This is a genomic window from Serratia sp. CY84636 (assembly GCF_052166245.1).
In the GTDB taxonomy this organism is placed as follows: domain Bacteria; phylum Pseudomonadota; class Gammaproteobacteria; order Enterobacterales; family Enterobacteriaceae; genus Serratia; species Serratia nevei.
This window is the reverse complement of the sequence record NZ_JBJNOX010000001.1, coordinates 55,903-110,844: the sequence shown is the minus strand read 5'-3', so window position 1 is coordinate 110,844 and position 54,942 is coordinate 55,903. Positions and strand designations below refer to the sequence as shown.

General features: G+C 56.7%; 58 protein-coding genes and 1 pseudogene (2 of these 59 cut by a window edge). 31 read left to right on the top strand and 28 right to left on the bottom strand.

Features of this window, described 5'->3' with window-relative positions; translation table 11 throughout:
- Positions 1–102, bottom strand: partial view of a universal stress protein gene (locus ACJ8QI_RS00575; protein ID WP_060423210.1) — the start only. The gene continues 378 nt to the left of window position 1, outside the view; the window shows 102 of its 480 coding nt (coding positions 1–102); the start codon lies at positions 100–102; the stop codon falls past the left edge of the window.
- A gap of 674 nt (positions 103–776) precedes the next feature.
- Between ACJ8QI_RS00575 and ACJ8QI_RS00570 the strand changes: the two genes are divergently transcribed.
- Positions 777–2,456, top strand: a complete 1,680-nt coding sequence (locus tag ACJ8QI_RS00570) for an alpha-keto acid decarboxylase family protein (protein ID WP_149571584.1) — start codon at positions 777–779, stop codon at positions 2,454–2,456.
- Positions 2,457–2,509: 53 nt separating this feature from the next.
- Here ACJ8QI_RS00570 and ACJ8QI_RS00565 read toward each other — a convergent pair whose 3' ends face one another.
- Positions 2,510–3,613 (bottom strand): DUF1615 domain-containing protein, encoded by a 1,104-nt coding sequence (locus ACJ8QI_RS00565; protein ID WP_060423200.1) that lies wholly within the window; start codon positions 3,611–3,613, stop codon positions 2,510–2,512.
- A gap of 178 nt (positions 3,614–3,791) precedes the next feature.
- Here ACJ8QI_RS00565 and tehB point away from each other — a divergent pair, with 178 nt between their 5' ends.
- Positions 3,792–4,655, top strand: a complete 864-nt coding sequence (gene tehB / locus ACJ8QI_RS00560; protein WP_442531947.1) for an SAM-dependent methyltransferase TehB — start codon at positions 3,792–3,794, stop codon at positions 4,653–4,655.
- On the opposite strand, the gene ACJ8QI_RS00555 is transcribed toward tehB, so the two are convergent.
- Both ACJ8QI_RS00555 and ada read right to left on the bottom strand, forming a co-directional pair.
- The gene (locus tag ACJ8QI_RS00555; RefSeq protein ID WP_442531946.1) at positions 4,650–5,363 is read right to left on the bottom strand and encodes a 2OG-Fe(II) oxygenase; all 714 of its coding nucleotides are present in this window, start codon (positions 5,361–5,363) and stop codon (positions 4,650–4,652) included. The genes tehB and ACJ8QI_RS00555 overlap by 6 nt on opposite strands.
- Positions 5,360–6,415 carry a bifunctional DNA-binding transcriptional regulator/O6-methylguanine-DNA methyltransferase Ada gene (gene ada, locus ACJ8QI_RS00550; RefSeq protein ID WP_442532124.1) on the bottom strand — a complete coding sequence of 352 codons (1,056 nt, stop codon included), beginning with the start codon at positions 6,413–6,415 and terminating at the stop codon, positions 5,360–5,362. The genes ACJ8QI_RS00555 and ada overlap by 4 nt, the downstream gene beginning before the upstream one ends.
- 237 nt (positions 6,416–6,652) lie before the next feature.
- Between ada and leuE the strand changes: the two genes are divergently transcribed.
- Positions 6,653–7,291, top strand: a complete 639-nt coding sequence (gene leuE, locus ACJ8QI_RS00545; RefSeq protein WP_016928933.1) for a leucine efflux protein LeuE — start codon at positions 6,653–6,655, stop codon at positions 7,289–7,291.
- Between the two features lie 159 nt (positions 7,292–7,450).
- Positions 7,451–8,950: an aldehyde dehydrogenase family protein gene (locus ACJ8QI_RS00540; protein WP_064290428.1), complete on the top strand. Its 1,500-nt coding sequence runs from the start codon at positions 7,451–7,453 to the stop codon at positions 8,948–8,950.
- Positions 8,951–8,983: 33 nt separating this feature from the next.
- On the opposite strand, the gene feaR is transcribed toward ACJ8QI_RS00540, so the two are convergent.
- A complete protein-coding gene (gene feaR / locus ACJ8QI_RS00535; RefSeq protein ID WP_442531945.1) occupies positions 8,984–9,883 on the bottom strand; it encodes a transcriptional regulator FeaR in 900 nt (299 codons plus the stop codon).
- Between the two features lie 222 nt (positions 9,884–10,105).
- Here feaR and ACJ8QI_RS00530 point away from each other — a divergent pair, with 222 nt between their 5' ends.
- Complete coding sequence (locus tag ACJ8QI_RS00530; RefSeq protein WP_147839364.1) at positions 10,106–10,828, top strand: acid phosphatase; 723 nt, start codon at positions 10,106–10,108, stop codon at positions 10,826–10,828.
- A gap of 35 nt (positions 10,829–10,863) precedes the next feature.
- Here ACJ8QI_RS00530 and ACJ8QI_RS00525 read toward each other — a convergent pair whose 3' ends face one another.
- Positions 10,864–11,505: a DsbA family protein gene (locus ACJ8QI_RS00525; protein ID WP_110157349.1), complete on the bottom strand. Its 642-nt coding sequence runs from the start codon at positions 11,503–11,505 to the stop codon at positions 10,864–10,866.
- 107 nt (positions 11,506–11,612) lie between these two features.
- Positions 11,613–12,017: an Exc2 family lipoprotein gene (locus ACJ8QI_RS00520; RefSeq protein WP_089185538.1), complete on the bottom strand. Its 405-nt coding sequence runs from the start codon at positions 12,015–12,017 to the stop codon at positions 11,613–11,615.
- Between the two features lie 192 nt (positions 12,018–12,209).
- Between ACJ8QI_RS00520 and ACJ8QI_RS00515 the strand changes: the two genes are divergently transcribed.
- Positions 12,210–12,458, top strand: coding sequence for a hypothetical protein (locus tag ACJ8QI_RS00515; protein ID WP_038873128.1), 249 nt, complete (start codon positions 12,210–12,212; stop codon positions 12,456–12,458).
- On the opposite strand, the gene ACJ8QI_RS00510 is transcribed toward ACJ8QI_RS00515, so the two are convergent.
- The gene (locus tag ACJ8QI_RS00510) at positions 12,455–13,222 is read right to left on the bottom strand and encodes an NAD(P)H-dependent oxidoreductase (protein WP_070915491.1); all 768 of its coding nucleotides are present in this window, start codon (positions 13,220–13,222) and stop codon (positions 12,455–12,457) included. The two genes, ACJ8QI_RS00515 and ACJ8QI_RS00510, sit on opposite strands and share 4 nt — an antisense overlap.
- 84 nt (positions 13,223–13,306) lie before the next feature.
- Between ACJ8QI_RS00510 and ACJ8QI_RS00505 the strand changes: the two genes are divergently transcribed.
- Entirely contained in the window at positions 13,307–13,687 is a 381-nt protein-coding gene (locus ACJ8QI_RS00505; RefSeq protein WP_038873124.1) for a winged helix-turn-helix transcriptional regulator, read from the top strand.
- Here the strand turns inward: ACJ8QI_RS00505 and ACJ8QI_RS00500 are convergent.
- Positions 13,684–14,265, bottom strand: coding sequence for a flavin reductase family protein (locus ACJ8QI_RS00500; RefSeq protein WP_060423165.1), 582 nt, complete (start codon positions 14,263–14,265; stop codon positions 13,684–13,686). The genes ACJ8QI_RS00505 and ACJ8QI_RS00500 overlap by 4 nt on opposite strands.
- A 174-nt stretch (positions 14,266–14,439) precedes the next feature.
- On the opposite strand from ACJ8QI_RS00500, the gene ACJ8QI_RS00495 reads away from it, so the two are divergent.
- The 5 genes from ACJ8QI_RS00495 to ACJ8QI_RS00475 all read left to right on the top strand — a co-directional run bounded on the left by ACJ8QI_RS00495 (position 14,440) and on the right by ACJ8QI_RS00475 (position 20,075).
- Complete coding sequence (locus ACJ8QI_RS00495) at positions 14,440–16,041, top strand: ABC transporter substrate-binding protein (RefSeq protein ID WP_442531944.1); 1,602 nt, start codon at positions 14,440–14,442, stop codon at positions 16,039–16,041.
- A 276-nt stretch (positions 16,042–16,317) separates the two neighbouring features.
- Complete coding sequence (cybB, locus tag ACJ8QI_RS00490; protein ID WP_154747807.1) at positions 16,318–16,842, top strand: cytochrome b561; 525 nt, start codon at positions 16,318–16,320, stop codon at positions 16,840–16,842.
- A gap of 53 nt (positions 16,843–16,895) precedes the next feature.
- Positions 16,896–18,182, top strand: coding sequence for a hypothetical protein (locus tag ACJ8QI_RS00485; protein WP_442531943.1), 1,287 nt, complete (start codon positions 16,896–16,898; stop codon positions 18,180–18,182).
- Positions 18,179–19,354 (top strand): hypothetical protein, encoded by a 1,176-nt coding sequence (locus ACJ8QI_RS00480; RefSeq protein ID WP_442531942.1) that lies wholly within the window; start codon positions 18,179–18,181, stop codon positions 19,352–19,354. The genes ACJ8QI_RS00485 and ACJ8QI_RS00480 overlap by 4 nt, the downstream gene beginning before the upstream one ends.
- A 16-nt stretch (positions 19,355–19,370) precedes the next feature.
- Entirely contained in the window at positions 19,371–20,075 is a 705-nt protein-coding gene (locus ACJ8QI_RS00475; RefSeq protein ID WP_442531941.1) for a hypothetical protein, read from the top strand.
- 3 nt (positions 20,076–20,078) lie between these two features.
- Here the strand turns inward: ACJ8QI_RS00475 and ACJ8QI_RS00470 are convergent, their stop codons facing one another.
- Positions 20,079–21,194 carry a hypothetical protein gene (locus ACJ8QI_RS00470; protein ID WP_442531940.1) on the bottom strand — a complete coding sequence of 372 codons (1,116 nt, stop codon included), beginning with the start codon at positions 21,192–21,194 and terminating at the stop codon, positions 20,079–20,081.
- A 67-nt stretch (positions 21,195–21,261) separates the two neighbouring features.
- A complete protein-coding gene (locus ACJ8QI_RS00465; protein ID WP_195873684.1) occupies positions 21,262–21,984 on the bottom strand; it encodes an isochorismatase family protein in 723 nt (240 codons plus the stop codon).
- Positions 21,985–22,099: 115 nt separating this feature from the next.
- Here ACJ8QI_RS00465 and ACJ8QI_RS00460 point away from each other — a divergent pair, with 115 nt between their 5' ends.
- Together ACJ8QI_RS00460 and ACJ8QI_RS00455 are read left to right on the top strand one after the other, a co-directional pair.
- Positions 22,100–23,020, top strand: a complete 921-nt coding sequence (locus ACJ8QI_RS00460) for a LysR substrate-binding domain-containing protein (RefSeq protein ID WP_442531939.1) — start codon at positions 22,100–22,102, stop codon at positions 23,018–23,020.
- Positions 23,021–23,480: 460 nt separating this feature from the next.
- The gene (locus tag ACJ8QI_RS00455) at positions 23,481–24,014 is read left to right on the top strand and encodes a hypothetical protein (protein WP_060423146.1); all 534 of its coding nucleotides are present in this window, start codon (positions 23,481–23,483) and stop codon (positions 24,012–24,014) included.
- Between the two features lie 51 nt (positions 24,015–24,065).
- Here the strand turns inward: ACJ8QI_RS00455 and ACJ8QI_RS00450 are convergent, their stop codons facing one another.
- The 3 genes from ACJ8QI_RS00450 to mchS3 form a co-directional block, all read right to left on the bottom strand.
- Complete coding sequence (locus ACJ8QI_RS00450; RefSeq protein ID WP_164268409.1) at positions 24,066–24,203, bottom strand: TM2 domain-containing protein; 138 nt, start codon at positions 24,201–24,203, stop codon at positions 24,066–24,068.
- A gap of 625 nt (positions 24,204–24,828) precedes the next feature.
- Positions 24,829–25,083 (bottom strand): hypothetical protein, encoded by a 255-nt coding sequence (locus tag ACJ8QI_RS00445; protein WP_204275850.1) that lies wholly within the window; start codon positions 25,081–25,083, stop codon positions 24,829–24,831.
- Between the two features lie 28 nt (positions 25,084–25,111).
- Complete coding sequence (gene mchS3 / locus ACJ8QI_RS00440; RefSeq protein WP_197802442.1) at positions 25,112–25,525, bottom strand: MchS3 family protein; 414 nt, start codon at positions 25,523–25,525, stop codon at positions 25,112–25,114.
- A 388-nt stretch (positions 25,526–25,913) separates the two neighbouring features.
- On the opposite strand from mchS3, the gene ACJ8QI_RS00435 reads away from it, so the two are divergent.
- From ACJ8QI_RS00435 to ACJ8QI_RS00425, 3 genes are read left to right on the top strand one after another with little or no spacing between them, the layout of a single operon-like run.
- Positions 25,914–27,188, top strand: coding sequence for an HlyD family efflux transporter periplasmic adaptor subunit (locus ACJ8QI_RS00435; RefSeq protein WP_197802441.1), 1,275 nt, complete (start codon positions 25,914–25,916; stop codon positions 27,186–27,188).
- Positions 27,181–29,295 carry a peptidase domain-containing ABC transporter gene (locus ACJ8QI_RS00430; RefSeq protein WP_197802440.1) on the top strand — a complete coding sequence of 705 codons (2,115 nt, stop codon included), beginning with the start codon at positions 27,181–27,183 and terminating at the stop codon, positions 29,293–29,295. The genes ACJ8QI_RS00435 and ACJ8QI_RS00430 overlap by 8 nt, the downstream gene beginning before the upstream one ends.
- Positions 29,292–29,942, top strand: coding sequence for a CPBP family glutamic-type intramembrane protease (locus ACJ8QI_RS00425; RefSeq protein ID WP_197802439.1), 651 nt, complete (start codon positions 29,292–29,294; stop codon positions 29,940–29,942). Before ACJ8QI_RS00430 ends, ACJ8QI_RS00425 begins: the two co-directional genes overlap by 4 nt.
- Before the next feature lie 30 nt (positions 29,943–29,972).
- Here the strand turns inward: ACJ8QI_RS00425 and ACJ8QI_RS00420 are convergent, their stop codons facing one another.
- From ACJ8QI_RS00420 to ACJ8QI_RS00410, 3 genes are all read right to left on the bottom strand, one after another.
- A complete protein-coding gene (locus ACJ8QI_RS00420) occupies positions 29,973–30,164 on the bottom strand; it encodes a hypothetical protein (RefSeq protein ID WP_197802438.1) in 192 nt (63 codons plus the stop codon).
- Positions 30,165–30,220: 56 nt separating this feature from the next.
- Positions 30,221–30,562 (bottom strand): hypothetical protein, encoded by a 342-nt coding sequence (locus ACJ8QI_RS00415; RefSeq protein ID WP_192974011.1) that lies wholly within the window; start codon positions 30,560–30,562, stop codon positions 30,221–30,223.
- A 777-nt stretch (positions 30,563–31,339) separates the two neighbouring features.
- Positions 31,340–31,558, bottom strand: coding sequence for a TM2 domain-containing protein (locus tag ACJ8QI_RS00410; RefSeq protein ID WP_015376761.1), 219 nt, complete (start codon positions 31,556–31,558; stop codon positions 31,340–31,342).
- 665 nt (positions 31,559–32,223) lie between these two features.
- Here ACJ8QI_RS00410 and ACJ8QI_RS00405 point away from each other — a divergent pair.
- Positions 32,224–33,314, top strand: a pseudogene (locus ACJ8QI_RS00405) (IS3 family transposase).
- Positions 33,315–33,689: 375 nt separating this feature from the next.
- Here the strand turns inward: ACJ8QI_RS00405 and ACJ8QI_RS00400 are convergent.
- The 4 genes from ACJ8QI_RS00400 to ACJ8QI_RS00385 all read right to left on the bottom strand — a co-directional run bounded on the left by ACJ8QI_RS00400 (position 33,690) and on the right by ACJ8QI_RS00385 (position 36,533).
- On the bottom strand, positions 33,690–34,295 hold the full coding sequence (locus ACJ8QI_RS00400) for a hypothetical protein (protein WP_442531938.1): 606 nt from the start codon (positions 34,293–34,295) through the stop codon (positions 33,690–33,692).
- 402 nt (positions 34,296–34,697) lie between these two features.
- A complete protein-coding gene (locus ACJ8QI_RS00395; RefSeq protein WP_442531937.1) occupies positions 34,698–35,255 on the bottom strand; it encodes a hypothetical protein in 558 nt (185 codons plus the stop codon).
- Positions 35,243–35,650, bottom strand: a complete 408-nt coding sequence (locus ACJ8QI_RS00390; protein ID WP_193159725.1) for a hypothetical protein — start codon at positions 35,648–35,650, stop codon at positions 35,243–35,245. Before ACJ8QI_RS00390 ends, ACJ8QI_RS00395 begins: the two co-directional genes overlap by 13 nt.
- A 61-nt stretch (positions 35,651–35,711) precedes the next feature.
- Positions 35,712–36,533: an N-acetylmuramoyl-L-alanine amidase gene (locus ACJ8QI_RS00385; RefSeq protein WP_442532123.1), complete on the bottom strand. Its 822-nt coding sequence runs from the start codon at positions 36,531–36,533 to the stop codon at positions 35,712–35,714.
- Positions 36,534–37,404: 871 nt separating this feature from the next.
- On the opposite strand from ACJ8QI_RS00385, the gene ACJ8QI_RS00380 reads away from it, so the two are divergent.
- From ACJ8QI_RS00380 to ACJ8QI_RS00330, 11 genes are all read left to right on the top strand, one after another.
- Positions 37,405–37,980: a fimbrial protein gene (locus ACJ8QI_RS00380; protein ID WP_193159724.1), complete on the top strand. Its 576-nt coding sequence runs from the start codon at positions 37,405–37,407 to the stop codon at positions 37,978–37,980.
- Positions 37,981–38,039: 59 nt separating this feature from the next.
- Positions 38,040–38,744: a fimbria/pilus periplasmic chaperone gene (locus ACJ8QI_RS00375; RefSeq protein WP_442531936.1), complete on the top strand. Its 705-nt coding sequence runs from the start codon at positions 38,040–38,042 to the stop codon at positions 38,742–38,744.
- 52 nt (positions 38,745–38,796) lie between these two features.
- Entirely contained in the window at positions 38,797–41,445 is a 2,649-nt protein-coding gene (locus ACJ8QI_RS00370; protein ID WP_442531935.1) for a fimbria/pilus outer membrane usher protein, read from the top strand.
- On the top strand, positions 41,442–41,987 hold the full coding sequence (locus ACJ8QI_RS00365; RefSeq protein ID WP_442531934.1) for a hypothetical protein: 546 nt from the start codon (positions 41,442–41,444) through the stop codon (positions 41,985–41,987). Before ACJ8QI_RS00370 ends, ACJ8QI_RS00365 begins: the two co-directional genes overlap by 4 nt.
- Before the next feature lie 40 nt (positions 41,988–42,027).
- Positions 42,028–42,543 carry a hypothetical protein gene (locus ACJ8QI_RS00360; protein WP_442531933.1) on the top strand — a complete coding sequence of 172 codons (516 nt, stop codon included), beginning with the start codon at positions 42,028–42,030 and terminating at the stop codon, positions 42,541–42,543.
- Between the two features lie 208 nt (positions 42,544–42,751).
- The gene (locus ACJ8QI_RS00355) at positions 42,752–43,528 is read left to right on the top strand and encodes a reverse transcriptase domain-containing protein (RefSeq protein WP_442531932.1); all 777 of its coding nucleotides are present in this window, start codon (positions 42,752–42,754) and stop codon (positions 43,526–43,528) included.
- Between the two features lie 55 nt (positions 43,529–43,583).
- Positions 43,584–44,186 carry a hypothetical protein gene (locus ACJ8QI_RS00350; protein ID WP_442531931.1) on the top strand — a complete coding sequence of 201 codons (603 nt, stop codon included), beginning with the start codon at positions 43,584–43,586 and terminating at the stop codon, positions 44,184–44,186.
- A gap of 451 nt (positions 44,187–44,637) precedes the next feature.
- Positions 44,638–45,018, top strand: a complete 381-nt coding sequence (locus ACJ8QI_RS00345; RefSeq protein ID WP_442531930.1) for a DUF4354 family protein — start codon at positions 44,638–44,640, stop codon at positions 45,016–45,018.
- 285 nt (positions 45,019–45,303) lie between these two features.
- A complete protein-coding gene (locus ACJ8QI_RS00340; protein WP_442531929.1) occupies positions 45,304–46,539 on the top strand; it encodes an MASE1 domain-containing protein in 1,236 nt (411 codons plus the stop codon).
- 37 nt (positions 46,540–46,576) lie between these two features.
- Positions 46,577–47,905: an MFS transporter gene (locus ACJ8QI_RS00335; RefSeq protein ID WP_442531928.1), complete on the top strand. Its 1,329-nt coding sequence runs from the start codon at positions 46,577–46,579 to the stop codon at positions 47,903–47,905.
- A gap of 379 nt (positions 47,906–48,284) precedes the next feature.
- Positions 48,285–48,545, top strand: coding sequence for a hypothetical protein (locus ACJ8QI_RS00330; RefSeq protein ID WP_240290251.1), 261 nt, complete (start codon positions 48,285–48,287; stop codon positions 48,543–48,545).
- 504 nt (positions 48,546–49,049) lie between these two features.
- Here the strand turns inward: ACJ8QI_RS00330 and ACJ8QI_RS00325 are convergent.
- Genes ACJ8QI_RS00325 through ACJ8QI_RS00300 form a run of 6 tightly spaced genes read right to left on the bottom strand, consistent with a single transcriptional unit; the run spans position 49,050 to position 53,052 of the window.
- The gene (locus ACJ8QI_RS00325; protein WP_442531927.1) at positions 49,050–51,395 is read right to left on the bottom strand and encodes a primase-helicase zinc-binding domain-containing protein; all 2,346 of its coding nucleotides are present in this window, start codon (positions 51,393–51,395) and stop codon (positions 49,050–49,052) included.
- Positions 51,396–51,406: 11 nt separating this feature from the next.
- Positions 51,407–51,742: a DUF5375 family protein gene (locus ACJ8QI_RS00320; RefSeq protein WP_442531926.1), complete on the bottom strand. Its 336-nt coding sequence runs from the start codon at positions 51,740–51,742 to the stop codon at positions 51,407–51,409.
- Positions 51,739–52,002, bottom strand: a complete 264-nt coding sequence (locus tag ACJ8QI_RS00315) for a hypothetical protein (protein WP_043146645.1) — start codon at positions 52,000–52,002, stop codon at positions 51,739–51,741. Before ACJ8QI_RS00315 ends, ACJ8QI_RS00320 begins: the two co-directional genes overlap by 4 nt.
- Positions 51,999–52,541, bottom strand: a complete 543-nt coding sequence (locus ACJ8QI_RS00310) for a host cell division inhibitor Icd-like protein (protein WP_135637801.1) — start codon at positions 52,539–52,541, stop codon at positions 51,999–52,001. Before ACJ8QI_RS00310 ends, ACJ8QI_RS00315 begins: the two co-directional genes overlap by 4 nt.
- A 5-nt stretch (positions 52,542–52,546) precedes the next feature.
- Positions 52,547–52,792 (bottom strand): hypothetical protein, encoded by a 246-nt coding sequence (locus tag ACJ8QI_RS00305; protein WP_033638862.1) that lies wholly within the window; start codon positions 52,790–52,792, stop codon positions 52,547–52,549.
- Positions 52,789–53,052: a helix-turn-helix transcriptional regulator gene (locus ACJ8QI_RS00300; RefSeq protein ID WP_305179280.1), complete on the bottom strand. Its 264-nt coding sequence runs from the start codon at positions 53,050–53,052 to the stop codon at positions 52,789–52,791. The genes ACJ8QI_RS00305 and ACJ8QI_RS00300 overlap by 4 nt, the downstream gene beginning before the upstream one ends.
- A 531-nt stretch (positions 53,053–53,583) precedes the next feature.
- Between ACJ8QI_RS00300 and ACJ8QI_RS00295 the strand changes: the two genes are divergently transcribed.
- Both ACJ8QI_RS00295 and ACJ8QI_RS00290 read left to right on the top strand, forming a co-directional pair.
- A complete protein-coding gene (locus ACJ8QI_RS00295; protein WP_305179281.1) occupies positions 53,584–54,309 on the top strand; it encodes an NAD-dependent aldehyde dehydrogenase in 726 nt (241 codons plus the stop codon).
- A complete protein-coding gene (locus ACJ8QI_RS00290; RefSeq protein ID WP_016929806.1) occupies positions 54,306–54,560 on the top strand; it encodes an ogr/Delta-like zinc finger family protein in 255 nt (84 codons plus the stop codon). The genes ACJ8QI_RS00295 and ACJ8QI_RS00290 overlap by 4 nt, the downstream gene beginning before the upstream one ends.
- 257 nt (positions 54,561–54,817) lie before the next feature.
- Here the strand turns inward: ACJ8QI_RS00290 and ACJ8QI_RS00285 are convergent, their stop codons facing one another.
- A protein-coding gene (locus ACJ8QI_RS00285) for a DUF2290 domain-containing protein (RefSeq protein ID WP_305179282.1) crosses the window boundary here: on the bottom strand, positions 54,818–54,942 show its 3' end. Its footprint extends 529 nt past the window's final position; the window shows 125 of its 654 coding nt (coding positions 530–654); its start codon lies off the right edge, out of view — the gene reads right to left on this strand; the stop codon is at positions 54,818–54,820.

Here is a 54,942-nt window from a genome sequence, read left to right as displayed (position 1 = left end):
GGCGATCGGCAGCCCGCCCACCATCGCTAGCGTTTGACGCAGTAACGGCAGCCCATCGCGCTCATCGTGAATCAGTACCAGAATGTGTCGATAGCTTTTCATCGCTCTTTCCCCCGTCAGTCAGTGCCACTGGGGCACCGCCCTCTTTGGTAGGTATACGCCATCTGCGCGCACGTAGAGAAAAGTTTACGTATCACTTCCCACGGAATGTGATGGCCACCACGTTATCTTAGCGACCGTGGCGGCGCATTTTAACGCCGGCCCGACGTGGCGCGCACCGCCGCCCCCGTAAAGCAAAGCTGACGGAAACCGACGAATAAAAAACGATCGCTGTTAATTTTTTGTTTTTAATTGGTTACAGAATGGTTTCTTGAAATAAGCGTGCGGCGGATCACCAAAATCTCCCTTTACGTCAGCGTCGGCTTTTCTTTTCCAGGCTAACTGCCGGGTACCGCCAGACAGGATTTAACGCGGCATCAAAAGTACCGGTAAACTCCCCCTGCGTCATGATAAATGCCAACGCGGCGCCGTTTCTCTGCTGATATTCCATCAAGGAAAAATACCGCCGCACGCCAATACGCAATACCCCTACTTTTTATGTATTACTCAATCGCGTAAAGCGCCGAATACAAACCGCCCATTTTTCGGCTGCCAACCCTATCTTGAACAAGTCGACGCTTTAAATAACTGTTAAAGCTAACGACACAACATCGCCAGCAATTTATTTTTGCTGATTTTCGCCTGACAAAATAAAGATAAATAATCCGGAGCAATCAATGAAAATAACTATCGGGTCATTCATTCTGCAACAGCTTCACGCCCTGAACGTCGATCGTATTTACGGCGTGCCCGGCGACTATAACCTCAGCCTGCTGGAGCTGCTGGAAAGCGACGACCGATTGGCGTTTATCGGCAACTGCAATGAATTGAACGCCTCCTACGCCGCCGACGGCTACGCCCGAATGAAAGGCGCCGGCGCGCTGATCGTCACCTACGGCGTTGGCGATCTGGCCGCGCTGTCCGGCATCGCCGGTGCCTATGCCGAATCTTCGCCGGTGATCTGCATTGCCGGCACGCCGCCGCTGCACGCGATGAAGAATCATCAGCTATTGCACCATACCCTGGGCGACGGCAATTTCGACAACGTCATGAACTGTTTTAAACAATTCACCGTTGCTCAAGCCTTGATTACGCCGGAAAATGCCGCGCAGGAAATTCCGCGCGTTATTTCCCGCGCCTGGATAGAGAAGAAACCGGTCTATTTACAGCTGCCTTCCGATATTTGCGACGTCGAAATTGAAATCACCGCAGCCGCAGCGGCGCCGCAGTTGCCGGCCAGCGATAAATACAATGTGCAATTAGCGGCGATGGCGCTGTTAACCAAAATAAAACGCGCACAGCGCCCGATCATGTTGATCGACCAAATGGTGGATCGCTATCAGCTGCAGCAGCGGGTTATCGAGGTCGCTCATCGCTTTGCCATTCCGCTGACCAATATGCCGACCGCCAAATGCATTATTCCGGAAGATACCGCCGGTTGGATGGGCGGCTACAGCGGCAACCTGTCGCGCCCCGAACTGTATGAACGCATGGCCCACTCGGACTGCGTGCTGAGCTTCGGCGTGCGTCTGGTGGACTCCACCACCGGCTATTTCTCGCAGCAAATTCCCGCCGCCGCTCAGGTGGATATCCAGCCGTTCTCGCTGAAGCTGGACAACACCTCCTACCCGGCGGTGGCGGCGGCGGATCTGCTGCAGGCGCTGCTGGATCTGAGTGAAGACGCGCCGGTACAGCCCCTGGCGCCGCTGCCCGATCCACGAGAGAAGCTGGCGACGCCGAGCGATACCCCCATCGACCAGGCCTATCTGTGGCAACGGATCCAGCGATTTATCCGGGCAGATGACGTGGTGGTGGTGGAAAACGGCACCTCGGGCGCCGCCATCGGCGGCATGCGCATGCCCGGCGGCGTCAAGGTGGTCAACCAACCGATCTGGGGTTCGATCGGCTATACCCTGCCGGCGCTGCTCGGCACCCTGATGGCGGCGCCGGAGCGCCGGCATCTGCTGTTCATCGGTGACGGCTCCTTCCAGCTCACCGCGCAGGAAGTGTCTACCCTGCTGCGCTGCGAGCAAAAGCCGATCATCTTCCTGATCAACAACGACGGCTACACCATCGAGCGTTATATCCTCGGCGAAAACTCGTCCTACAACGACATCGGCCCGTGGGACTACGCCAAACTGCCGGCGGTGCTGAATACTCAGGCGCAGCCGTTCAGCGTGGTGGTGGAGACCACGCAGCAGCTGGAAATGGCCCTGGAACGCGCCTCGCGGCAGGATCGGCTGGCGTTTATCGAGGTGAAAGTGCCGATGATGGACACGCCGCCGGTGATGAAAGAGTTCTGCAACCGCTGCAACAGCTTTAACTTCGGCCTGACCAACCCACGCCGCAGCGCCTGAGGCGCTACCGCGCCGCCGGTGGTTCAGGCCACCGGCGGCATTTTTTTATGTCGTTACCCGCCGGCGCGCGCCATGCAACGCTGGCGGCGTTCGTCCACCCGCTTGGCGAACCAGGCGGTGGTCAGCTTGCGGGTGATTTTCGGGCTCTCCAGCTGGATACCCGGCAGCATCTCACGCGGCAGCTTGCCGCCCGCCAGCGCGTAGACCTTCTTATACAGGTCGGTGTCGGCAAAGCCGGCCGTGTCGCCTTTCTCGAGCGCCCGGCGAATGGCGCTGTCGCTCATGTTCAGGCGCTTGCCGAGCGTGCGCACCGCCAGCTCGGTCGAGCCGGGCTTGTCGCTGCCGAAATCGATCAGGTCGCCGTCCAGCGCCAGCGGAATCGCGCTCGCCCGGCTGACCGCGTTTTGGAACGCCGCGTTGCGGCTGGCGTACCAGCCGGCGTTGAAGTCGGCAAAGCGATAAATCGGCCGGCTGTAATCGACCGGATACCCCAGCAAATGCATAATGCCGAAGTACATGCCACCGCGCCGGCTGAAGACTTCGCGGCGAATCGAGCCGTCGATCGGATAAGGGTACCCTTTGGCGTGCGCCTCGGCGAAGGCGACGCTCACCTGCATCGGGCCGCCGGTATGTACCGGGTTTAAATGCCCGAACAGCTTCTGCCCCATCGGCACGCGGTCGATCATGTCATCGAAGATATCGCTCAGATCCTTCTCGGTACGCACCTTATCCAACCGCTCGCTGTAGCTCTTCCCGTTCGACGACGAGATCTTCAACGCGGTGTGCACCAAAAAGTTCGGGATGTGCATCTGATCGGCACGGCGATCGATCTCCTTCCAGGCGATCTTCGGCAGCCCCGGCACCTGCGGGTTGGCCTGGAACGTCGATTCCTGTTCGGTCACCGCCAGCACCGAACACAGGTTCTCATCGCTCGGCTCGATGCCCTGCGCGGCAAAGGCGGCGGTAATATCGGTAGCCCAGCCCTGACGATCGCCGGCGTTGGCCGGGATCAACGTCATCAGTCGGGCTTTGACGTCGGCGGGGCGCGCCGCCGGCGCCGTGGTGGGGGTTTTACTGGTACAGCCCGCCAGCGCCAGCAGCGCGGCCAGGCTCAGCCAACGGAAGGGCGTCGGGTGAAATAAACGAGGTATCGGCATCTTTTCCCTGAACGTGATGACATGAACAGCACTGAAATTAGCCCAGCCGCCGCGCACAATCCAGTATAAAGATATCGCCGCGCCTTCCCGTCAGGCCGCTATGTTCAAACGCCTCACAAAGATGTATTTTATATACATCATATAAATCACTTTGCTTGCCCAGCCAGAGGAGCCCCTTATGGAGCAGCAGCTGCTTTGCTATAAAACCCTGCCGGAATGGAACAGCGACACGCTGCCGGAAGCCTTCCGCCAGCGCCACAACACCCAGAGCGGCACCTGGGCGAAGCTCACCGTCCTGAGCGGCAGCCTGACGTTCGCCATGATGACCGAAGACGGCGCCACCACCGAGACCTGGCAGTTCAGCCCCGAAAGCCAGCCGCCGTTTATCGCACCGCAGCAGTGGCATCGCATCGTTTCCTTCTCGGACGACATGACCTGCCGGCTGGCGTTTTACTGCACGCCGGAAGATTACTACCACAAGAAATACGAACTGACGCGCCCCCACTCTGAAGTGATCGAGGCGGCGGCGCGCATCGCGCCGGGCAAGGCGCTGGATCTGGGCTGCGGCGGCGGCCGCAATTCGCTCTATCTCAATCTGAAAGGTTTCGACGTCACCGCCTGGGACAAGCACGCGCCGTCGATAGACCGCCTCAATCAGATCATCGACGCCGAGCAGCTGACCCGCCTGAGCGCCAGCGTGCAGGATCTCAATACCCACCGCTTCAGCGGCGAATACGACTTCATCCTGTCCACCGTGGTGATGATGTTCCTCGAACGCCAGCAAATTCCGTCTATCGTGCAAAACATGCAGGACAGCACCGTGCGCGGCGGCCATAACCTGATCGTGGCGGCGATGGATACCGAGGATTATCCCTGCCCGCTGCCGTTCCCGTTCACCTTCAGCCCGGGTGAGCTGAAGCATTATTATCGCAACTGGGAGATCCTCAAATACAACGAAGACGTCGGCCAACTGCACAAGACCGACGCCGCCGGCAACCGCATCTCGCTGCGCTTCGCCACTCTGCTGGCGCGCAAGCTATAGCGCGTCGTGAAAGATAACCCCCAGCGTGTGGCGTTGGCCGGCGCGTATCCGGCTGACGCCGTGGCGCAGATTGACCCGATAGTAGCCTTTCACTCCCGCCACCGGCCGGTGATGCACGGCGAACACTACCGCGTCGCCCTGCTGCAGCGGCACCACCTCAGGCCGACTCTGCATCCGCGGCCGCTGTTCGGTCAGCACGAATTCGCCGCCGGTGAAGTCCCGTTCAGGGGCGGAAAGTAAAAACGCCACCTGCAGCGGAAACACCCGCTCGCCGTACAGATCCTGATGCAGGCAGTTGTAATCCCCCGCTTCGTAACGCAACAGCAGCGGCGTCGGCCGCCGTTGGCCGGCCCGGTGGCATTCGGCCAGGTAGGCCTCGTGTTCGGCGGGATAGCGCGCCGTCAAACCCAATAAGGTATTCCACCGGTTGGCCACCGGCGCCAGCCGTGCATACATCAGGCTGCGCATCTCGGCCACCGGAAGCGGCAGCGGATAGGCGAAATAGCGGTACTCGCCGCGGCCAAAACCGTGCTTCGCCATCACGATGCGGCTGCGGAAGTGCGCATCGTGCGGGTAGAACGCCGCCAGCTCGCGGCACAGGTCTTGGCTGAGCACGCCTGGCAACCGCGCGCAGCCCTGCGCATCGAGTTCGCGTTCAATCGCCGCCCAGTCCAATTCGGCCAGCCGCGCCGCCAGCGGGCCGCTCATCGCTGCGCCTCTTTTTCCAGCAAGGCTTGCTTGCGCTCGACGCCCCAGCGATAGCCGGACACAGCGCCGTCGTTGCGCACCACCCGGTGACAGGGGATCGCCACCGCCAGCACGTTGGCGGCGCAGGCGCCGGCCACCGCGCGCACCGCTTTGGGCGCGCCGATGCGCCGGGCGATATCGGCATAGCTGACGGTCTCGCCGACCGGTATCGTCCGCAGCGCCTGCCAAACCCGCTGTTGAAACGCGGTGCCGCGAATATCCAGCGGCAGCGCCAACCCGTTCTCCGGCGCTTCAATCAACCCCACCACCTGCGCCATCAGCGCTTCATACTGCGCGTCGCCGCCGATCAGCTCGGCATTAGGGAACTTGTCCTGCAGATCCTGCACCAACCGCTGCGCATCGTCCCCCAGCAAAATGGCGCAGATGCCCACCTCGCTCTGTGCCGCCAGGATCTCGCCCAGCGAACAGCGCCCGACGGCGAAATGGATGCGCATGCCTTTGCCGCCCGCCCGGTAAGCCTTCGGCGTCATGCCCAGCGCGGCGTTGGCTTGCTGGTAGAAGCGGCCGTTGGCGCCATAGCCGGCGTCGAAGATCGCGTCGGTCACCGTCTCCTGCTGCGTAAGACCGGTGCGCAGCCGTTGGCTGCGCTGCGCGTCGGCATAGCCTTTCGGCGTCAGGCCGGTGATCGCTTTGAACAACCGGTGGAAATGGTATTGGCTCAACCCGACGTGGCGCGCCAGCGTCTGCAGCGACGGCGCTTTCTCCGCCCGTTCGATATAGCGGCAGGCCTCAGCTATCTGCCGCGCATGCTGCTCCGTCAACGGCGTCAGCCCCTGGCGGCAGCGTTTGCAGGGCCGATAACCCGCTGCCTCCGCCTGTTCGGCGTCGTCGAACAGCTCCACGTTTTGCCGGTTCGGCTGGCGTGACGGGCAAGAAGGTGAGCAATACACGCCGGTGGTTTTCACCGCGTAGATAAAGCGGCCGTCGGCGTGCTTGTCGCGGCTGACGATCGCCAGCCAGCGCGGATCGGCGCTGTCGATTACGTTTTTCATCATCCGTTCCTCACTGCGGTTTCGATGTTAACCAGCATAGTGACGGGCCGTTGGCGAAACACGCCGACTCTTGCTTTTTAATTCGGCGCCGACGTTTTCGACAATGTTTCGACAATTTTTAACCAACAACATGAAGTTTATTACGTTGCCAACCCGGTTGCACAGCGTTAGGATCGCGGCCGGCCACGGGCGTGGCCAGTGTTTTTGCCTGTTAGTTGCGCGCATGGAGAGGTTATTGTGTTAGAGAGTTTTGGCGTCCTGAATTTATGGACCTATTTGGCCGGGGTGGTCTTCATTATCATTCTGCCGGGGCCGAATACGCTGTACGTGCTGAAAACCGGCGTATCGCGCGGCGTGCGCGCCGGCTACACCGCAGCGCTCGGCGTGTTCATCGGCGATGCGATCCTGATCTTCTGCGCCTATATCGGCGTGGCTTCGCTGATCCGCACCACGCCGTTCCTGTTTACCCTGGTGCGTTTTCTCGGCGCGATTTACCTGCTGTTCCTCGGCGCAAAAATCCTCTACGCCACCTTCGTGCAGAAGGCGCAGGCGCAACAGCAGCAGATTGAAGGCGGCCACAGCATTCTGCGCAAGTCGCTGACGCTGAGCCTGACCAACCCGAAAGCTATCCTGTTTTACGTGTCGTTCTTCGTGCAGTTCATCGATTTCAACTACGCGCACACCGGGCTGTCGTTCACCATTCTGGCGCTGATCCTCGAAGCCGTCAGCTTTATCTACATGAGCACGCTGATCTTCTCCGGCGCGATGCTGGCGCATTTCTTCAATCACAAGAAAGGCCTGGCGAAGCTCGGCAACGGCCTGATCGGCCTGCTGTTCCTCGGCTTCGCCACCCGTCTGGCGACCCTGAGCTCGTGATCCCTCCCGGCCGGCGCCCGCCGGCCGCGGTTTACTCGTTCGTCACGGCAAAATGACACGCAGGGCAAACCGAATGTCAGGCAGACCAAAGCCGCCGCTTTCCCGCTGATCTAGACTTGCAGGGTTAACGATAACCTGATGAGCCTGATCGGAGGATGTATGTCTGACAATACCGTAGCCGTGCTGGATAGCGTGTCGCGTTTTCTCGATCGTCAGCATGGGCTGTATATCGACGGCCAGTGGCGCGCGTCCGCCGCGGAAGGCCGCCTGGCGGTGTATAACCCCGCCAATGGGCAGCAGATCGCCACCACCGCCGACGCCAACGAGCAAGACGTCGCGCTGGCGGTGCAGTCCGCCCACAAAGCCTTCAGCGAAGGCGTCTGGGCGCAGCGTCTGCCGGTAGAGCGCGAACGCATCCTGCTGCGCTACGCCGATTTGGTGGAGCAACACGCCGAGGAGCTGGCGCAGCTGGAAACCCTGGAGCAGGGCAAGTCCATCAACATCGCCCGCGCTTTCGAAGTCGGCAGCACCCTGAACTGGATGCGCTACACCGCCGGTCTGGCGACCAAAATCACCGGCCAGACGCTGGACGTCTCCATTCCGATGCCGCCGGGCGCCAAATATCAGGTTTATACCCGTAAAGAGCCGATTGGCGTGGTCGCCGGCATCGTGCCCTGGAACTTCCCGCTGATGATCGGCATGTGGAAAGTGATGCCGGCGCTGGCGGCAGGCTGCTCCATCGTCATCAAGCCGTCGGAAACCACCCCGCTCACCCTGCTGCGCATGGCCGAACTGGCGAGCGAAGCCGGCGTGCCGCCGGGCGTGTTCAACGTGGTCACTGGCCGCGGCACCGTGTGCGGCAAGGCGCTGACCGAACATCCGCTGATCGCCAAAGTCAGCTTTACCGGCTCCACGCCGGTGGGCAAAAGCATCGCGCGCGCGGCGGCGGATCGCCTGACCCGGGTGACGCTGGAGCTGGGCGGCAAAAACCCAGCCATCGTGCTGAAAGACGCCGATCCGCAGCAGGTGATCGAAGGCCTGATGCTCGGCAGCTTCCTCAACCAGGGGCAGGTGTGCGCCGCCAGTTCGCGGATTTATATCGAAGCGCCGATCTATGACCAACTGGTGGCCGGTTTCGAACAGGCGGTGAAATCGCTGTCGGTCGGGCCTGGCATGGACACCGGCGCGCAAATCAACCCGCTGGTGTCGCTCGCGCACCGCAACAAGGTGGCGGCCTACCTGGACGATGCCCGGGCAAAAAACGCCGAGCTTATCGGCGGCGCGGCCGGGCCGGATGCCAACGGCTTCTACATCCCGCCAACGCTGGTGATCAACCCGGACGACAGGCTGAACCTGACGCGTGAGGAAGTGTTCGGCCCGGTGGTTAACCTGATTCGGGTAGCGAGCGCCGAAGAGGCATTGAGCAAGGCCAACGACACCGACTTCGGGCTGACCGCCAGCCTGTGGACCACCAGCCTGCAGAAAGCGATGGCGCTGACGCCGCGCATCCAGGCCGGCACCGTGTGGGTCAACACCCATACGCTGATCGACCCGAACATGCCGTTCGGCGGGTTCAAACAGTCGGGCAGCGGCCGTGACTTCGGCCCGGATTGGCTGGATGCCTACACCGAAACCAAATCGGTCTGCATCCGCTATTGAGTGAGGCGGCGCGGGCCTGGCCCGCGCCCTGACTTATTGATATTGCCGGCGGTACTCGCTCGGCGACATGCCGAAACGCTGCTTGAAAGCGGTCGAGAAATGGCTGTGATCGGCAAACCCCCAGTCGAGGCCGACTCCGGCCAGCTTTTCCTGCCCGGCGGCACTGCGCAGCGCCTGCGCGCACAGATCCAGCCGGCGATTTCTGATGTACTGCGCCACCACCAGCCCCTGGCGGGCGAACAGCCGATACAGGCTGCGCAGCGACACCCCCAACTCGGCCGCCACCCATTCCGGGCGCAGCTGCGCCGACTGAATATGCCTGTCAATCAACGCCAGCGCCTTGTCGAAAACCGGCTGTTGCCCCTCCGGGCGCGCCTGTTCGAGCGCCAGCGCCGGGCGTAGCAGCGCCGCCAGCGCATTCAGCACCGCTTCGCTTTCCGCCGCGGCGAGCTGAGGATCCTGCATGCTGCTCAGCACCAGCTGGCGGCTGAGGCGCACCGCGCTGAGCTCTGCTCCGAGACGCTGGGCACAAGGCGGCGGCACCGGCAGGCAGCCGCGCGGCAACAGCAGTGAGATTTGGCGTGAATCGCGCTGGAAGGTGAAGCTGCTGGGCCGTGAGGCGTCGATCAGCGTGATGTCGCCGGGAGAGAGCACCGTCTGGCTCTCGCCCTGTTCCATCAACGCGCTGCCGCGCAGCTGGAAGACGGTAAAAAAGTGCGCGCCGTCGCTGCGGGCGATCTCGCTCGGCGTGCGGTACAGCCGGGCCTGAGACACGTCGACCACGCTCAGGCGCAGCGCATGGGCGCGGAATTCCTGCATCGCCCCGCTGAAGCCCGGCCCCAGCGTTTTCGCGCAGAATCGGCCGCAGGCGGTGTTGATTTTCCCCAGCCACTCTTCGAAGCCGACGTCCCGGAGCGTTGCCAATGCCGTCATGATCTCTCCCTTCAAACAGCAGCGGTGCTGCGCCGTTGAACAGAAAAACACCATAACAATCCGTTAACACACAATCAATGGCGAGCGGGGGATTTGGCGCCGCGATCACAGTTCACCCGGCGCCCGTCATCAATCCGCCACGAAACCGTCATCTCATCGTCACAGGCCTCACCAAAGATACAGACTGCTCCCCTTTCACTTTGACACCCTGGACATGACCCGATGAAATCGTTGCAGAAATCCGTTTTAGCGCTGTGTTTGTTTACCACCAGCGCCCTGACCGCGTTCCACGCGCAGGCGGCAGAGGAAGCCCAACCGTTCACCACCGCGCAGCAGGTGGATCTGACCCACATCCTGCCGCCACCGCCGGTCAACGACTCGGCGCAGACCCAGCGCGAACTGCGGGAAGTGCTCGACATGCAGCAGAAACGCACGCCGGAAATGGCCAGCCAGGCCAAGGCGGATGCGGAAGAGAACGTCTGGGTGTACAGCAACGTGATGGGGCCGAAGTTCAACGCCAAAGCGTTGCCGGCCGTGAGCGCCTTCTTCGATCGCATCGTCGCCACCGAAGCGGCGGTGGTCGATCCGGCGAAAGATTTCTGGAAGCGCCCGCGCCCGCATATGCTCGACAGCCGCATCGAGCCGATCGTCAAGCGCTCCAGCTCCGGCTCCTGGCCTTCCGGCCACACCACGCTGGGCACGCTGATGGGCATCACCCTGGCCAACATGGTGCCGGAAAAGCGCGCCGCCATCATGACGCGCGCCTGGCAATACGGTGACAACCGAGTGGTGGCGGGGATCCACTACCCTTCCGATATCGAGATGGGCCGCATCGCCGGCAGCGTGATCAGCCAGCAGCTTTCACAGCAGCAGGATTTCCAGCAGCAGTACCGGCAAGCGCGCGACGAGCTGCGCCTGGCGCTGGATTTGCCTGCGGAAAAATAGACCCGGCGGCTAACACCGGGCCCTGACGGCCCGGTTTACGGCTGCTTGTCCAACAGGTAACGCACCACCGCCGCGTACTCTTTGGCGTAGCCTTCGACGCTGGTGCTGGCCATGCCGGCATTGTCTATCTTGTATTTGCCTGCCACGTAGAACGATGGGGTGCCGCGCACCTCGAACGCTTTCACCGCTTCGTTCTGCTTGGCGATCAATCCTTTGACCAGCAGGCTGTGACGCGCGTTTTCATAGGTAGCGGCATCGATGCCGGCCGCCGTGAACACCCGCTGAATATCTTCGGCGCCGTTGACGGCGCGCTGTTTCTGCACCGCGTCGAACATCGCCCCTTCAATCTTGTCTTCCACGCCCAGCACCGTCGCCACCGCCCAGGCTTCGGTCAGCTCATTGCCCAGTTTACCCATCAGGCTGACGTGATATTTGGTGACTTTCTCACCGGCGGGCAACGCCTGAGCAACGGTACTGCCTACGCGGTAGGTATCGGCAAACTGATAGCAAGGGCCGCAGTAGAAGGAGAAGAACTCCACCACCGCCGGCGCGGCGGCCACCGGCTTATCCAGCCGGGTGTATTGCTCGCCCGCACGGTAATCCGCGGCCTGAACCGCGGGCAACGCCAACATCAATACGACGGCGGCGGCGAACGAACGCTTAACTTTTGCCAACATAAACACTCCTGGTTTCGATTATGAACATCGTCCTTAGCGGCGGTTTTTATAATCAAATAACCGGCAGAAGGCCAGTTTTTATTACCTTCTGTTTATGTGGGATTCAGTCAGCGCCCTTCGTAGCCGTCCCAATAGGCGCCCACCGCTTCCTGCGACAGCACCTGGCGACGCTTAGGATTGTCGGAGCCGCTGTAGGCGCGATTGATGAAAATGGTTTTGTGTTCCATGTTCTGTTGGAATTCCGGGCTGGCCAGATAGTCGGCCTTTTTCTGCGCCTCGCTGCGCGCCACGCCCGCCGCGCGATCCTTTTTCCCCTGCTGGTAGAACTGTTCGAACATCGGCACGGCGTTTTTAATGCTGCCGTTCACATCGGTGCGGAATTGCGGATCGAAGTCGTCGCGGGTTTGATAAACGTAGTGTTTGGCATGCTGCTCGGCGCTGCTGAGGTGATGAGTGCAGGCGCTGAGCGCCAACAGCGGCAACAACAGCGCCGCGCTTTTCAGTCTTTTCATGTCGTCTGTCCCTGTCAGTGAGGAAGGTTCCTTTAGCGCCACGAGCATAGCGCCGGCCCCCGGTGAACGTCAAACGACAAATCGCGCATCACTTTGTTTTATATTAATATTATATACATTGATTGGTATTCATTGCCTGAAACACTATGCTTTAACAGACAGGGTAAACACTCACCGACAGCGAGGCGGCCAATGAAACCGATCGACAAAAACGTGGGGGAGTACGACCTCACAGCGGAAAAAAAAGCGGGCATGATCACCGGCACTATCCGCGGTGAACTGCCGGACAGCGACGCCAACCTGCCGCTGGTGCCCTTCTCCGGCACCTTCGCCGGCCCGAGCGTGGCCGACGCCATCGCCGATATCCAGCAACAGTTCCCCGACATCGAACCGGCGATTATCGACGACTTGCGCGAGGAACTGCTGAAGGCCGGGTTCTAAATCGGATCGCGGTGCCGCACGAACGGGCTGTAGACCGGCGCGCCGGGCTTCAGCGCCAGATCGGCGTCAAAATCGTCATTGCGGTTGAACGGTACCGCCGGCCAGGCGGCAAGATCGCTTAAGCCTTCCCGATACGCCTGCGTCACCTGCGCCAAAGCGGCGTTCTGCGCCCGCAGCTCCTCGCCCGCCAATCCGCCGCGCACGCCATAGACCAGGAACGGCTCCAGCACGCTAAAGCCGATATAGTGCAGCGCATGCATGATCGGCCACAGCATCAGCCGCATATCGCCGTCGCGCCCGTCCGGCGCGCAGGCCTGAGCGGAAGCGCCGGCGGTAACGGTCAGCAGCGCCCGTTTGCCGCTCATCACGCCGTTCTCATGGCGGTGGCGGCTGTCGTACACCCCGCCGTAAACGAACACCCGATCCATCCAGCCTTTGAGGATGGCCGGCGCGCCGAACCACCAGAAAGGGAACTGCAGCACCAGCGTATCCGCCCAGCGCAGCAGCTCGATATGCCGCCGGATCTCCGCCGGCAGCGCCTGGATCGTCCAGTGATGGCGCTGCTCCTGCATCGCATCGAACCTGTCCGCCTGCTTTCTGCTGGGGTAATGGCCGGCGCCTTCGCGCGGATCAAACCCCTCCTGATACAGATCGACCGTCTTCACCTGGTGCCCCTGCGCCAGCCAGGCCTGCCGCGCCTGTTCGGCCAAATGGGCATTGAAAGAATGTGGCTCGGGGTGAGCCAGCACAATCAGCACGTTCATCCTGTTTCTCCCGCGGTAAGGTGGTGCTGCTATGCTGTGGCTTTATCGCATCCTTGGCAATTACGCACCTGAAGGTAACCCCCCATGGCCTATCCCGGCGACGTCTATTCGAGTAAATGCTCCGCGCGCGATGCGCTGGCGCTGATTTCCGGCAAGTGGGTGATGCTGATCCTGCCCGCGCTGGCGCAGCGGCCGATGCGCAACGGCGAGCTGCTGCGCCGCATCGACGGCATTTCACAGAAGGTGCTGACGCAAACGCTGCGCCAGCTGGAACGCAACGGGCTGCTCGAACGGCTGGATTTAAGTGAAAAGAATCAGGCGCATGTGGAATACCGGCTCAGCGCCGTCGCCTGCTCGCTGGTCGAGACGCTGACGGCGCTGGACCGATGGGCGGAATACCATTTCCCCGAGTTGGACGCCGCCCGCGAGCGCTATGATGCCGACCGCAAGCGCGCGGCCGATTAAAGCGGTTTGGCCCGCAGCGTCTCGCCGCTGCGCACGAAGTTGCCCGCCCCCAGATGATGAATCGTATGCAGATCCGCATTGGCGGCGGTGAAGTTCCAGCGCCCCTGCTGGAACACCCGCTCGTCCGCCGCCGCGCTCAGCACCTCGCCGAAGCAGGTGTCGTATTTTTCCTGCGCGCCGCTTTCCGGCAATAAGCGGCACTCCAGCCACGCCACGCAACCCTGTTCGATCAGCGGCACCTGTAGGGTGGCGCTCGGCGCCGCGGCGATGTGGAAGCGGGCGAACTTGTCGTCATCCAGCCCGGACACGCTGCCGACCGCGTAGGTGGCGTCGATGAACATGGCCGCCGGCACGCAAATGCCGAATACGCCGCTCTCCTCGATCATTTGCCGGCTGTGCGCCCCTTTGTCCACCACGATGGCGATGCGCGGCGGGCTGAACTCCACCGGCATCGACCAGGCGGCGGCCATCACGTTGCGTTTGGCGCCGTCGCGGCTGCGGCTGGTGATCAATACCGTCGGGCCGTGGTTCAGCAGGCGGCTGGCGTGTTCGAGGGCGACAGGGCGAAAGTGGCTCATCGGGAAATCCTTGCGAGTGAGTGATTGCCCAGCAGTGTAGATCTGCGCTGTGGCGGCAGGCAACGCAAGGCGCACAGAATGCGCAGCTGAGGCGCTTGTTCCCCGTCGCGCCATCCGTTATCTATAGTTAAATCAATTCGCCGCTAACGGCTCCCCCCACCTGAGGATCTTGCCTTGACGTTTTCAAAACACCCTATCGCCGCGCTGGCGCTGGCAAGCGCCGGCCTGCTGTCGGCGGGCAGCGCACTGGCCGCTTCCGATGCGCTGGTGTACTGCACCGTCGCCTCGCCGGAATCGTTCAACCCGCAGCTCTCCAGCTCCGGGCCGACCTTTATCGCCACCTCGCAGGTGCTGTACAACCGCTTGGTAACGCTGCGCGAAAGCGATAAAACCCCTGCCCCTTCGCTGGCCACCGAGTGGAGCGTCAGCCCGGACGGCAAGACCTACACCTTTACCCTGCGCCAGGGCGTGAAATTCAACAGCAACAAATATTTCACCCCAACGCGCGACTTCAACGCCGAAGACGTGGTGTTCACCGTGATGCGGCAGAAGGATCCCGCTAACCCGTATCACAAGGTCTCCGGCGGCAACTATGAATACTTCACCGACATGGGCCTGGATAAACTGATCGCCAAGGTGGAAGCGGTGGACGAGCATCACGTACGCTTCACGCTGAGCCAGCCCAACGCCGCCTTCGTCGCCGACTGGGCGATGGATTTCGCCTCGATCCTGTCCGCCGAATACGCTGACGCCATGCTGAAAAAGGGCACGCCGGAATACGTCGACAACTGGCCGATCGGCACCGGGCCGTTCGCGCTGCAGCAGTACAAGCAGGATTCGCTGATCCGCTACATCGCCAACCCGCACTACTGGCAGGGCGAAGTGGCCAGCAAGCATCTGATCTTCTCGATTACGCCGGATCCGCAAACCCGGCTGGCCAAGCTGAAGACCAACGAGTGCCAGATTATCCCGGCACCGCTGCCGGAACAGTTCGCCGCCATCAAGGCCGACGGCAACCTGCAGCTGCACGACATTACCGGGCTGAACGTCGGCTATCTGGCGTTCAACACCCAGAAAAAACCGTTCGACAACCTGCTGGTGCGCCAGGCGCTGAGCTACGCGGTGGACAAGAAAGCGATCGTCGCCGCAGTGTTCAAAGACAGCGGCACCCCGGCCAACTCGCTGCTGCCGCCGGGCATGCTGGGCTACAACGATACACTGCCGGAGTACGCCTACGATCCGCAGAAGGCGCGCGAGCTGCTGAAGCAGGCCGGGCTGGAGCAGGGCTTTGAGACCGACATCTGGTCGATGCCGGTACAGCGCCCCTACAACCCGAACTCGAAGCGCATCGCCGAGATGATCCAGAGCGACTGGGCGAAGGTGGGCGTGAAAGCCAAGATCGTCACCTGGGAGTGGGGCCAGTATCTGGCCGGGCTGCGCAAAGGTGAACAGCAGAGCGCGCTTTACGGCTGGGTGTCGGACAACGGCGATCCGGATAACTTCGCCACCCTGCTCGGCTGCGCCGGCGTGCAGAGCGGCGCCAACGTGGCGCGCTGGTGCGATAAGGATTACGACAGCCTGATCCAGCAGGCGATCCAGGAGAACCAACCGCAGGCGCGCGCCAAGCTGTATCAACAGGCGCAGGTGATCTTCGCCAAACAGGCACCGTGGCTGCCGCTGGCCACCGGCAAGGTGTTCTACGCCACCCGCAGCAACCTGAGCGGCTATGTGGTGGACGTGAACGGCAGCGACTTCGCCAAGGCCAAATTAAACTGACCCCAGGGCGCCGCAGCGGGGCTGCGGCGCCACCCGCCTCATCGCTTAATAAGCTGCCAGCCTCTGAACCTACCGCGCATTAACTTCACAACTTACGATGCTAACTGCCTCCCCTGACGCCAGGCACTTAACCCACTAAATTCATAGCTTAATAAGCCTATCCCCCTGGCATTTTGCTTAAACTGCATGCAGGCGCTTTCCTCGCCTGTAACATTTCGTTACCATCGGCGCACAGACCCTTTAACATCAGAAGGTAACCCGGTGCCAAACACCTACATGCCGTGGCAAATCCGCCTGCACTGGCTGGTGGCGATCCTGCTGGTCATCACCTGCGCCGCCATCGAGCTGCGGGGCTTTGCCGAGCCGGGCAGCGCGCCTTGGTACGTGCTGGTCGTCACCCACTTCAGCTGCGGCGTGACGGTGTTTGCGCTGATGATCGCCCGCCTGTTCCTGCGCTGGCGTCACGCCTCTCCCGCTATCACGCCCAAACCGCCCAAGTGGCAAACCGGCCTGGCGCATCTGACGCATACCCTGATTTACCTGCTGCTGTTGACGCTACCGGTGCTGGGAGTGTATTCGCGCTATCTGGGCGGCAAGGAGTGGTACCTGTTCGGCCTGCCGATGCCGTTCGCCGAGGTGGCCGATCGGCCGCAGGCGCGGATGATTATCGGCTGGCACAAAACGCTGGCGTCATTCGGCTACTGGCTGATCGGCCTGCATGCCGCCGCCGCGCTGTTCCACCACTACATCGTCAAGGACAATGCGCTGGTGCGCATGCTGCCGTTGATGAAAAAGCGCTGACCACCCGGCGCCAGGGATGAATTTTCGGGCCACGCCCGCTGACAGGGAATGACATGCAAACCCAATTTTTTCATGTGACCGTCGAGCAATGCGCTAGCCAACAGACGGCGCCCGACAACCTGGTGAGGATCATCGCTTCCGGCCAGACGTTCTTTTTTTACCGTGACGACTTCAGCGACAGCGAAAATCTGCTGGCCAGGCTCGCCGCCGGCGATCGGGTGAAGATCGGCGCCCACCGCCTGCGGGACGGCAGCTACTGGCTGCACTGGCTGCTGCACGGCACGAAAGGCCGCCTGGAGCCCGACAGAACGCTGAAATACAAGCTGAAATACTTCGACCTGCTGCTGCTGGGCGCGGCGCTCACCGGCGGTTTCCCGGCGGGCTTTTTCATCATGGACCGGGAAGATTCCTGGCTGACCATCGCCCTGTTCTTTATCGCCATTATCGCCGGCCTTATCGGCATCGGCCTGCTACTGTTCGTCGGTTCGGAGCTCCTGCTGATAGCGCACCGCGGCCGCAGGCGCCTGCTCAGGGCGCTGGATCGCGTGCTGCAGGGGCAAGACGTCACGCCGCCCGGCTCGCTCAGCCTGAAAATCCCCGGCATCAGATACCGGGCCATCCGTGCAGACGCAACGCCAGTGCCCACAACGCAACAAACCGAGTTCCCCCTCCCTGACGGCGTCGAGGCCTCCGGCATCGAGACGGTCAACGCCCTGAGCTACGAACTCCTCCACTATGAGATCCCGCGGCAGGTGCAGTATTTGGACACTTATGCGTGGCGCCAGAAGGAGACGCACTTCGCGTTGACGACCCGCGCGCTCAACGTCCCCAATACCAAACTGCATCCGGTATTTCGTCGGCAACATCCGCTTTTCATCGCCAAAGGCGATTCGCTGCAGGTGTTGTATTGCGAGAACGACACCGTCCCCGAGCTGCCTACGGTGCGTGGGATCATCAATCACCGCGATCGCCAGACCTATCTCATCGGCGGCAGCCGCTACTTCACCGAAGCCGGCCTTAACCTGAGCACGCGCGTCGTCTTCATCCTCGGCGCGATCATGATGTGTTTGATGCTCGGCCTGATCGTGTGGGATAACGCCGATACCCCAGCGGGCGTTTACCTGGATGCCTGGACCCTGAAGCGCCTCGGCAGTGAATTGCCGCCGATTCTGCTGCTGCTGATGCTGATGATCAGCGGCCTGGCGCTGCTGATCGAGGGCTTCGCCCAGATCTGTCGCCTCTACGCTTTTGAGCAGCACCGCACGTTTAAGACGTTCAAATACCTGCGCAATCTGCGCCGCAGGCTATGGCGGCAGGAGCAGGTGACGGAGCTGAAATGATGACGTTAGCGCTTTATAAAAGACCCCTTATTATCCTGACGCTGTTTTTGGCCAGCGCGCTGGGCGTCTATTTTCTCGCCCCTGAGCAACGCTATGCACAGTGGCAATGGACCCAGAGCGACGAGGCCTTGCCGACGATAGCCCGTTACGATCTCATCCACAGCTACCCGGCGCAGGACGGCGCTCTGCTGCTCATCAGCAAAAGGAGCGAACGCGGGGCTTACAATAGCTTTTACGGCTGGGCGGCCAACTACCTGAGCCAGGTGTTATTCACCGGCCCGAAGGGGCTGCAGATGCTGGGGCAACTCGACGAGTTGATCTACGATGCGGTTTGCGTCGAGCAGGAGTGCGTGCTTTTTCTATCCAAGGGGCGCAGGCTGGTCGATGTGCAACGGGGCACCATCGGGCCACTGATCCCCTGGCCGGAGGGTGACGACAACCTGCCTTCCTTTATCGGCGGCAAACTGGTGGCGCTGCCGGGGCAACGCGCGCTGTATTTCATCAGCACCGAAGGCGTATTCTACAGCCCGGACTTTGGCGCCCATTGGCGGCAAACGCTGGATCTGCCGGCGCAGCTGGACGCGCGGCAGCTGCTGGGCTTTGAGCGCGGCGAGGAGGACTCACCGACGGTTAACGCCGCCGGAAAGCGCAAATCCATGCCCGAGATCTTTACCGCCGTTGATGGCGAACGCGTGCTGTTCTGGATGAACCCGGTGCTCGGTTCCGGCGCCCTGCACATCGCCGTTAACGGCAAAACCGGCGAGGTGGCCGAACTGCATTGGCTAACGGTGCGCGTGAAGGAAAGCGCCCAGGCCCCGGATGGCGGCATCTACCTGATCGCGCAAACGCTGGACAGAGGGCTGTATCAGATCCTGCGCTATCAGTCCGACGGCCGGCTACAGGTGATGCTGGAGACCGGTTACAAGTCGCTGTATCAGCTGTGGGCCGGCAACAAAACGCTGGTCGCCCAAACGGATAACGGCGATGCGCGCCTTTCGCTGATTTTCGATCTGCGCTCATCCGACGTGCGCTACCGGCAGCCGTTGGAGTATAGATACAACGGGCGCGACGACGCACGTCAGACCGTGATCGAACCGGAAAGCCACTATGGCGATGACGGGGAGACCCCGCCACTGCCCTACTTCGTTCGCTATCGTTCCACCACGCCATGAACATAAGGAACCTGCCATGCTGCTAGGTTATGGCGCCGGCGCCGCAGGATTGCTGGCGCTGTTGTTGGCCCTGCTGCTCACCGGTATCCTGCTCACCTGGTGGGGCTGGCGCTACGCTTCTGCCCGCTGCGGCCGCCCGCGACCGCCGCTCTCCTGGGGCGGCTATCTGTTGGCCTCGGCGCTGGCGGTCTACCCGGTGGCGTGCGCGCTGATGCTTATCGGCATCGCCATCCAGGACATCAAGAGCCAGCGGGCGGAAGATCGTTGGAATCAACGCAGCTACCTGACGCTCGACGAGGCAAAGCCGTTCGGTGAAATCACGCTGCCGAAGGGAAGCTGGGTAAATCGGCAGGAGCCACGCCTGCCCGGCACCGAAGACAGCCCCATCACGATGAACGGCGTGACCGCCGTACGTTTTCCTCAGCCACAGAGCGTGGCCGGCGTGCCGATCATCGCCTTCGAGGTTTTACCGCCGGTGATGGAGCTGGCGAGCGCGCACACCTTTACCCGCCCGAGCGGCCAAAGGGTGCACTGCGAAGCCGGTTGGCTGGTCACCTTCTTGTTGCCGCCGGATCGGCCGGCCCCGCAGTGGGAGGAGTGGCAGGCCGGGCTGCCTGCGGCGGCGTTTCGGCCCAGCGACTGGATCTTTAGGGAGTGCTTCTCCGGCAGCCCGATCGCCGTACTGACCTTGCACAACGGCGAAGTCAGGGTGCTGCCTTAAGCCTTACGCCGTGGCGTTGGGCAAGCGCACGGTCACGCGGTTATTGGCCGTGGGCAGCGGCAGCGGCGCTTCCTGCCAGCTCACCGCGATAACCAAGACCGGCGGCGCCGCGACACGCGCCCCACGCCCGTCGGGCCCCACGCCGTAGGCATCCCATTCAATCACAAACACCCCGCCGTCTTGCGGCTCGACCCGCTCGACGAAAAAAGTGGTGTCCGAACCGCGCCCGCCCGCCGGTTTATGCGCGTAAGCGAGCAGGCTGAACCACTCGCCGGCAAAGTGCAGATGGTACAGACCATCGACGATATGCTCGCCGTGGAACTGGCAGCCGCCGACGCTCAAGCCGTCACCCGACGGGGATCCCGCCACGCGTTCGAGATCGCGCACAAAACGATCCGTCGGCCGGTTATCCAGCAACAGCTCATAAGGGGGCGCGTGCAGCAGCGCGGCCGGATCGTCCGCCTGGCGCAGATCCGTCGGCAACATCGAGCGCGCCGCCAGCGCCCGCCCGCTGGGTAAAGCGATCGCCAGACGATCCGCCGGCTCCTCAGTCCACTGGGGCACCCACAGACCGCGCACCTGACGCAGCGGCGTAGCCTCCGCCTGCCGACACCTCGCCCGCAGCCGCGCCAGCGCCTCAGCGGAACCGGCGGCCAATGCCGCCTGCTCGCGATCGGTCAGCGCAGGCAGCGCGTACATCACTCGGGCGGCAGGCTCGTACACCGCCAACCCCTCACCCTCGCGGCTGCGGGTCGGGATCAGGCGCAGCTTGCCGCCGTCCACGTCCTGCGGCGCGGCACAGGCGCTATGCACAATCGCCCCGTCACGCAGCAGCAGCGTCCAAAAATTGGGGCCGCCCATGCCCAGCTCCCCCACGCCGCCAATCTGCCGATCGCTGTCGCCGGCGTGCGGCATCTCAATCGGCTGCGAGCGCCAGTCGGTCTTGCGCCATTCTGCCGCCTCTGCGGGGTCTTGCGCGCTTTTAGCGGCGTACTTCGCCCATTGCAGCACGGCAAACAGCGCGATGCACAGCACGCCGAAAACCGGGTGATCCTGCCAAATCAACAACCAACCGACGATCAAAAGGGCCCAGGCGGCCATGGCGATATCCTTTTCCACGAGAAAACCGCCTGATTCTAGCTCAGGCGGTTAGCAGGGTTGAAAAATATCGCCATCAGGCCAGGCGCTATTTGCCCTTGGCCTGGAACAGCTGGTTCACCAAGGTCGTCGCCGGCATATCCAGCGCCCCGTACAGTTCACCGGCTTTGGCATCGCCATTATCCCCCAGCCACTCTACTCCCACCGTACCGTAATCCGTCGGGATCACTCCGGCCTGAATCAGCCGAGCCATCCCCGCTTCATGCTTGGACTGGTTGAAAGTGCCGGAGGCATCGATCACCACATAGGTGTCGTACCCCGCCACTTTGGCAGTGATCGCCGGGAACCCGGCACACACTTCCAGCGATACGCCGGCGATCACGATCTTTTTGCGGCCGGTGGCCTCGACCGCTTTGCGCACGTTTGCATCGTCCCAGGCGTTGACGCTGTGGCGATCGATAATTTTCACACCCGGCAACGCAGCCTTGAGCTCCGGAATGATCGGCCCGAACGGGCCGTTGGCACCGGTCGACGTCACGACCACCGGGATCCCCATCACCTGGGCCGCTTTGGCGAGCGCCACGACGTTATGCTTCAGCGTCGCGCTGTCCATATCACGCACGCCGGTGATCAGGCCGATCTGATGGTCAACCAACAACAGTACCGAGTTGTTGCGATCCAACAGCTGCAAAGGGCCAGACGCCTGCTGCGTCTGAGTATGTGGCTGCGACGCAGCCGGCGCGGCGAAGGCCGGCTGCGCCGCCCCAGCCATAGCAATGGCCAAGGCCAACGTGCGGTAAAGGGTTTTCATGATGCTTATCCTCATTTCAACAATGGTGTGCCTGCAGGATAAAACCGCATCAATGAGGGTTAAATAGGCGACAATAGAAGCTATCATTGCAAAAATGATCACAATGAGGTGCGCGATGTCTGTTTTTCCGCTCGATCTCAACGCCATGTATTTTTTCACCCAGGTCGTTGAGCACAAAGGATTTACCGCTGCCGGCAAAGCGCTGGGTATCCCCACCTCTCGCCTGAGTCGCCAGGTGGCGCAATTGGAACGCCAACTCAACCTGCGGTTGCTGCAAAGAACCTCGCGGCGTCTCCAACTCACCGACGTCGGCCACGAGGTCTATCAGCACTGCGTCGCAATGATGCAGCAAGCGCATCAGGCCCAGCAGGCGGCCTTGCGCACGCTGGCGGAACCGAACGGTACCGTACGCTTCAGCGTGTCACCGCTGCTGGCGGACGAAGTGATCGCATCTATTTTGCCGACGTTCATGGCGCGCTTCCCCCGAGTGAACGTGGAAACGCACGTCACTGCCCGACGGGTAGATCTGTTGGAAGAAGGGCTGGACTTCACCCTCCGCGGACTTGGCATCGCCAACGAGGCCGCAGGGCTCATTCAACGGCGGCTCGGCACCGCCAAATGGCTGCTGGCCGCCAGCCCGGCATGGCTGGCGCGACACGGCGCCCCCGCAACGCCACAGCAGCTGAGCGATATGCCCTGCCTGCTTTACCCGCCACAGCAAGGCGCGCCGGGCTGGCGGCTCTACGGGCCGGAAAACGCCGTGATTAACGTGCCCTTCTCGCCCCGGTTAAGCAGCGATAATTTGCAGGTCATCCTGCATGCCGCCCTTGATGGACAAGGCATTTGCGGTATCCCCTACTACGCCTGCCGCCAGGCGCTCGCGCGCGGGGATTTACAAGAGGTGCTCAGCGGGTGGCATCCACAAAATGGCGAGCTGGTGCTGCTTTACCCATCACGGCGTGGTGTGCCACCGGCGGTAAAAGCGCTGATCGAATTCTTTTGCCAGGAAATACCGCCGCTGCTGGACGACCGCTAACCGCAGGTAAAGATGATTATTCCAAACAAAGTCAATAATAAGCCTGGCAATATATCCGGAATGCACCTGACGTTATTTATGTAACTGCACGGATCACATAAATAACGCTTCACAGAGTGATTCCAACGTAAAGAAATAACTCTCTGCATATCAATGAAATACTTACAACCAGATTAAAAAATGAAAGATGAATGCAGAAAAAAACCGCAATAATTTGTGTATATTCTAAACATTGACTATGTTTAGACATACTATTTATATGCAGATAAAAACGCTGAATAAAAAAGAGAAAGGCGTTTAGCGAAGTTAAATCAACCCCGCCAATCACGAGGGTAAAAACTATTTTATAGCAATATTCCGAGGGGGTTTAATTTCCACGGAATGGGTAACCTTGCGTTTTATCAAGCCAATAGGCTACACACCGCAATTAATAACATTAATAGTATTCCGGAGAGCGACAATGAAAATCGTTACAGGCATTATCCTTACCTCTGTAGCCGCCTTCAGCGGCGCGGCTTACGCGGCCGATGCGCAGCCTACCACCGGCAGCGCGGCGGTGACGCTGGAACACGTGCACGCCGTGATGGAAAACGGCAGCCCGGCGCCGCAGCACGACGCCGCCTGCAAAAAAGAACTTTCCATGCCGGAATCGAAATATATGGGCATGAAGGTTAAAACCGATTACACCATCAACAGCAGCACCATGATGATGTCGGCCAAATCGATGTTCCCATCGCCGGATTCCATGAAGCCCATGGAGCTGACGGTCGATCTCTCCGCGTTGGGCCTGGCGGATGTGTATGCCTTCGGCGCCTTTAAACCGGCCGCACTGCCGCAGGCCTATATTTATTTCACCATCGACAAGGATTTTAAAAATCCGGTCAGTACCTTTATGATCATCAACCAAGGCAAGCAATATAACTGCGTAATCTCCAGCTCGAATAAAATGATGAGCAAAGAGATGCGCGGCAAGATGATGATGAAAAAACAGTAGCGGAATGAAAAGCGGCGCTCCCCTTAACAGGAAGCGCCGCCAGAAAACGCGTTAAATCAGACCAGGATTGTATTTCTGGTTGAATTTCTCTTCCGACTGGAACAGATAAATAATGCCTTCGATAAAGCCGACAATCGCCGGGATCCCCGTCCAGCAGAACAGCAGGTAGAACAGCCCCCACCACTTCATGCCCAGGTAAACAATGAGCTTTCCAAACTGTGGGACGGGTATCACGACGCACATACCAAAGAGAACGTGTCAGGATACAGCAACAAGAAGTTCCGCCAGTACATCGATACTTACTGCGGCAATCCATCGAAATCATTTATAAAAAAAGCGACGCAAATAATAATCACATCTGGGAAGTAAAGGTGTGGGGAGACAATCAGGAAACACAAGAGTACTTGTATCTCCGCAAGGCGCTGGAAGACACCTACGAGAAATATCCCCCTCCCGCAAAGAGATAAATTAATCGTTGTCCTCTCTCCGGTTGGGGAGGGGATAACAAAGATCTTGTCGGCGTATCTCCCCTTGTTTTCGAACACACCAATAGAGTCCTCATTCTCACAGTTATGTATCCTTCTCCTTATACTGATCTTCTCCGCAAACAACGTGTGCGGCCGTCGTTCGGAATCGGACTGAGCACAAACATGATAACGCAGTGATTTTGCACAATGCAGAGTGTCTAATTACAGTGGGGTTGTGTCGAAAATAAAATACAAACCGGCCGTTGATGCGCTGACTGAAAAAGCTAAAGGCAGTGGGAATAGCCGCCTGGGCAAGGCGGCTGTGATATTCAGGGAATGATTAACTATCAGAAATGACCATTGCAATCTGCTGACAAGCCTTTATTTAGGCAAAAATCAACCATACTCCCCCAAGAAGGCCCACCGCCATTAGGATACATTACACTTGATGGCGTTCCGGGGGCCCAACATGTCCCGTTTGCATCGATATAAGTCCCGTTATCAACACCGCGTTGATCGACTACATTTGTGGATTCACGGTGACCATCAGTTACAAATCCGCCGCTTACTGATGCTAACATGTTACCTGTTAACTCTTTCATTAATAATTTCCTTATAAAAAATATTTTATTACTCACATCCATGCTTCAATACTGACGTGTATTCATCGTAAAATGAAACACGTCTTAACACATCACCTTTGAGTAAGGTAATTTTGTTTTTCTTGTATGGCAGAAAAAGAGGGTCCATTTCGCGATAAGATAGCTTGATTAGGCCGCAAGCAGCATATAGCTTGGCTTCTGGAGTGGCTTTTTCATCTTTTGCCAACCTAATAAAAATGTCTTTTGAGTTATTCTTATTCAGAATGGCGTTATATGCCATTTCACCGTCACTTATTTTACCAGCAAAGCCATTCATTCCAAGCGAAAAAAAAGATGTCTTTTTCAGTATTTCATACTCTGTGTTTTCAGCTGCCTTCAGAAAAGAAGAGTGTAATATCAAGAATGGAATAAGAAGTTTTAAAATTCGCATAGTAAGTTCCATTACCCTCGAGTTCCCTTTATTCATTACCTTAGCACTATAAACAAATCGGGTTCAAGAGGCAATGTTGAAAATATCATGCAGAGATAGGGTAATGCCTTCGTTGAACAGAGGGAGCAGCGTATGAATCCCTCTAAGGCTATTTTTCTGCATAACATCGTCCTGTGAGAGGTACACTGGCACTGCAAATGTGGCACTCAGTTAAAGTGAGCTGCAGGAGACGCTGGCTGAACATAGCTTGAATGCCGAACACTCCACGATAGAGTTTTATCCCGTATATTGCTCAATAATCTAGTGACACCAGCTCACCGCAATGCTGGTGTTTAACGAATTGTTGACGGCATAATAGGGCAGGACTAAATTCCCCCTCTCTTTATAAGGAAGTAACAAGGTGTTTCGCCAGGAAGCGATCGATAATCAGAAAATGAAATGGCGTGGCCGGGCGCTCCTACTTCCTGGCATTCCCTTTTGGCTCACGGCAGGGCTCTGCCTGTTTTTTCTCATTGCTTTTCTCACCTTCGTGATCGCCGGTACCTATACCCGGCGGATCAATGTGACCGGCGAGATCAGCACCTATCCCCGCGCGGCCAACGTTTACTCCACGGTTCAAGGGGTAGTGGTCAAACAATTTGTCACCGAAGGGCAGGTGATCACCGTCGGAGCGCCCATTTACCAGATTGACGTCAGCAAAAGCACACGTAGCGGTGTAGTCAGCGATAACCAGCAACGGGATATCGATGGCCAGTTGGCACGCATTGCGCAAATCATCAGCCGACTGGAAAGCAGTAAGCAGGCCACGCTCACTATGCTGGAAAAACAGAAGGCGCAATATACCGCCGCGTTCTCACGCTCAACCGACATCCTTCGGCGTGCTCAGGAAGGGATACGCATCATGAAGGAGAACATGGAGAACTACCGACACTATCAGACCAAGGGACTGATCAACAAGGATCAGCTCACCAACCAGGTGGCGCTGTATTACCAGCAGCAGAACAACTTGCTGGGCCTATCCGGCCAGAACGAACAGAATGCACTGCAGATCACCGCGCTGGAAAGCCAGATCCATACCCAGGCCGCCAACTTCGACAACCAGATCTACCAGATGGAGCTGCAGCGCTACGAGCTGCAGAAGGAGCGGCTCAACATCGATGCCGGTGGAGCGATCATCGTTCGTGCGCTGGCCGATGGCCGCATCGATTCTCTGAGCGTCACGGTTGGCCAGATGGTCAACGTGGGTGACAGTCTGCTGCAAGTGATCCCCCACGACATCGATCACTACGCCCTGGTGCTGTGGGTACCTAACGATGCCATCCCCTACATTGCTGCCGGTGACAAGGTCAATGTACGTTATGACGCCTTCCCGGCGGAAAAATTCGGCCAGTTTGCCGGTACGGTGTCCGTCATCTCCAAAGCCCCGGCCTCACCGCAGGAAATGCTGACCTATCAGGGGGCACCCAAAGCGGCGCTGACCGCCGCCGTGCCGTACTACAAGGTGATTGTCATTCCGGAAAAACAGGCCATTGCCTATGACGGTAAACGTCTGAGCCTGGAAAACGGCATGAAAGCGCAAAGCACCCTGTTTCTGGAAAAAAGGAGGATTTATCAGTGGATGCTGTCGCCGTTCTACGACATGAAACACAGCGCGACGGGGCCGGTCAATGAGTAAGCCTGCATTCAAACAGCTGGTCAGCCAACTGGATCTGCGGCTACGTCACCGGGTTCCCATGGTGCACCAGACCGAGTCGTCGGAATGCGGGCTGGCCTGTCTGGCGATGATATGCGGTTACTACGGAAAAAACATCGACCTGATCGCGCTGCGCCAGCAGTTCAACCTGTCAACCCGCGGTGCAACACTGGTTGGACTGACCGGTATCGCCGAGCAACTAGGGTTGAGCACCCGTCCCCTGTCTCTGGATCTGGACGAACTCAACGCGCTGAAACTGCCCTGCATTCTACACTGGGAATTCAACCATTTCGTGGTGCTGGTCAGCGTCAACGGTCACCGCGCGGTGCTGCATGATCCGGCGCGCGGACGCCGGGTCATAAGCCTGACGGAACTGTCGCACAGTTTCACCGGCGTAGCGCTTGAGGCCTGGCCTGGCAGCGAATTCACCGCCGACAGCATTCGCCACCGCATTCACCTGCGCACGCTGATTGGCAGCGTACACGGGCTCAAGGGGGCGCTCGGCAAAATCTTTTGCCTGTCTCTGGTGTTCGAAACCATCAACCTGGTGATGCCCATCGGCACGCAGTTGGTGATGGATCACGCTATTCCTGCCGGGGATCGCGGGTTACTGACGCTCATCTGCGTTGGGCTGATGCTGTTCATCCTGCTGCGGGCCGCCATTGGCATGGTGCGTGCCTGGTCCGGACTGGTCATGTCGACGCTCATCAACGTGCAGTGGCAATCCGGTCTGTTTACCCACCTGTTGCGCCTGCCGCTCGGTTACTTTGAACGGCGTAAGCTGGGTGACATTCAGTCACGCTTCAGTTCACTGGATACGCTGCGCAGCACTTTCACCACCAGTATTATCGGCGCCATCATGGACGGCATCATGGTGATTGGCGTGCTGGTGATGATGGTGCTGTATGGTGGCTGGTTGACCTGGGTGGTGATCGCGTTCACCGCGCTTTATGTGCTGATACGCCTGCTGACCTACGGGTATTATCGCCAGCTGTCCGAAGAGGCGCTGGTGAGAAATGCCCGCGCCGGTTCCTATTTTATGGAGACGCTGTACGGTATCGCCACCGTCAAGATGCAGGGCATGGCGGAACGCCGCATCGCCCACTGGCTAAATCTTGAAATCGACAGCATCAATACCGGTATCCGGATCACCCGAATGGACATGCTGTTTGGCGGGATCAACACCTTCGTGGCGGCCTGTGACCAGGTTGTTATTCTGTGGTTGGGAACCAGTCTAGTTATTGATAATCAAATGACTATCGGCATGTTCGTCGCGTTCGGTGCTTTTCGGGGCCAGTTCTCCGATCGTATCGGGTCTCTGACGGCGTTTCTACTGCAGCTTCGCATGATGAGCCTGCATAACGAACGCATTGCCGATATTGCCCTGCATCCACGGGAAGATCGCAAGCCCGACCTCCCATATATCTCGGGAATGCAACCGATGAGGTTGTCCACCCACGCTCTGAGCTACCGATACGACAGCCAGTCACCGGCGGTCTTTGATGCCTTGGACATCAACGTTGCACCGGGAGAAAGCGTAGCCATCGTGGGCCCGTCCGGGGCAGGCAAGACCACGCTGATGAAGGTGTTGTGCGGGCTGTTTCCTCCGGATTCAGGGAAGGTCGAGGTGAACGGCGTCGATATCCGGCAGCTCGGCATCAACAACTACCACAAGATGATCGCCTGCGTGATGCAGGACGACAAACTGTTCTCCGGCTCAATCCGGGAAAATATTTGCGGGTTCGTGGACGAGGTAGATAACGCATGGATGGAAACCTGCGCCCGAGCCAGCTATCTGCATGAAGTGATCATGAGAATGCCTATGGGGTATGAAACCCTGATCGGCGAACTGGGGGAAGGATTATCCGGCGGACAGAAGCAACGCCTGTTCATTGCCCGGGCCATTTACAAGAAACCGGCGATTTTGTTCCTGGACGAGGCGACCAGTGCGCTGGACAAGGACAGTGAAGCGAAGGTGAATCAGGCGATTAAGGCACTCAGCATTACACGGGTGATTATTGCCCACCGCGAAACCACCATTGCCTCGGCCGATCGCGTCATCGTTCTGACCCACAAGGCGGATCAATGAACAAATCACGCTTTGCATTTACGCTGGCCTGTTTTGCGCTGGTTCTTCTCATGGTGGGCCTGTCCTTTTACCCCTGGTTTCTGAGCGATAACGCCGCGTTTGTGCAAACCGGTCTGATGCTACCCGTGCTGTATCTCCTCGAGTTCGGGCTCATCGTCCCGTTATATTTGGCCTTTTTTAGCAAAGAGCACGGTATGGGCGTGGGAAAAATTAACGGGCGGTTAATGATTGCGTTCACGGTATTCATTCTGCTGCTCCAATACCTAGGCGCCTATATTTTGGGGATTAGGAAAGCAGAAAGCTGGATGACCGAACAAGAAGCGGTAAGGGGCTGCGTATTTTGGGTGAACACGCTCCTGTTGGTCTTTCTCGTTCCCATTTACGAAGAAATGGTATTCAGAGGGTGTCTTTTCAGTGGGTTGTTGCAGATATTCAAAGGCAATATCTATTGGTCTGCACTCACGACGTCAGCTGTCTTTGCCATCCTGCATACCCAGTACTCGGATATCCGCACGTTCATGATCCTGGCACTGGTATCGCTGCTTTTGATTGCTGCACGCATTGTATCGAGAGGAGTGGCCATGCCGGTACTGCTGCATATGCTGATGAATGGCTTCATCATGGCGACTAGCTATTACTTTTCATAGCGTTAGCATCGAAAACAAGGCCTCCACCCATCACTTTTTCCTGAGTCTCAGCACATTTTTTTTCCACCATGCGCTGGTAACAAAGGCATAGACTAATGCGATAACGGCAGAATAGCATAGGGTTTTTATGACTAAAATTGATTTAAATTCAGCCCCTTGAACAACATCCACTACGGTAAAACAAAATAGAAAAAGAAAAAAAACACGGATAAATTTCTTCATGGCGAAATGAGCTTCTCCTTTAGAGTGGCCGGGAGGTATTCCCGGCCAGCACTGAATTACCAGTGGCATTGTCCATTAACACTGTTTTTGTTGCTGTCCCCGCCAAAGGCACCACGGTCGTTACCGCCGTTGTTACTGTGAGTGGCATTCCATGCAGCATCAAAACTGGCCGCGCCAATAACACCACCGAGAGCGGTACCTGCAATCGCACCTAATGGTGCACCTGGCCCAGTGAGCATCCCTCCGATAACACCTCCGGCAGCTGCCGCTGCCGCTGCCGCGGCATCACGCCCAGAATCATGGCCGCGAGAGCCGCCACCATTATCAGTACGATCGCCGCCGTTGTTACCGCGACCGCCAGAGACAAAACCCAGCATAGAAGGATCAATAACTTTCATAAACAACTCCTTTTGATGATGAAACAACAGTGTGTAAAGTTATGTAAAGCGACTAATTATTAACCCACACAACGTGAGGTTTCAAGGAGAAATTGTTAGAAAAGTTTAAGTTTTTCATTACTAGATCATCATTCGCAGGGCTGACTGCACTCCGGCGACGCCCGGTTAAAAATGACAGGGTAGCAATACTGACGTTATCCAGTACACCCTTTATGCATAGGATATTTGATCCGAGTATGTCTGTTTTCGCATCTGATGAGAAAAAGAACGAAAATGGCATAGCGGTTATATACTCCATATGCCACACATCTGCATACTAGACCTATGCCTTATAGGCCATGAAATCAGGAAGACATCATGCAAACTGTATCAATTTTTAAAATGACAATAACAATACCGCTAAAAATGGCAACCTGAGATATACATTGGCCAGTCTATTTTTGCCCACTTAAAATGACCGCTTAGACTTGTTCCGAAGTAACCTGTTGTGGCCGCTCTCTAATGTATTCCGTCAGCGAGCGCGCTATGATTTCCTATGCTTCACTCAGGATTCTGAACAGATAATGTCCGATAAGTCCTGCTCTTCAATCCACTGCCCCTGTGGCAAATCCGGTCAGCACCTTTATGATCATCAACCAAGGCAAGCAATATAACTGCGTAATCTCCAGCTCGAATAAAATGATGAGCAAAGAGATGCGCGGCAAGATGATGATGAAAAAACAGTAGCGGAATGAAAAGCGGCGCTCCCCTTAACAGGAAGCGCCGCCAGAAAACGCGTTAAATCAGACCAGGGTTGTATTTCTGGTTGAACTTCTCTTCCGATTGGAACAAATAAATAATGCCTTCGATAAAGCCGACAATCGCCGGGATCCCCGTCCAGCAGAACAGCAGGTAGAACAGCCCCCACCACTTCATGCCTAAGTAAAACTTGTGAATGCCCAACCCACCCAGGAAGATGGCCAGCAGGGCCGCCGCGAGCTTGTCTTTTCTGCTCATATAGTGCACTTCTCCTAACTTCTCACCGAACCACCGGCATGTCCAAAAAACGGATGCCGCTCCACAGAGCGCCGCATCACAATGCTTGAGGAGAAAAACATTCATCCATCAAGACTCAACAGGGGTAATTATAACAGCGGATGATTAAACGGTTGTTTAACCGGCGAAAAGGTAAGCAAAGGGAATCTGAAGGAGAGGTGGTGCCGATAATAGGATAAGAACTTACACCATAATAGTTTGATATAAAACAAAAAAATATGTAAAAAAGCAAAGCTACACACATATATATACACTAACTAGGCATATAGCATAGCCCACTAATCCTCCTTCAGTACAACTCCCTGCAGATAACGTGCCATACCAAAAAGATTTATCATGAAACTGTCCACTCTCTTCACTAGATTAATTTCTTCTTTATATTCATGGCATTAATGTATTAATACACTTAGCCCCCCCCTTCACCCTACTTCACTTTCAGACACGAATAGGTTCATGACACTCAAAAGCCAGTCGAAAGGCACGCCTCTCTTAGCACAAAGCCCATCGCCTGTGACAGCTCCCCCTAGTCTCAAGCAGACGACCATTTTGTCCCTGCCCCAAAATTCTGAGCCATTCAGAAACAGAATTCCGGCATGATCTACACTCCCTAAACGAAGGTGGTACCGATGAAAAAATCACGATTCACCAAAGAGCCGATTGTCTTTGCTCTGAAGCAGGACGAACTGGGTACGTCGGTGCTTGAGGTCTGACGTAAGCTGGGCATTTCTGATGCCACGTTCTATGTGTGACGCAAGAAATACGGTGGTATTTCGCCCTCTGAATTGAATCACATGCGCCAACTGGAGCTGCTGAAGAAACTGGTGGCTGATCTGAGCCTCGATAAGGCGATGCTGCAGGACGTGCAGGCAAAAAAGACCTGACGCTGGCACGGCTGCGCGAATGGGGCCAGGACCTGCAGGCGCGTTACGGGGCCAGCGAAAGACAGATCTGTTTTGCGCTGCGGGTTAGTCGCAGCTCGTTTCGCTATCGCTCCGTGGCAGCCGATGACAGTGTGCTGCGCCTTCGTATCCGTGAGATCACAGAAACCTGCGTGCATTACGGATACCGGCGGGCTCACATCCTGCTCAAGCAGGAGGGCTGGCAGGATAATCATAAACGCATTTACAGTATTTACCGTGAACAGAGACTGTCCCTGCGTCTCAAAAGACCGCATCGCAACAAATCAACACAACGCCACCACAGCCTCAGGGGCTTTATCCGAACCATGTCTGGGGCATGGATTTTGTCTCTGATGCTCTGTTTACAGCCGCCGGTTGTGTCTGTTGACGATGATTGATCTGTACACCCGCGAATGTCTGGGGTCTGTGTCGGGTAGAGTCTGCGCTCAACGGAAGTCGCGGAAATGCTGGATAGCATCGCGCTCAGTCGCCCGCTTCCTCGGTTGCTGTAAACGGACAATATCTCTGAATTTGCAGGGAAAATGCAAGATAAGTGGGTGTACGAGCGTGTGGTCCGTATTGATTTTTACCGGCCGGGAACACCAACGGATAATGCCACAGTGGAATCATTCAACGGCAAGTTACCCCAGAAGTGCCTGAACGAGAACTGGTCCATGCCGCTGGAGGATGCACGGTGCAAAATCGAGTCGTGGCGCATACACTATAATCAAAGGCGTCCCCATTTGGCACTGGACTGGATGACGCCATCCGAATTCGCTAAGAAGTCTGCTGGTTGCCAGAATATGCGGCCAACGTGAAACCGGTTATTCCTGACTATGGCTGGATCATATTCGGGGCCAAGGTCACAATCCGACATTACTAACTAAAAGTTTTTTCAATTCTAGTACAGGTCGCTGCAGTTCATTTACTTTTCAAAAATCCATTTTTAGACACTATAAACTCCTCTCACCAGATCATCTGAGTTATCTTTATACATTCACTCGAATTTAGCACTAAGCACTTACATTAAACCAACCATTATTTTCGCAAGAAGCTTAAGGCGCTGCAAATAGAACATCACATCAACCCTAATTAAAATAAGAATGACAATAATTATAGCCACAATAATTGTCGCACCAATGATCAGAAATTTCACCTTCGCCATTTTTATATTCTATTCTTACTGTGCGTTATCAAAATTTACCGATCAGCGTTCGATGAATGGTATAGACGTGCCAAAAAGCCACAGTGCCCCTTAACTTTGTTTTTCGCCTGACATTAGCCAGATGTGATGATAATGTTTTCTTCTTGATGCCCAGTGCGTTATAGGTCGCTCTGACAGTCTTGCACTGAAAATAAACATTAATACCCTGCCGTTCCTGATGGGTAAGGTATAAAAGCTTGTCATAGTTCTGTGTGAAGAGTGAACTGGGCAACGCATTACCATACCGTTCAATTTTCATCAGAACAGACGCCAAACCTCTGCGATTCAGGATGTACAGGTTTTCCCTGAGCGGTATCTTTTCAAACTCGGCACCTCCCCGGATGGTTGTGATAACAAAGAACAGAGTAAGATGATTAACGTGGAGGTAACGCTTCAGCGCAGGGGGTATGCAGCCTCCACTTAACATCTTTCTTTCACCAAGAAACACATATCCGACAGAAAACAGCTGTACCAGCGTAACACTCTGCGACAAGGTTTCAGCATGCACGATGGTATGATGGGACATTGTGTCGCTAAAAAAATCATCCATCCCCAGGGCTGTGAACTGGCAATCATCCGCAATCAAGATCATCATCTGTGCTCCGGATTATGAAGAGTTCGTCTTACTCAGGTTTCCTTCTTTTTTCTGATGGCTAAAAGCCAAGAAATCACGATAATCGGAATACCCGCAAGATAACCGTTCGGTATCCTCCCGAAAATAAGTCCCAAAAAAAAGAAGAGCGGGATGAGTGAAAACCAGAAAATAGCCCTGCGCTCACAGATAAAAACTCTTTCCCCCCCCACACCATCGACAATGACCATCATTCACATGAATGATGTTTTTACACAACGGACAATAACGATAATGGTATCTGATAGTTTCTGCTATATCATTCAGTTCCTCTCTACTTACCATACTCACCTCAGCTTTCTCACAAGCAATTGTATTATGTATATATTAGATAAGAGCTCCTCCGTACAATTTCCGCAGTGAACTCTATTGAACTTCATAGGGTGGACGTACCAGCAGGGGGGCCAGTTCCTGACAGTTTCGGACTCCCAATGCATTCAGTGCCTTTAATTTATGATGACTAATATATTTCACATTAACCTTTAACCTGGCGGCAATGGCATACGGGCTTTCCCCGGCCAGCAGTTTTCCCAATATCAGATACCGCACGTCATTATCACTCCGCGCAACGGGCTGAAAAGGCTTGTGGCCATGAGCCCATAAACGCAGTGCAACATTCAGTTCGTAACGCAGAGCCTCGATAGGCAATGCCAGATGGATAAAGAAAGCCCGCTCGCAGCCCATTACCTTCTGCAACATATTCCATAATATTCCGCGACTGATAACGACAGTCGGTTTATTTACCCTTATTTTCTGCAACATGATACCGACATCAAACAGATCGCCATAGTCAAGAATGACAACATCCAGCACACCGACAGCACTGTTGCCATAATAATTACCCGACTGTTTGAATTCATCCACCAGGCTCAGAACAGCATCTACTGCACAAGCATTCATTCCGACCACATTTATTCGCCCCACGTTATGGTCACTCCCTGCCTTTGCCTGACAATGTCTTCGGTCATCGGATCTCGTTTTACGTCGGAATAATGGCTGATGCGTGGACCACCTTTTTCGACCCATTGCAGTTTTTTATTGCGCAAACTTTTCCTCTCATTGTTTTCATCATTTTTCTCTATCGATGGCGACACTTTCTCAGTGCCGAGATGCCAGACATCTGGTGAGTCACCGGATAGGCCGGGCTCAAGCACACCACCGTGTAGATATCCATCGCGTGGCGGCTCTGTTTCCGCTTTCCCTGGCTCGCCAGGAAGCCATTGAGGCAACACGTCATGCGCGGCCCCGGCAATCAAAGACGTAAAGGTCATCATGGCCCCGACGACAATGATCAGAGATAATCTCTGTCTGTGCTGCATTTACCATTCCTTAAACTGTCTTAGCAGTCGTTGAGAGAACGTCACCGGCTCGATCCGAAGATTATTTTTTCCTGTCCCTGTATTGCTCGTTCAGGGCAGAAGCGATGGCTTCTGTTTCTGCATCCGGGATGCCGCTGATATTCTCCGGCCTGAAATGCATCTGGAAGGCGCTCACCGTTTTCCATGTGTTGTCATCAAGTACGCCTTCCTGCGGAATGGCGTCATAGCCATACTTTTTCAGCAACGTCTGTACTACCTTGATATCCGCCGGGGAGTGTGGATTTCGGCCACGCAGGTACTTTTTCACTAATCTTGCATCAGGCCATGCACCGATCCCCTGTGCTGCCAGTGACTTCCAGGGAAAAAGCATGCCGGGATCCTGTTTGCGTGTTGGTGCAACGTCGCTGTGTCCCAATACGTTATAAGGGGCAATTTGATAACGTTGAATGATATCCCTGGCAAGCGCTGCAACAGCGTCTATCTGGGCTGAAGGCCAGGAATACCAGGTTCTTCTTCCGAGCATGTCGTCAGTAAATCCTCGGTTTACAATCTCTATACCGATAGAGGAATCATTCAGATTAACCCGGCCATGCCAGTTACTGAGGCCGGCATGCCAGGCACGCTTGTTCTCGTCAACCAACTGATATACCACCGGGCGCGCTTCTTTGAGCATTGGATACTGCGGCACCAGATAATGTGCACTGACCTGCTCACCGGTGAGCGTTTTCAGAGATTCATCATCATTGAGCGCGGTGTAATGCAGGATGAGAAAGCGTACTCGCTCGTTCTGCGCCGCTGACGGATGGGTGCTATCAATAGCATATCCCCGGTTGTCAGTGGAAATAGGGGCAGACGGCGGTTTGCTCGAACATCCTGCAAGCATGACCCCAAGCAGTGCGCAAACAGCCAGTCTCCCCGGAGCGTGCCAGCAAAGAGGATTTAATAGACGCAATATTGAGGGCCCTGTCTGGCTGAATGTACTGTGTATAGTCTTTTTTTTCCGAACGCTGATTTTTCCCTGATGTTGACACATATCCTTTTTCCTTACCTTCTTCCATTGTGAAAGCATCTTTCATCAAACAAAAACCTTAAGTTGGCGCCGCCCCTTGTTTGAAAAACAGAGGCATACCTCTTCATTAAATTGCATAAGAGATTTTGATGGTTAGTGTATACACTCAGTCTTTAAATAATAAATTAAAACGAAGGTGACGCTATAACAATCATCGATATTCACAATCAAAATCTGGTAGTTAAATATATCCATTGTCTAGAGCTAACATGCCTCCCCCTTCCATTCACACACCCTTAACGAGCAACAAAATAGATCAATACACCAAAAACACATAACTTGTCGATCTTTTATGTTGAATAAAAATAAAATAAAGATGATTATCCTGTTTTTTGTGATCATTCACGATATTTAGATCTATTTTTGCTGGTGTTTTTTACTGATTTCAGAATAAATGATCGTTTTGTATTTAATTTTTTTTCGTTTATTGACCATTTAAGTTTTTAGCTTCATCATTTCTGGCGGAAATTAATTAACAAAAAGGAGAGACTCAACCGAGAATACATTCTCAAAATCAATGAATGGTTAATCAAAGAATCAGCGTCTAGCAATCGAATTATTATTCAAAAACCACCAAAACTGAATCAATTCAGCTTTGATGGCTTGATTTTTTTCGGCACTATTTAACGCACGGACGCTGAATTAAATACCTGCAAATCATTATATTTAATTAAGGATAGTTACTATGAACATGCGAAAAACGCTATTGGCCGTTGCCACTCCCCTAGTGCTGATGTCCTCCCTGAGCTCCTTCACTGCCCTGGCGGCCGAAGGTACGCCTCCGGTGTCTGTCACGGTCAAGGGCGGCACCATCAAGTTCGCGGGTAAAATGGTCGATGCCCCTTGTGCGGTTGATATGCCTGCAGATGGCCAAATCACCGACCTGGGTCAGTATCGCGTGGCTTCGCTCAGCAAAGAACCCGGCGCCACTTCCGTGGGGAAAAACTTCAACATCAAGCTTGTCGACTGCTCGGTGGACACCATGAAAAATGTCCAGGTGAAATTCAGTGGCAGTCCCGCCAAAGGCTCTAACACCACCCTGGCTCTGGACGGGGGTTCAAACGCGGCTCAAAACGTGGGGATCCAAATCCTGAGAAACGGCGAGCCGGTCGTCGTGGATGGCTCGGGCAAGACCGCAAGCATTGCGCTTGAAAAAGGCGAAAACAATCTGGCCTTCCAGGCTCAGTTCATCTCTCTGAGTAAAGACGTGAAGCCAGGTGCCGCCAACGGCAGCGTGGACTTCTACTTGACCTACCTCTAATTCATTTAATGCTTTCCTGCCCCGCCAGCAGGGGGGGCAGGTTTTATCAGGAAAAAAACATGAACCTCACACGCTTTTTTCAGCAAAAAGCGGGCGTACTGCTGCTCTCTTTTTTCGGCATGTTATCGCTGTGCGCACACGCCGGCGGCATTGTGTTGGGTGGAACCCGTATCATTTATCCTCAAGACAGCCGTCAGCAGTCGGTGTCCGTGCACAATACAGACAAAAAATTGACTTTCCTGGTGCAATCCTGGGTTGAAGACAGTGACGGTCGCAAAAGCAAGGACTTTGTCGTCACACCGCCTCTGTTTGCCTCCGGGCCCAATAACGAAAACATGCTGCGCCTGGTCTATACCGGCGGAGAACTGCCCCGCGACCGGGAAAGTCTCTATTTCTTTAATGCCAAGGCAATCCCCTCAATAGACAAGAAAGCCCTTGAAGGCAAGAACGCCCTGATGCTGGCGACCGTCACCCGCATCAAGCTGTTCGTACGCCCCGACGGGCTCAAAATGCAACCCGATGCCGCACCGGCGGCGCTGCGTTTTCGGGTCGAGGGCAAAAGCCTCAGCATCAGCAACCCGACACCGTATTACCTCACAATTACCAATCTCAAATCAGGTACCACTGCCCTGTCGGACGTCATGGTGGCGCCCAAAAGTCATTCTTCCGTTGCCTTGCCGGGCGGAGCAGGCGGCGACATTACCTTCAGCACCATCAACGACTATGGCGGTATTACACCGGCACAAAAAGGCGTGATGCACTAATGACCTGACGACAAGGGTTAAGGAAAGAGCGATTAGATAGGGATATTGCACGATGAATGAGAAAAGAGGCTGTTGCCCCCTACCCCCCAGTAAGGCTATACAGCGGTGGCGTCGCTGCTTCATCCTGTCACCGCTCGCCCTGTCAGTGATGCTTCTTCATGTACCGGGTATTGCCGTCGCAGAAGAGCTTTGGTTTCCGCCGTCATTACTTGGTGATGTGCAATCAGTGGCAGACCTATCGCAGTTTCAGCAGGGGGGCCAGATGCCCGGCCGCTACCAGGTGGACATTGTGGTCAATGAGAACACCGTTGCCAACCGCACGCTGTCCTTTATCACACTTTCACACGCCGGCCAACAGCCCGGCATTACCGACAAGACTGGATTGATGGCCTGCCTCAGTGCGGCTGATGTCAGGTTGCTCAGCCTGCGTCCGGAAATACTGACGCGTCTGGACAAACAGCATGCCGACCCGGCCACGCCGGACTCGGACAGCGCGTGCCTGAATGTGGCCACGCTGGTGCCGGAGGCAACCACTTACTTTGACTTTCAGCGCATGCGTTTAGCGCTGAGCATTCCCCAGGCCTCCTTGCTAAAAAGACCCCATGGCTGGATACCGCCCGAACAATGGGATGAGGGCATACCCGCGATACTGCTCAATTACAATGCTAGTGGCAGCGACAACCGCGGGCGGTACGGCAACAGTCGCAGTCATTATCTGCGCCTCAGTGGCGGCGTCAACCTTGGTGCCTGGCGCCTGCGGGATGACATGACCTGGAACGGATCTCACAGCGACCACTACAGCGACAACACCTGGCAACACGGAAGTGCCTATGTCGAACGTGACATCATCCCCCTGCGCAGCCGGCTTACCGTCGGTGATGCCACCACCGACGGTGACATCTTTGATTCCGTGGGATTTCGCGGCGCGCGTCTGATGACCGATGACAGCATGTTCCCGGACAGCCAGCGAGGCTATGCCCCGATAATCCGCGGTACCGCTGTCGGCAATGCCCGGGTGACGGTACGGCAAAACGGGTACGAGATGTACCGAATGAACGTGGCGCCGGGGCCGTTTGTGATTGACGACCTTTATCCCATGTACGCCAGCGGTGACCTGGAAGTGACGGTCGCCGAGGCCGACGGTACCCGACGAGTCTTTACCGTACCCTATTCCTCGGTTCCGCTGATGCTCCGCCAGGGCCGCGTGACCTATGCGGTCACGGCGGGACAGCTGCGCAGCAACAGTGACCGATATGAAAAGCCGACGTTCATGCAGTCCACGCTGGCATGGGGCCTGCCGCACAATCTCACCGCTTACGGCGGCTTGCAGGTTGCCGACCACTACCGTGCCGGCACGCTGGGGGCGGGCTTCAACATGGGTCTGTGGGGGGCTATTTCAGCTGACGTCACCCATGCCAACAGCCAGTTGGCCGACGGCAGTCATCATGAAGGCCAGTCCCTGCGCTTCTTGTACGCTCGTTCGCTCAATGAACTGGGAACCACTTTCCAACTGACCGGCTATCGCTATTCGACTCAGGGCTTCCACACCCTGGACGAAACCGCGCTAAAGGGCATGTCGGGCTGGCTGTATGACCCAAAAGAAGTGGACGCGGACGGCCGTGCGGTACGCCGGCCGGTCACCGACTATTACAACCTTTATGACAGCAAGCGCCAGCGGATACAGGCCAATATCTCCCAGCGGCTGGGCGACATCGGCTCCCTCTACCTGACCGGCAGTCGGCAGACCTACTGGAACCGGCAAGGGGCCAGCGAGTCTCTGCAGGCAGGCTTCAGCGGCATGCTGGGCACGACCAATTACAGTATCTCTTACAACCAGACCCGTAATGCCGGGTTGGGCCAAACAGACCGGGCACTCTATCTGTCGCTCTCGGTGCCGCTGGAGCGCTGGCTGCCGTCAGGCAGCCCACCGGTCTACGCGACGCTGAGCGGCGGACGTGACGGGCGCGGCAACACCACTCAGCAGTTGGGTCTGAGCGGCTCGGCGCTGGAGCAGAACAACCTGAGCTGGAACGTCAGCCAGGGCCACTCCCGTGACGGCGGCAACAGCAGCAGCGCCAGCCTTTATTATCTCGGTGGATACGGCAATGCCAACCTCGGTTACAGCCACAGCGACAGCTACAGCCAGACCAGTTATGGCGTCTCGGGCGGGATGGTACTGCATCGCAACGGACTGACGCTGAGCCAGCCCCTGGGGGATACCAGCGTCCTGGTGGCTGCCCCTGGCGCGGCAAACGTCCCGGTGGGCAGTGGCGGAGGGGTGAAAACAGACTGGCGCGGATACACGGTGATGCCGTATGCCTCGGTGTATCGGGAAAACCGCATTGCGCTGGATACGACCAAGCTTGATGACCGTACGGAAATCGACAACCCCGTCAGCAGGGTAGTGCCAACCCGTGGCGCCATCGTCAGGGCCGAATTCAAGGCCCGCAACGGCTTGCGGGCACTGATAACGCTGATGCACCAGGGAAAACCGCTGCCCTTCGGCACCTCCGTCTCCTCGGGTGACAACGGCAGTATCGTCGGTGACGAAGGACAGGTGTTCCTCTCCGGCTTGTCGCCAAAGGGCACGATAAAGGCGCAGTGGGGACAAGGCCGTGACGAACAGTGCACGGCGCACTACCAACTCCCGGAACAGGACAAAAGTGGCGCACTGATACAGGTGACGGAGAACTGTAAATGAAGAGATTAAGCGGACCGAGAATGAAGAATGACCATGAGGCAAGCCTCAGAGACGTTTTCCGGATAGCTGCATTAAGCCTGCTGCCCGTCGCACTCCCCTCTGCGGCCATTGATGCCGGGACGGTCACGATTAAAGGTACCGTCGTGGCGGTATGCGACGTGAGTATGCCGGCCACCATCACGATGCCGGATATCACTTACGTGTCGGCCATGAACGACGGAAACAATGTCGGAAATGCCATTCCCGGGGGCAGTGGGGCAGATATTCCCATAACGGGCAAGTGCTCGGGAAACGCAAAGTTCAGATATGTCTTCTCCGCCTCTGATTACGAGGGCAACTGCATCGCCCCCTCCCCCAAGGGGATTGTGCAGCTGTGCCTCTCTGCCGGCAGCCAGAAACTGGACTTCTCCGGCGGCAAGCAGCCGGTTATTACGGGACTCAGCGGCGGTGAACTGAAGCTCTCCATTACGCCGGCGTTTGGCAGCAAACCGAAAGTCGAGGCCTACTCGGCCGTGCTGTCGGTAAAGATAGAGCCACTCTGAGCCATTCGGGGGATGACGTGACAAACAAGAGGAACAATGAATGGCCAGAAGAAAGAGGATAGTCGCCCAGACGTCTCTGCCGTTAATCCTGGCGTTAATCATCATAACGCCGTATGTGGATGCCGCCTCAACCGCACAGACTGAAATCAAGGGGCGCATCATTGCAAGCTGTACGGTCAAGGTCCCTCCCATCGTTAACCTGGGTCCGATGAACCGGAGGGACATCGTGCAAGGCAGCGACCGTGGTGTGCGGCTGTATGCCACTGCATTCACGGTGACGACCACCTGTGTGGCGGGGACAGACAAGTATCGATTGAACGTGAAGTCGGACAGGGTAACACCCGGCGGTTGTGCGGAAGCAGACTCTGGCGCAATGGCGTTCTGCCTCTACCACGACGGTGAGCAGATGACTCTCAACGGTGCCGACGGCGGGAACATTATCGGCACCACCCGGCAGGCAGAAGAAACACTGACCGTGATGCCGGCGAGGGGCAGCAAAGCCGCCGTCGCCGGCGAGCACAGCACGAGTGTGACGGTGACCGTCGAACCGCAATGAGGTGCTTCCTGTCGATATCACTGATGCGGAACCGGCAGAGGCAGACCCGGCATTGTGGTTGCTGTGGCAGCAGGCGTGCCAGTGGCTGTGCCACAGCCGACGAAGGCACCCGGCGAATGCTGACATCTGGCATCTGCGGTGGCACTGGCCCACAGAGGAAAAGTCGCTCTATCAGCGGGTGATGGATGGCCGTTACCGGCTCTCCCCGATGCTGATTACCGGGAGAGGACAAGATGCCCGCGCGATATGGTCAGCCTCTGACGCACTGGTGTTGAAATGGGTGGCACTGCGCGTGCAGAACATCCTCCCGCAGCATCCAGCCTGCATGCACCTTACCGGTGGCGGTGTAATGAAAAGCGTCGGCAAGGTGGCAGACGCACTGGGCTGCGGGGAATACCAGTTTGTTCACAGAACGGATATCCGGGGCTATTACGCCCATATCCGCAAGCCACAGGTTATGGCACAGGTGAGGCAATGGGTAACAGACCCGGTACTGCAGGGACTGATGGAACAATATGTGTATTACAGCGTGGAGCGGGGAGGTGAAATCCATACACCGCAGAACGGCATTCCCCGTGGATGTTCGTTGAGTCCGCTTATCGGTGGCAGCCTGTTGCGCCACATTGACAGCCACTGGCCTGCCCGGCCTGGAGAGAATTACTGTTATGTCAGATACATGGATGATTTTTTATTACTTGCACGCACCCGCTGGCAGTTGCGCAGAGGGATTGCAACCTTGTCCGCAGATTTTGACACCGGCGGGTTCGCACGTCATCCCGAGAAAACGCAAACCGGAAGGGTGGAAAAGGGTTTTGACTGGCTGGGGATATGGTTCGGCCCCAAGGGCCCCTCCCTGTCGCCACGGGCAATAAAAAACCATCGTGAACGGCGCCTGCGGCTTTATGAGCAGATGCGCAGCAGAGGTGCTTCTCCGGAAGAGACTGATGCTCGTGTGCAGGCTTACGTATCTCGATGGATGACATAGGGAAACCGGCTGTTACAAGCGGCTTCCCGGATGATGACCTAATTGGTAAAAGTCTATGAAAAAACTGTTTATATCCCTCCTTGCCCTCGCCGCCCCTGCCGCTGCTGTGGATTTTGGGCCGTCCGGCAGCCGAATGTGGATGGTGTCAGGTACCTGCCTCGACGAGGGAAAAGTTGTAGACACCTATAACGGTCGCGTAAAGGACCAGCCGGCCCCAACCGTTGTTAACAGCGGGTGGCAGATGTTCGTGGGTGTTGACACCGATGTCGTCTGCAGAAACCACAGGTTCACTCGATACGGGCGTTTTTCAGCAACTGGCAAGGTTGATTACATGTGGATCGGGTCTGGAACGGGTTACACCGTCGATTTTGTTCGCTATGCTCAGCGTGACGGCCGACCGGCCATCCACGCTAGATGGGACGCCACCCGAGTGCTGCCTCCGATCTCGCCCAACGAAACCGTGAGAGTGACCGTCCCGATCACCCGAAAGGAATCTTTACGTATGTTCGATTACAGTTATAGCGTGTCTGTTTCGCCTAATTGCGCGTCCGTGGCAGTTGACCCTATAGACGGTACTAAGCCCTTGTCCGTGACGATAACCGGAATGCGCGTATGCTCGTATACGGCCGTGATAAAGATCATTGGTAACGTGAAATAACTCAACTGCACGTACGAGGCATAGCCCGGCTACAATCATTCTAGTCGGCCGGGGTAATAGGTACGTGCTATACAGAGTATGTTCACACGAACCGCGGTCCCGCGCTCTACATCGAGTGTCGGTGAACCCAAGTGTGACCAGGGCCGTGCTCCTCGTGCCGCAAACGTAGCGGGCGCTATACCAATAACTGCGCCATCTATACAATTACGTCTGCTAGGATCGGCTGTCTTGGTAACTCATGTGCTTTATACCATGTTTTTGGAATATGGACTCTGACAGCCATAGACGATAACAATTGGGCTGGCGACCTTTAAACGTGAATGCTCGGCGTTCTCGGAAACTTACTAGGATACATACTATATATCCCTTTAATCTTTGTTTAGCCTAGCCAGGCTATTATTTAATAGTTCCAACACGTATCAATATTGTTTAATTGACAAAAGGACTTAACATGAAATTTTTCACTATCGCTGGCGCCCTCTCCTTGACTGTCCTATGCACCGCTGCCAACGCGGCCGCCTCTGATGATATTGCCGTGTATGCGACCGCCAAATCACAAGGTTCCGTGTCCGTAGGCGGCAAAGATATTTACACAAAAACCTTCGATGTCTCCGTCGCCAAATTACCCGGTGACACGGTTGATTTATCGAAGTTTTGCCTCAAAGCTTATTCCCCGGACAATAAAGTCTTCAAGCTGGATACGGTCGATGAGAAATTAAGCAGAGGCGTATTGAAAGCAGGCAAGCCCGTTAAAGGCATTGCCGTGTTTGCTTCTGAAACTGATGCCGTCTATCAGGCTGCTCTGGTGAAAATCTCTGACGACTGCAAGTAAAGCCGCAATACGACCTTACAGACCGCCTTTCAGACTATTCACTCAGGCGGTTTCACCGCCGTGTTCGGCAACTGTCCGCGCTGAACACGGCGCAGTGATTTGCAGACGCTGACGGTGAGCGCTATTATCACCGTGTTGGATTTCAGCCCCCTTTTCTTAGCCATCAGGCAGGCTTAATCCTTCCCCAGTGCCTGCGGATATCGCATTCAACATGCAACATCACGCCCCTTCAGTTCTGAGAGAGACGGCTTGATAACAAATACACTCCCTCCATGGCTTCAAAAAGTGACGACCCTGCTGTTGTGGGGACTGACGTTCTATCTTGCAGGACTAGCCTCCCTGAAATTTGACGATCCGGATTCATCAATTGCCCTCATGTGGTTCCCCGCCGGCGTTGCCGTAGCCGCCTTCCTGAGTGCCCGATGGCGTGATTATCCCGCCCTGCTCGTCCTTTTTACGCTGACTACCGTCTTGCTGGATGCGCAATGGCATTCCCCCGAAGGCCTTGCGCTGTCCGTGGGCTACGCGTTTTTGTCCATGCCGGCCAGCGTCATTATTGCGTGGATTGTACGCCGCTTTGCACGCCTGAATGATGACCTGCACGTCATCCTGCTCTGGATAGTGGCCACGCTGATTATCAGCGCACTGGATGCGTTGGTGGTGGGCGGAGGGTATGCACTGCTGCACGGCCAGCCTCTTCTGAGCACCGTCTGGCGCGGATTTATTGCTGATGTGACCGGCATCGTCTTTGCGACCACCATTGTCATGGGGTTTATCAATAAACGCGGCCCCCGTCTCGCAACGCACCGCATGGCGCGAATATCGGGTCTGGCGCTCTGGCTGATGCTCTGCGCGATCACCGCATTTATCTTTGGCCTGCCCCCATCCGGGTTAACGGCAGACACTGCCGCGCTCTATTTCGGCCTGGCCTGCCTGCCCGTTGCTCTTGTGATGATACTCGCCATGCTCTGGGGCAACCGTGGCGGCTCAGTTGCCTTACTGACGCTGGGCGGCATCGTGATTTATCATACTGACCGGCATCAGGGGCCATTCTTTATTCACGCGTTTGGATCCGCCGAGTCCTTGTTGCTTGCTCTCAGCTATCTGTCTGCCACCGCGCTGTTGGTGGTGTTTATTCGGGTCATTAGGCGCTCGACCAGCAGCTTTGATCCGGATACCGGCCGGCTCGCCGGTCAGGGAGTTTTCTATCGTCTCGATCCGACGTCGGGTGCGCTGCATTGGGATGGCGAGCTTTCGACATTGCTCGGCCCCGTCGAACCAGAACTATGGAAGCGCGCAGAACAGGTGCTGCAGCGCGTTCATCCCCAGGACAGGGACCCGCTGTACGCCCACTGGTTTGCATCGCCTCGAGCCAAACGCGTGCCGCTGCTTTTTCGCATTCAGGTGCCCGAGGGTGAATGGGTGACCCTGGTCGATAGCGGGGGTATCCATATCACACAAAACGAAGAAGACGCGATCGTGGGTAACTGGCAGGCAAGCCATTATCATCTGGCGCTCTGAATGAAAATGCTGTCGCTAATGTAGGAGGCTTTTGGCTGTGATCCAGATTATCCTGTTGTTGTTTGGCGCCGATTTTGTTCGCAGCAAGGCCAAATACCTGATGCTAAGCGGTATTTTCTGGTTCATGCTCGGCGCAGCCATTTTTGTTGATGGTCTGGATGGAGTGACTTACTTCCCAGTGCGCTTTTTTGGTTTCCTGTTGCTGCTGGAAAGCCTGGTGACGTTGAGCATCGCCTCCAGCGGCGTTGGGGCACAAAAGGCCGTCCTCTATTTTAAAGGCGGCTTGTTTTGCTTTGTTGCCCTGCTCATCCTTGCCAATAAACCCTACAGCAACCTGCTTCTCGCTCTCATTTTCGGCTTTGCCTACTTTGTACTCGGCCTGTTTGTAATAGCGTCGGCCTGGATAGTCCGATTCCCGCGCTGGAAAAATGCGCTCGTGGCGGGCATGGCTCAGCTCCTGTTTGCCGTATTTATGTTCAGCCCTTATCCGACGCATTACCAGGCCACTGTATCGATATTTCTTGGCACCCTGATGGTATTAAGCGGTATCAACACGGTACGCCTGGCACGCAGAGTGAGTAACGTACATGAAGGGGGGGAGATTTTTACACTGCTGGCGCCGTCCCAGAGGCTCCACGGCCTGAAGGCCAATCATCGTCAGCAACAGCAAGATGACGACATCATCGCACCAGGCGGCTTCGTCGAGCCGCTGACGGTTCACGTCTGGACACCGGAAGCCACGGTCAATACCGCACCGGTCCCTCGCCCCGTCATCAACCGTTATATTGCGGCAGTAGACACAAAGGGGGTTATCTCTACCGGCCATGCCGCGCTGGAAATACCGCCCAGCATATATATCAGCCTTTACCCCGCGGCAGATATCGATCGCTCACCGTCCGAGTTTCTCAATGTTCTCAAGGCAACCCAGGATAACGATGTGCCGGGGATGTTCCAGCCTGACTATGCCACTGAAGCGGCCAACTGGTGCGAGTCGGACCGAAAAATACGTTTTCATCAGTACAACGGCAAGGCTGTATGGCGCTATTGGCAGACCTATCGGCTTACCACCACTTATAACCTGACCTATCGCAACTGCTCCAGCAGTGTGGCCTATGCCCTGGAAGCCTCACTGGATGGTGTTCTTTCAGCGCGGAGCAAAAGCTGGCTGACAACATTACGCACGCTGGTCATGCCGGAGCTTTGGATAGCCGCGCAGGTCCGTAAACGCGCCCTGTCAATGGCCTGGACACCCGGTCTGGTCATGGATTATGCCCGCGCACTGCGAAGCGTTGTTGACTCACTGCCTGCTCCCTGGTACCAACGTGCCTTTCGCCGCTGGCGAAACAATTCGAAAGCCAAGGGATGACCGTAAACCTGATTTTAACCGCATTTACCCACCTGGCTTCGGTCAGTCTTGTACGGAGGCAGTTTTATATAAAACTGCCCTCAGGGAAACAGCGGCCTGACACAAAAATCGGCAATAACTTTTTCATTTTTAGCCCACTCAGATAATAGCGAAAAAGCCGCGATTAATCCCATTAACTCAAAGAGCATTATCAATAATAAAATACACACCATGAATATCATTTAATGACACTTTAATTTTTTCGTAATTCAACTCATGCTCCGCATTAATCACGACATTATTATGCCTTACGTTTCATATTCATTGATGTTTTATTGTTATTGTCGACAGTGCTAGCAAACGTTGTTTTATGGATAATCAATAAACACAGGAGAAAGAAATGGTTTACAAAAAAAGCATGATAGTAGCCGCAGGAGTGCTGGTCACCTTATTCTCCCTGCCATCGCATGCCACCTCATCCCAATACCTTTGCTCTGGTAATCACCGCACTGCTGGCAGTGCAAGTGATGCCGACTCGGGTTACTGGGATGGCGTTTTCACGGCCAGCAGCGCTCAGGAAGCCGCAGCCCAGGCCAAACGGAAAATTCAGTCGCAGAATCCGGGTGATACTGTGGCTGTTTTTGATTGCCGTCGTATTTAACCCATGCGTGATGTTTCACCAGACGTGCAGATGAGTCCTTAATCGTTTGTCGTATGTTTAATCAATGCAGGGCTGAAATACAGCTCTGCATCTTTATTTTAATCCCGGCTACCTCTACGACTCATCGATGCCATCTTACAGCCAAGTTTGACAAAGGATGTTTCGTCTCTTTTCCTGCCCTTATCTTTCCGGTTTTACAATAAAAACGTCATCCCATTAGGGATAAACCTATTGCACTGCATTGTTAACGGCATCCATTGTCCTGAACAAGCCGCGGGGCTGTTTTCTGCGGGCATGAATTGGGATGAAAAAACCGGCCGGAGCCGGTTTGGAAAACATGGTTGTTATGTGTCGACGTTTTGGGCTACAGAATGATAATACCCTGGTGTTGTTGCGTATTATATTCATCGTCACTATAGGCCGCAGAGCAACTGACCGTCCAATGGGTTTGGTAGATCGATAACCCTGTATTGATCGGCATAGCCGATCGTCATCAGCGCACGGCTACGCCTCGCACTTCGGTAACCAGTCCATGTCACAATCGTCGCTCAGCCGCAGGTTGGTCTGGATACCCAGTTTGGTACGGCGTTTGAGCAACGTATGCTCGTACTCTTTCAGCGTTTGCGGCACCGCCAGGCCGAAGGCCGTCAGGTTCATGACATGCTGATAGCCGCGTGCCGCCATAAACGACAGGTAGGCGTGATACAGGTAGCGGCGCGGATTGGCCGGAGTGATGTTGGCATTGCCGATCATCATGCCTTCCGGCGCACCCAATACCGTCAGGTAGCCACAAAAATCAACCAGCGGGTCGGCCTGGCGCTTGATGGTCAGCGCTTCGTCCGAGCTTTGCTGCGCCTGAAGTAGTGTGCGGGCGTCATTCGGGTTGGCAAATCGCTGCATCAGGTGGCGCACGATGACGGCCAGTTCCTGGGTGATTTTGTCCAGCAACTGCGGGTCGCGCTCGGCCAGCGGTATCGCGTCCGGGAAGGTGATAATCACCCGCCGACGGGATACTCCACCGCTGCGGTCGCTGAACTGCATCGGGTTGTTATTGACCGCCAGTATCACCGCCGGGATGTAGGCGGCGTAGGCGTCGCGGTATTTGGGGTCGATGGCGACCGCATCGCCGCCGGTGATGGCCTTGATGCCTGCTCCGTCGCCGCTCCACTTCTCCTGGTCAGGCAGGATAATCAGCGAGTAGCCGACCACGCTGGCCCGCTCGCGCGCCGACTCCAGGTTATCGATGGTGGCCGAGGTGGTGTTGTCGGCTCCAGCCAGCAGCCGGGCGATGGCCGCCATCACGCTCTTGCCGCTGCCGCCCGGGCCGGTCACTTCAAGGAACAGCTGCCAGTCGTAGCGGTTGGCCAGCACCATAAAGAGCGCCGCGAGGATGCGCTCTTGCTTGTCGTGGTTGCCCCCGGCGGCCCGCGCCAGCCACTGCCAGAAGTGCGGCGCATGGTCGGCCAGGTTCTCCCCGGCACGCGGTGGCGTGTAGTCCACGCTGTTGACGGTGCGCAACCAGTGTTCCTGGCGGTGGGCGCTAAACTGCCCGCTGACGGTATCAAACACCCCGTTACGAAAACCAATCAACCGGCGGGCCGGGTCGCCCATCTGCGGCACCATCAGCTTAAGGGTGTCCAGGATGCTGTTGATACCGGCGGCGGAGAACGGTGCTCGTACCTTCTGGAACAACGCAGCAATCTCCCGGCTCAGCTGCCGGTGCGGCAGCACCTGCCAGGCGCCGCGCGTATAGCGGCACAGCTCTTCCCCCACCGGCGGCACCGCCAGGGTGTTGCCGTAGTGCTCGGCCAACAGCTCGGCTTTCTCGCTGGCGCTCATGGCTTTGAGGTCAGCATCGCTCAGCGTGTCGAACGGGCTCGGCTGCGGCGGCTGGCTGAGCGCCTGGAGTTGCGTACGTGTGGCCTCAGCGCCCTGCTGACAGTAAACGTCGTTCCAGTCGCCTTCCGTGGGCGGCAGTGCCGGGATACCGCCGGTGAGTGTGGCCGCCTCGGCGGCGCGGGTCTGCCCGGTGCCGCTGCGGTCATTATCAGCCGCCAGCAGCAGCCGTGCATCCGGGTAGTGGCTGCGCAGCTGCTGCGCCACGGCCGCCAGGTTGTTGGCGCTGAGTGCCACGCACACCGTTTCACCGGTCAGGCGGTGCACGGTGAGGCCGGTGGCGTAGCCTTCAGTGAGCCAGATAACCGCGTTGTCCGGCCCACTGAGGATGTGGCAGGCGGCTTTCACCTGCCCGCCTGCCAGCATGCGCTTGTCACCGGCGGCGTTAATCAACTGCATGTTGACCACCTCGCCTCCGGCGTTATGCAGCGGAAGCAAGAGGTCGCCGGGCTGGAAGGTGATACCACCGACGCGCAGCGGCTGGCCGTGCAGGGTCAGGGTTGCTGCCTCCGGCCAGCCTTTGGCGCTCAGATAGGCGTTGCCGGTCTGGGACTGCGCGGCAGCCAGCAGAGCCTGTGCCTGTCGCGCGGCCTTGCGCTGGGCCTCGGCCTTGTCTTGCCCGCCGTCCTTCTGTGAGGCATGGCGGGCCTCAGCGGCCGGAGGCAAGGCGCTGGCGTTATTCCCCATCACGGCGGCCACCTGTTCGGCGGCGGCCTTTGCTGACAGCGACAGTGCCTTTTCCACCAGGTTGAGGCCGTCACCGGCCCCGCACTGATTGCAGAACCAGGTGCCGCGCCCGTCCTGGTTGTCGAAACGGAAGCGGTCTTTGCCGCCGCAGGTTGGACACGGCTGCGGCTTGCCGTTCGGCTGCAAGGCGATGCCGAGGGCCGGGAGTATCACCGGCCACTGGCCGGTGGCGGTGCGTACGGTCTGGGAAACGAAGTGGGCGCTCATCCTTTCTCTCCTCAGTGTACGGTCGCGTTCTGTGCCGCCGACAGGCGCTCGCAGCACAGCTCGTCCATCATCTTTTGCCCCAGCGCGGTCAGGCGCGGTGCGGCCACCAGAACGTCTGGCTGCACCATGTCGCTCAGCATGGTGCACGCCATGTCCATGCCGTCCTCTGCGCCATACTGACGCACAAAATGCCCCTCCAGGCGCAGGGCAATCGTCATCTGCAGCTCGTCCAGCGTGTACCCGAGGCTCACCCGGTAAAAGGCGCAGGTATCCAGATAGGCCTGCGCCACGGCGCGGCGGAAAACGGCGGTACGGACTTCAATCGGTAAATAGGATGAGGTGTTCATGCGGCGGTGGCCTCCATGCGGGCAAGGATTTGGGATTCACAGGTGTTGACGACGTGGCCGAGCTGGTCGGTCAGCAAGGCAATGACCGAGGCAAACGATGCCTGTTGCGTGGCATCGGGGCGCTGCCCGCCGAGGTCGAGGGTGTCCAGCAGGTCGAGGAACAGCACGCCGGTGGCGTGCGCATGCTGGAGACGCAGAAAATCGGCGTGCGGGATAGGGTAATGGGTGTCGCGGTAATAGCGGTCGGCCAGGGTGTTCATGCCGCCACCTTAACCGGCAGACGACCGGCAAAGGACAACACATAATCACGGGCCAGCACGCGGCGGGCGTTGCGTTCGCTATCCGCCACGGTGCGCACCATAAGTGGCGAAGCGGTCAGCGCAGACCGGCGCACGGCCGCAAACAAAAAGCAGAATGTAGGGTGAGTCGGGGTGAGGGTCGTAGCCATGGTGGCAGCCTCCAATAAGTATTGGTTATTGCTACCACCGAAGTTCTCACGCAAGGGTGGTAGCCCAGACGGGGGTGAGAAACCGGCCTTATTGGAAACCGGCCAGCCCGAAGGCTGCCCCGCCTGAGCCACCATTGATTGACTGCTGCGATAGCATAACATCCACCGCGCAAAAAATGAGCGCACTAAGGCCACGACATAAAAAAACACGCCTGGCGCGTGTTGTGTCGCCAATAAGTAACTCGGGTTCTCACGCCCGGCTGCCGATTGTGCGGCAGCGGGAGGACTATAGCGCAGGGCCGGACGTGGGGGCAAGCCGTAAGACGCCCCCGGACGTTCAATCGATCGCATAGTGATCAACAGTCGGTCAATTGGTCGTTGCGGGTATCGGCCGCCGCGCAGGTCAGCGGCACCGGCCCGGCACGGAACAGGCGCGGCTCGGCCTGGCGACTCGCCAGACGAATAACGCCGTGTTTTTCACTGCGGTGCTCCGGCAAGACGACGCCAGGCTCTTTACGCTGCAACAGAATAGCTTCCGCCACAAACAGCGCGTCGCGCTCATCAAGGGTGAAATGCTGGCGACCAAAGGTTAGCTGCATCATGCGGCGGCTCCCTGGTGACGGTTAGCGATACGTTCGTCCATCCACTGCTCGACCTCGGAGGCCAGCCAGGCGACGTTTTTACCGCCGAGGGAGACCTGAGCCGGGAACTGCTTGCGGCTCATCATCTCGTACACGGTGGAGCGGGACAGGCCGGTGGTGTAGAGCACTTCCGGCAGGCGGATAAAGCGCTCGCGCGGGGTGTAACCACCAGGAAGCACCGGCAACAGAGTGGATGGGGCGGGGGTGGAAACGGTCAACATAAAAACGCTACCTCTTGGTGTCCGGCCAACGCTGGCCGGGACTGTGTGAACTTCGGTAGCGCCCTATTATGTGAATATTTATCGGGGTGGCAACAAGACGTTGTTGGGTGGCCCATTAAGAAATGATCATAAAAACAACAAATTATAATAGCTCAGCAATCCTCACTACTCCTCACCCTTCCTCAACATTACCCCATAGTTTTCAACAATGAATTCATTGCTAATAAATAGGTATAAACAGACTAACCACCGCTAGCCAGGGAAAAGGTCGTTTTGGGCCGGGTGAACAGTGGTGAACACCGGGTGAAGAGTTTGTAAAAAACTGTTCACCCACTTATTTACTGATTTATCTATACTTTTTATTTAGGTGAACAGTAGTGAATAGTTTTAGGTAAAACTAAAAACGGCTTGATGGTTTTCTCATCAGTGCTCAAGGCTGTTGTCCTGGGGACAGTCCAACCGGGATGAATGGCGATGTTGTACGGCGGTCAGCAGAATAGCCTCACATTGACTGACACCGGAGACACGATCATGAGCACCACAGCCTTACCGAAATACATCACCGATAAACTGCAAGCCCTGCGTGACGCTCGCGCCGCCCACGACAAAAACTACCAGGCGTTGACCGACGTCGTAACCGGCATTGCCCGCTGCCACCAACAGAAGAAAGACACCGAAGTGCAGAGCCAGGAGGCAGAAAGCCAGTGGCGCACCCTGTTTCGCAAACTGCGCGGAGAAATGACGCCGGAACTGCAAGCGCAGCACCACAGTCGGATTTCCAAGCGGGAGCTGGCGAAAGAGTTCGACGGACTGATTGAGGAGATGGAGCTGGACAAAATGCAGCTTCACCTCAACTGCGGCGGCACAGCCCCGAAGGTGGTGGCCGCACACAAAGACGCCCTCACGACCTTTGCTGCTCATGCGATGCATCAGGCAGTAGATGCGCTGAGCAAAGCGCTTATCAGCCCTGACGTTATCAAGGCGTGCGCATTGGCTTCACGGGCTTACGGCGTCTATGCGGACAATCCGATGAGGATGATTGAGCTACAGGTACAGGGCGCACTACAAGGCCGCATTCGCGCTACCATGGCTACGCAAAATATCGACCACCCGGTGCTGAATGAGATTGGCCTGACGATACCGCAAGAAACCGGCGTATTGCCGGAACTGCAAAGCAGCCCAATTCGCCGGACGCAAGTGGCAAGAGAACTGGCGGAAAAACGTCAACGCTTGCAGCAGAAAGGGGCCAAATCATGATGCGCTGCCCGCTGTGCACCCATGCGTCCTATACTCGCACCAGTCGCTATATCACGGAACGGACAAAAGAGGCGTATTACCAATGTCAGAGCCTGACCTGTTCTTGCACATTCAAGACGGTGGAAAGCGTCGATAAAATCCTGTGCCAGCCGATACAGGCGCAACCGGTCGATGAGAACACCTTGCCACCACCGGAGAAACGGACGTTGAACCGCTATCGCCGCTACAACAGCAATCATCCCCTGCACTAATCACACTCCGCCCCGCCGCTCTTGACAGCATCGCGGGGCATTCTCCTTCCGCCTCGCCCAAAACAGCCTTTTTCCTGGCTAGCCAGCCTCAAATTACGCGTGCATGCATAGGGTGCATGATTTTGCATGCAAGAAAATGCACTTTTCATCCCCTGCCGCACCAGTACTGGCGCGGCCTGCGGCCGTTCATGCAACTGCATGAAAAGCGACACATGAAGTGCGCAGGCGAGGCGGGGGAAGTATTGCGCGCCATCGACTTATGAAATATTAAAATGAAGAATTTTTTCCTCCTCAGCTGAAATTGTACGCTGATATAGAAAGTTACGTTGCGTATGCTCAATAGAAACAAAAGCAGTATTATAAAATGATCGCAATATGAAAT

Excerpts from the sequence above, each read along its gene's own strand:
- ACJ8QI_RS00555 (WP_442531946.1), bottom strand. The coding sequence starts at position 5,363 with ATGAGCGGCCCGCTGGCGGCGCGGCTGGCCGAATTGGACTGGGCGGCG.
- ACJ8QI_RS00360 (WP_442531933.1), top strand. The coding sequence starts at position 42,028 with ATGGCCAGAAGAAAGAGGATAGTCGCCCAGACGTCTCTGCCGTTAATC.
- ACJ8QI_RS00365 (WP_442531934.1), top strand. The coding sequence starts at position 41,442 with ATGAAGAGATTAAGCGGACCGAGAATGAAGAATGACCATGAGGCAAGC.
- ACJ8QI_RS00290 (WP_016929806.1), top strand. The coding sequence starts at position 54,306 with ATGATGCGCTGCCCGCTGTGCACCCATGCGTCCTATACTCGCACCAGT.
- mchS3 (WP_197802442.1), bottom strand. The coding sequence starts at position 25,525 with ATGGAACTTACTATGCGAATTTTAAAACTTCTTATTCCATTCTTGATA.
- ACJ8QI_RS00390 (WP_193159725.1), bottom strand. The coding sequence starts at position 35,650 with ATGCAGCACAGACAGAGATTATCTCTGATCATTGTCGTCGGGGCCATG.
- ACJ8QI_RS00540 (WP_064290428.1), top strand. The coding sequence starts at position 7,451 with ATGTCTGACAATACCGTAGCCGTGCTGGATAGCGTGTCGCGTTTTCTC.
- ACJ8QI_RS00475 (WP_442531941.1), top strand. The coding sequence starts at position 19,371 with ATGCTGCTAGGTTATGGCGCCGGCGCCGCAGGATTGCTGGCGCTGTTG.
- ACJ8QI_RS00355 (WP_442531932.1), top strand. The coding sequence starts at position 42,752 with ATGCTGATTACCGGGAGAGGACAAGATGCCCGCGCGATATGGTCAGCC.
- ACJ8QI_RS00410 (WP_015376761.1), bottom strand. The coding sequence starts at position 31,558 with ATGAGCAGAAAAGACAAGCTCGCGGCGGCCCTGCTGGCCATCTTCCTG.
- ACJ8QI_RS00480 (WP_442531942.1), top strand. The coding sequence starts at position 18,179 with ATGATGACGTTAGCGCTTTATAAAAGACCCCTTATTATCCTGACGCTG.
- ACJ8QI_RS00295 (WP_305179281.1), top strand. The coding sequence starts at position 53,584 with ATGAGCACCACAGCCTTACCGAAATACATCACCGATAAACTGCAAGCC.
- ACJ8QI_RS00430 (WP_197802440.1), top strand. The coding sequence starts at position 27,181 with ATGAGTAAGCCTGCATTCAAACAGCTGGTCAGCCAACTGGATCTGCGG.
- ACJ8QI_RS00325 (WP_442531927.1), bottom strand. The coding sequence starts at position 51,395 with ATGAGCGCCCACTTCGTTTCCCAGACCGTACGCACCGCCACCGGCCAG.
- ACJ8QI_RS00385 (WP_442532123.1), bottom strand. The coding sequence starts at position 36,533 with ATGCTTGCAGGATGTTCGAGCAAACCGCCGTCTGCCCCTATTTCCACT.
- ACJ8QI_RS00465 (WP_195873684.1), bottom strand. The coding sequence starts at position 21,984 with ATGAAAACCCTTTACCGCACGTTGGCCTTGGCCATTGCTATGGCTGGG.
- ACJ8QI_RS00450 (WP_164268409.1), bottom strand. The coding sequence starts at position 24,203 with ATGAAGTGGTGGGGGCTGTTCTACCTGCTGTTCTGCTGGACGGGGATC.
- ACJ8QI_RS00315 (WP_043146645.1), bottom strand. The coding sequence starts at position 52,002 with ATGAACACCCTGGCCGACCGCTATTACCGCGACACCCATTACCCTATC.
- ACJ8QI_RS00310 (WP_135637801.1), bottom strand. The coding sequence starts at position 52,541 with ATGCGATCGATTGAACGTCCGGGGGCGTCTTACGGCTTGCCCCCACGT.
- ACJ8QI_RS00530 (WP_147839364.1), top strand. The coding sequence starts at position 10,106 with ATGAAATCGTTGCAGAAATCCGTTTTAGCGCTGTGTTTGTTTACCACC.
- cybB (WP_154747807.1), top strand. The coding sequence starts at position 16,318 with ATGCCGTGGCAAATCCGCCTGCACTGGCTGGTGGCGATCCTGCTGGTC.
- ACJ8QI_RS00445 (WP_204275850.1), bottom strand. The coding sequence starts at position 25,083 with ATGAAAGAGTTAACAGGTAACATGTTAGCATCAGTAAGCGGCGGATTT.
- ACJ8QI_RS00460 (WP_442531939.1), top strand. The coding sequence starts at position 22,100 with ATGTCTGTTTTTCCGCTCGATCTCAACGCCATGTATTTTTTCACCCAG.
- ACJ8QI_RS00420 (WP_197802438.1), bottom strand. The coding sequence starts at position 30,164 with ATGAAGAAATTTATCCGTGTTTTTTTTCTTTTTCTATTTTGTTTTACC.
- ACJ8QI_RS00500 (WP_060423165.1), bottom strand. The coding sequence starts at position 14,265 with ATGAGCCACTTTCGCCCTGTCGCCCTCGAACACGCCAGCCGCCTGCTG.
- ACJ8QI_RS00350 (WP_442531931.1), top strand. The coding sequence starts at position 43,584 with ATGAAAAAACTGTTTATATCCCTCCTTGCCCTCGCCGCCCCTGCCGCT.
- tehB (WP_442531947.1), top strand. The coding sequence starts at position 3,792 with ATGGAGCAGCAGCTGCTTTGCTATAAAACCCTGCCGGAATGGAACAGC.
- ACJ8QI_RS00515 (WP_038873128.1), top strand. The coding sequence starts at position 12,210 with ATGAAACCGATCGACAAAAACGTGGGGGAGTACGACCTCACAGCGGAA.
- ACJ8QI_RS00520 (WP_089185538.1), bottom strand. The coding sequence starts at position 12,017 with ATGAAAAGACTGAAAAGCGCGGCGCTGTTGTTGCCGCTGTTGGCGCTC.
- ACJ8QI_RS00415 (WP_192974011.1), bottom strand. The coding sequence starts at position 30,562 with ATGAAAGTTATTGATCCTTCTATGCTGGGTTTTGTCTCTGGCGGTCGC.
- ACJ8QI_RS00565 (WP_060423200.1), bottom strand. The coding sequence starts at position 3,613 with ATGCCGATACCTCGTTTATTTCACCCGACGCCCTTCCGTTGGCTGAGC.
- ACJ8QI_RS00370 (WP_442531935.1), top strand. The coding sequence starts at position 38,797 with ATGAATGAGAAAAGAGGCTGTTGCCCCCTACCCCCCAGTAAGGCTATA.
- ACJ8QI_RS00505 (WP_038873124.1), top strand. The coding sequence starts at position 13,307 with ATGGCCTATCCCGGCGACGTCTATTCGAGTAAATGCTCCGCGCGCGAT.
- ACJ8QI_RS00375 (WP_442531936.1), top strand. The coding sequence starts at position 38,040 with ATGAACCTCACACGCTTTTTTCAGCAAAAAGCGGGCGTACTGCTGCTC.
- ACJ8QI_RS00345 (WP_442531930.1), top strand. The coding sequence starts at position 44,638 with ATGAAATTTTTCACTATCGCTGGCGCCCTCTCCTTGACTGTCCTATGC.
- ACJ8QI_RS00400 (WP_442531938.1), bottom strand. The coding sequence starts at position 34,295 with ATGATGATCTTGATTGCGGATGATTGCCAGTTCACAGCCCTGGGGATG.
- ACJ8QI_RS00525 (WP_110157349.1), bottom strand. The coding sequence starts at position 11,505 with ATGTTGGCAAAAGTTAAGCGTTCGTTCGCCGCCGCCGTCGTATTGATG.
- ACJ8QI_RS00305 (WP_033638862.1), bottom strand. The coding sequence starts at position 52,792 with ATGATGCAGCTAACCTTTGGTCGCCAGCATTTCACCCTTGATGAGCGC.
- ACJ8QI_RS00380 (WP_193159724.1), top strand. The coding sequence starts at position 37,405 with ATGAACATGCGAAAAACGCTATTGGCCGTTGCCACTCCCCTAGTGCTG.
- ACJ8QI_RS00330 (WP_240290251.1), top strand. The coding sequence starts at position 48,285 with ATGGTTTACAAAAAAAGCATGATAGTAGCCGCAGGAGTGCTGGTCACC.
- ACJ8QI_RS00485 (WP_442531943.1), top strand. The coding sequence starts at position 16,896 with ATGCAAACCCAATTTTTTCATGTGACCGTCGAGCAATGCGCTAGCCAA.
- ACJ8QI_RS00455 (WP_060423146.1), top strand. The coding sequence starts at position 23,481 with ATGAAAATCGTTACAGGCATTATCCTTACCTCTGTAGCCGCCTTCAGC.
- ACJ8QI_RS00300 (WP_305179280.1), bottom strand. The coding sequence starts at position 53,052 with ATGTTGACCGTTTCCACCCCCGCCCCATCCACTCTGTTGCCGGTGCTT.
- ACJ8QI_RS00570 (WP_149571584.1), top strand. The coding sequence starts at position 777 with ATGAAAATAACTATCGGGTCATTCATTCTGCAACAGCTTCACGCCCTG.
- feaR (WP_442531945.1), bottom strand. The coding sequence starts at position 9,883 with ATGACGGCATTGGCAACGCTCCGGGACGTCGGCTTCGAAGAGTGGCTG.
- ACJ8QI_RS00320 (WP_442531926.1), bottom strand. The coding sequence starts at position 51,742 with ATGAACACCTCATCCTATTTACCGATTGAAGTCCGTACCGCCGTTTTC.
- ACJ8QI_RS00425 (WP_197802439.1), top strand. The coding sequence starts at position 29,292 with ATGAACAAATCACGCTTTGCATTTACGCTGGCCTGTTTTGCGCTGGTT.
- ada (WP_442532124.1), bottom strand. The coding sequence starts at position 6,415 with ATGAAAAACGTAATCGACAGCGCCGATCCGCGCTGGCTGGCGATCGTC.
- ACJ8QI_RS00510 (WP_070915491.1), bottom strand. The coding sequence starts at position 13,222 with ATGAACGTGCTGATTGTGCTGGCTCACCCCGAGCCACATTCTTTCAAT.